The following is a 54,979-nucleotide window of genomic DNA, read 5'->3' on the forward strand; positions in this document are numbered from 1 at the left end:
TCATCGAGGCGCTGGCGCCGCTGCGCCGGCAGGAGCCGGCTTCCTGGCTGGAACGCTCCGCCCTGCGAGAGGCTTCGGGCGAGCCGCCAAGCGAGGCGATGTGGGATGAACTCGACCTGCCGGAGGTGACACCGGCCCCGGGCTTCGTCCGGCATGACGAGAATTATGCTCCGCCGCAATCTGCCGCGACACTGGAAGGGCCGGCCGGAGTGCCGGATCTCGGGCGCCTCGTCATGGACCTGCTTGGACCGACGCCGGTCGCGCTCGATGACCTCGTCCGCGCGAGCGGCCAGGCGGCGCGCGAGATCAACCGGGTCCTTGTCGAGTTGGAGCTCGAAGGCGAAGTGCGCCGACATCCGGGGGGAGCCTTGTCGCGGGCGCGCGTCTGACCTTCCGGGTTCGGGAGGCCGGTGGTCGAGGGGGCGATTTGACGGCCGAGATTGGCTTATTGGCTGTCGTCGCTCGAGCGCGCCTGACGCACGATTTCGGCTGAAGCTTCGACCCGCGCCATCTCCAGAAAATAGGACAATGTGTTCAGCTTCGTGTCGCGGGCCATGATCCGTAGCTCGGCTGTCATGCTCTCGATGAAGGAGGCGGCTTCCAGCGGGGTCATCGACCGATCGGGAGTGGCATCGTCCTGATTGTCGTCAGAGTCGGGCTTGAGCGAGGCCAGATCTTGGGCTTTTTGCTTCATGGCGACTGGATTCCCTCGCAGGATCGGGGACCAACTCGTGTGGAGGGGCTTCGATCCTCCAGGCGGTATACAATTATAGATTGTAGTGTCCAATAAATTTCAAGCTAAAGTAGTCAGGTCAGGAGCAGCACTGCAGCCGGAAGCGTCGCCAGCGCCAGCAGGGTCTGGAGCGTCGTGATCTCGGCCATGAGCGGCGCATCGCCTCCGAGATCGCGGGCGAGGAAGTAGGCGGCGGTGGCCGTGGGAACGGCGCCGGCGATGACGGTCATCGTCAGGGCCGGACCCGTGACGCCGAACCAGCCGGCATAGAGCCAGGCCGCGAACGGCATCACCACGAGCTTCAATCCAACGGCGGCCCAGTGGGCCAAGCGGGGGCGCGCCAGCCGGTTCAGATCGAGCGCCGAACCCACGACGAGGAGGCCGATGCCCAGGGAGGCCCGCCCCAGCACGTCGAGATAGCCGGTGAACGCCGAGGGCAGCAGCCACTGGGCCTGATTGAGGATGAGACCGACGGCGGAAGACCAGATGAAGGGGTTGTACAGGATCGAGCGGATGGTGGCACCGACGCTCATCGGCTTGCCGTTTGCGAAGCGCGCGAGGACGACGACGCACATCACGTTGAGCAGCGGGATCATGGCGGCAACCGCGATCGCCATCAGCGTCGCGCCGTTGCGGCCCTGCAGGCCGGCGGCAAGCGCGAGCGCGACGAAGGTGTTCCAGCGGACCGAGCCCTGGAAGATCGACGTGAAGGCCGGGCCGTCGATCCCCGCCCGCGCCAGCACCGGCCGGGTCAGCAGCAGCAGCGCCGCGACGCTCAGGATGGCCAGCACGAGGCTCGACCCCATGGCGAGGACGGGCACGCCGCGCAGATCGGCCATGGCGAGCGTGTGGATGACGACGGCCGGGAACAGCACCTGATAGGTCAGGCGCTCGACGCCGACCCAATGCGCCGGCGAGACGATGTTGCGGACCTTCAGGAGCCAGCCCGTCGCGATGACGAGGAAAACGGCAATCAGGCTGTCGAGCATGGCTGAACCGGACGGGGCGGGGGGAACAACGGAACCCGCCAGAGGTTGATGAACGCGTATCAACAGGCCTGTCCCATGGCGGATTGCGCCCGGCAAGAGCGTGGATGGAAAGCCGCTGTGTTCCTGCCGCAATGCCGCCGCGATTGGTTCAGGTCTCATTCAAGCGGATCGAACGAAACTCTCGCCATATTTCGGGATGATCCCGAGAAAGGAGATGCCGTCATGAGTTCTCTGCACAAGAAGGTTGCCATCGCGCTGACTGCAGCGAGCGTCGCGGCTGGCGGCTTGGCTGTCCCCGCTCTGGCGAAGGAGCAGCGGATGTTCGACTCCGCCCGCCTCGACAAGGCGCAAGCCGGGTACTCGCAGTATTACCGTGGTTATCGCGGTTACCATGGCGGCTGGCGCGGCCCGTCGCGTGGTGCGGCGATCGCCGGCGCCGTCGGCCTGGGTATTCTGGGTGCCGCTGCGGTTGCGGCGAATAACCGCGCTTATGCGGCGCCGTATTACGAAGACGACTACTACGCGGCTCCGCCGGCCCCGGTCTATGCCTATCCGCGGGGTTATTACGCGCCTTACCGCTACTACGCGCCGTATGACTTCCGCGATAATCGCTGATCTGCGGTTCCGTGCTCCCTGCAAGGCCCGCGCAATCTGCGCGGGCCTTGCTATGTGAGGGCCTGCGTCAGGAAAATCTTTGCGATTCGCCGTCAGATGGATGGCGTCGCATCTCGATGGAAGGTTGGGGGTATCTTCACATGATCTCGCTTCGAAGCGCTCTGGTCGCGGGGCTGGGAATGGCGGCGATCGGCTTGGCCTGCGTCGAGCCCGCCGCTGCGCAATACTATGGCGGCCCCGGTTATGACCGTTCGTATGAACGGCGCGGTGACGGCTACGATCGGCGCGACTACGGTCGTAGCGACGATCGTGGCGGCTGGCGCGACGACCGTCGCGGTTATGGGCGAGACGACGGCCGCGGCGACTGGCGCAATGATCGCCGTTCCGGCGTGGATGGCGGCCGTCGCCAGCAGGATCCGATGGCCGGCATGTCGCTGGACGAGCGCAAGCGGGCGATCAAGAACGAGCGCGAGGCGCAGAAGAAGGCGATCAAGCGCGGAATATTCATCCAGTAAAGACGCCGCCGCCCGCTTTCAATTCGGGCGCTGTCAGTACGGGCCGTCTTCATCGTCTTCGATCGGCACGAGCCTGCCCAGCCGATCGAGCGCGCCCTGCAGGATGTAGGCCGCTGCCATCTTGTCGACGACTGCCGCGCGCTTGGCGCGGGAGGCGTCGGCATCGAGCAGGGTGCGCGTCACCGCAAGCGTCGACATCCGCTCGTCCCAGAACACGATCGGCAGATCGGTGAGGGGAGCGAGGTTGCGGACGAAGGCGCGCGTCGACTGCACGCGTGGCCCCTCGGTGCCGTCCATGTTGAGCGGCAAGCCGATCACCATCCCGGAAACCTGATGCTTCTGCGCTATCTTCAGCAGCGCAGCGGCATCGAGACCGAACTTGACCCGCTGGATCGTCTCCAGCGGCGTCGCGATCTGCCTCTCCAGATCGGACAGCGCGAGCCCGATCGTCTTGGTGCCGAGGTCGAGGCCGAGCAGGCGCGCATGCGCCGGAAGGTCGAGAAAGGCTTCGAGCGAAACGATCTGGCTGGCCATGGCAAGGCGGTATCACGCGCTGCCCCGCCTCGCGAGCAATACCTTCTCCGATACACCCGGCGAATGGCGGCTTCCCGGCAGCTGTAGCGCGGAAGCCATCGCGTATCGGCGGCGATCAGGCTATATGCGCGCGCTTGGAGCGGCGTTGCCGCGTAGAAGGATCTTCTCGCCGTGCCGGCGCGCATCTCCCTGCAAGTTCCCGACAAAGCCTTGCTCGGCGCCTATGAGGCGGCGCTGCGCGGGGGCTGGTCGCCGAACACGACGCGCGATGTCGCGCCAGAACAGCTCGCCGCCATCGCCCGCGATGCCGATGCATTCCTGGCCGAGATTCGCGGCGGACCCGGCCGCATCCGTCTGCCCGATGGCCGTGAGGTCGAGCGCATACCCGGACCGACGCGCTGGATCTTCGCCGAGGACCGGCCGGAACGCCCCTTCATCGGCTCGATCAACCTGCGTTGGCAGGAGGATGGCGACGGGCGCCCTATGACGGCGTTGCCGGAGCATGTGCTCGGCCATGTCGGATACGCCATCCTGCCGGCCTACACCGGGCACGGCTACGCCACCGCCGCGCTTGCGGCGATGCTGGGCGTTGCGCATGAGGCCGGGCTGCCGGAGATCACGATCACCTGCGATGCCGACAACCACGCCTCGCGCCGTATCATCGAGAAGAACGGCGGACGATTCGCCGAAACCTTCGTCGCTCCGCTCTACAGCCCCGATCCACGCCTTCTTTTCATCGTCAGCACCGCGCCATGACCGACATCGCCGCTTCCCGCAAAGCGGGCTCCCTTGGCCCGCTTCTGCCCGGCATCCTGCTGTCTGCAGCGGTCGCGATAGCCTCCGCCTTCCTCGAGCCGCTCCTCAAGGCTGCAGCGGGCGGCCGCATCGGCATCCCGGCCATCGTCATCGCCTTGGTGATCGGCATGCTGCTGCACCCGCTGGCCAACACCCGGCGCTTCGCGCCGGGCATGACCTTCTGCGTCAAGAAGCTGCTGCGCTGGGCGATCGCGCTGCTCGGCCTGCGCATCGCATTGGGGGATATCGCGGCGCTCGGCCTCTCGACGGCGCTTCTGATCGTCGGCTCGATGGTGGTGACGGTCATCGTCGGCTTCGCGCTGGCGCGCCTGCTCGGCCGCGAAGCCGGCATGGGCGCGCTCGCCGGCGTCGCCACGGCGGTCTGTGGCGCTTCCGCCGCGCTCGCCACGGCGACGGTCGTGCCGGACTATCGCAACAAGGCCGCGGACGTCGCCTTCACCGTCATCGCCATGAATGTCTTCGCCACCGTCGCGATGCTGGCCTATCCGCTGATCTGCGTCTGGCTCGGCTTCTCGCCGCAGCAGACCGGCATCATGCTCGGCGGCACCATCCACGACGTGGCGCAGGTCGTCGGCGCCGGCCAGTCCGTCTCGGACGAGGTCGCCAATGTGGCGGTGATCGTCAAGCTCTTCCGGGTCTTCCTGCTTCTGCCTTCGGTGCTGATCGTCGGCTGGTGGCTGGTGCGCGACAGCGGCGAGCTCTCGAAGGCCAAGGTGCCGGTCCCGGTCTTCGCCATCGTCTTCCTGATCTTGTGCGTGCTGAACAGCCTGCTGGCGCTGATGCCCACGCTGGCGCCGCTCTATCAGCCGGTTCGCGACGCCCTGCTCGAAGCCTCGCGCTGGGGCCTGCTCATCGCCATCGCGGCGCTGGGGCTGGGCACTTCGATGGCGGCGATGGCCCGGCTCGGCTGGCGGCATCTGGCTTTGGTCACGGGAACGACCGTGACAATCCTCGTGGTCGTCGCGGCCGGCCTCGCTTTGCTGGGCTGAGCCACGACAGGAAAAATGGCCCCGGGGGCATCATGACCGACATCGTCATCACCGAATTCATGGACGAGACCGCCGTCGCGAACCTCAAGGCGCGCTACACGGTTCATTACGACCCCGAGCTTTTCGCCAGCCCGGACGAGATCGCGCGATTGGTCGCCGATGTCCCGGCCGTGATCGTGCGCAACCAGACGCAGGTGCGTGGCAAGGTGCTGGACGCGGCGCGGGCGCTGAAGGTGATCGGTCGCCTCGGCGTCGGGCTCGACAATCTCGACATGAAGGTCTGCGCCGACCGCGGCATCCGCGTTTTTCCCGCGACGGGCGCCAACAGCCTCTCCGTCGTGGAATACGTCATCGGCACGACGATGATGCTGCTGCGCGGCGCCTATTTCGCCAATGCGGCGATGCTGGCGGGCGAATTCCCGAAGACGAAGCTGATCGGCCGGGAGATCGCCGGCAAGCTGATGGGCCTCGTCGGCTTCGGAGCCATTGCGCGCGACGTCGCCCACCACGCGCGGGCGATCGGCATGGAGGTCGCGGCCTATCATCCGCGCCTGCCGGTCGACGACCCCGCCTGGAGCGGCGTGCGCCGGCTCGACTTCGCCGAACTGTTGGCCGAGGCCGATGTCATCAGCCTGCATGTGCCGCTGACGGCCGAAACGCGGGGCATGATCGACGCGAAGGCGCTTGCCGGGATGAAGCCCGACGCGATCCTGATCAACACCGCGCGCGGCGGCATCATGGACGAAGCGGCTTTGGTCAAGGCGCTCAAGGCCGGCAAGCTCGGCGGCGCCGCCATCGACGTCTACGAGCAGGAGCCGCTCGGCAAGGACGCCGCCAAGGTCTTCACCGGGGCGCCCAACCTGATCCTGACCCCGCACATCGCCGGCAATACGGTGGAGTCGAACGGCCGCGTCTCAGGGCTGGTTGCCGAGAAGGTCATGGCCGCGCTGGAAGGGCGGATTTAGCTACCCGGGTGGCGTCATTCTCGGGCGAAGCGAAGCGCAGACCCGAGAATCTCAGGACCAGAAAGCGCCGGAGCCTCTTCCTGCGAGAGATGCTCGGGTCAAGCCCGAGCATGACGGGAGCCTCGGTCACCTCACACGAAGTCGAACCGATCGACATCGACCAGCCCCTTGTCGGTGATCTTGAGATGCGGGATCACCGGGAGCGTCAGGAAGGCGACCTGCAGGAACGGCTCGGCCAGCACGACGCCGAGCGCCTTCGCCGCAGCGCGCAGATGCTCCAGATCGTGCCGCACCGTCTCGAACGGCTCTTCGCTCATCAGCCCCGCAACGGGCAGCGCCAGCTCAGCTGTGACCTTGTCGCCATCCGCGACCGCGAAGCCGCCGCCGATCTCGATCAACCGGCTGGCCGCCGCCGCCATCGACGCATCGTCGACCCCGACGACGCAGAGGTTGTGGCTGTCATGGCCTACCGAGGAAGCGATGGCGCCGCGCTTCATGCCGAAGCCGTGGACGAATCCGCTGGCGATGCCGCCGTTCTGACCGTGCCGCTCGATCACGGTGACTTTGATCGCGTCCCGGCCGAGATCGGGCAGGGCTTCGCCGTCACGTGAGGGCAGGGGCATTGACAGCCGCTCGGTGATGATCCGGCCCTGCACGACGCCGATCACCGGCGTCTCGCCATCGCGCGCTTTCACGCGGAAATCCTCCGGCGTGACAGGTCGGCACTTCACGCTGCCATGCCCGACCGGCGCCACCTCCGCCCGGCCCTCGAACAGCGCGTCTTCGACCAAGCGCCCGCCGGTGAAGACCTGCCGGACTGAGCAGGCAGCGAGATCCTCGACCAGCACGATGTCGGCGCGCTTGCCCGGCCCGATGAAGCCGCGGTCAAACAGCCCGTAATTTCGCGCCGCCGAGAGCGAGGCGATTCGGTAGGTCGCCAGCATATCCGCCCCCTCCGCGATCGCCGTGCGGATCATGTAGTCGAGATGGCCTTCCTCGCCGATGTCGAGCGGGTTGCGGTCATCGGTGCAGAAGGCGAGGAAGGGCGAGGCGTCGCGCGAGATCAGCGGAATCAGCTGATGCAGGTCCTTCGAGACCGAGCCCTCGCGGATCAGGATCGCCATGCCCTTGGCGAGCTTCTCGCGAGCTTCGTCGGCGGTGGTCGTCTCGTGATCGGTGCGAATGCCGGCGGCGAGATAGGCGTTGAGGTCCATGCCCCGCACCTGCGGCGCATGGCCGTCGATATGGCGGTGTGAGAAGGCTTCGAGCTTGGCGAGGCAGCCGGGATCGCGGTGGATCACGCCGGGGAAGTTCATGAACTCCGCAAGGCCGATCACCTTGGGATGGTCCATCAACGGCGTCAGGTCGTGCGCCTCGAGCCGCGCACCGGCGGTCTCCAAATGGGTCGCCGGCACGCAGCTCGACAGGTTGACGCGAAGGTCCATCCGCATCGCCTCCGCCGAGCGCAGGAAGTAGCGGATGCCGTCGACACCGAGCACGTTCGAGATCTCGTGCGGATCGCAGATCGCGGTAGTGACACCGTGCGGCAGCACGCAGCGCTCGAATTCGAGCGGCGTCACCAGCGAGGATTCGATGTGCAGATGCGTGTCGATGAAGCCGGGCACCGCGATGAGGCCCTTGGCATCGATGACGCGCTTGCCTTCGTAGCGCCCATAGGTCCCGACGATGGTGTCGCCGCAGATGGCAATGTCGCTCTCGACCAGATCGCCGGTGACGAGATCGAGCAGCTTTGCTCCCTTGATGACGAGATCGGCCGGCTCGTCGCCATGGCCCTGGGCGATCCGGCGGGCGAGTGTGGCGGCGTCGGTCATGGGGCGATTCCGTTGGTTTGGCATTGCGCCAGCCTGCAACTCCTGAACGGCATTGTCGACTTGGTCGGGCGCGCGGATCAGCCTAGATAGAGGCCGGCATTTCGAAAGTCCGGAGCCTTCGCATGAAACTCAACTGGTACGGCCATTCCGCCTTCCGCGTCGACATCGACAGCGCCGCCATTCTGATCGATCCCTTCTTCACCGGGAACCCGGCTTTCGAGGGCGATGTCGCGGCGATCTCGAAGGGCGTGAGCCACATCGTCGTCACCCACGGCCATGGCGACCATGTCGGCGATACGCTCGACATCGCGGAGAAGACCGGAGCGACGGTGATCACCAACTATGATCTCGCCATGCATCTGGCCGCGCAGGGGTTGAAGAGCTTCCAGCCCATGAACACCGGCGGCACCGTCGATCTCGGCCCCTTCAGCGTCACGCTCGTCCGGGCCGATCACTCGGCCGGCATGGGCGAGGGCGGCGTCAACGTTCCCGTCGGCAACGCGAACGGCGCGATCATCAAGGCCAGGGGCGAGAAGACGCTCTGGCACATGGGCGACACCGACATCTTCTCCGACATGGCTCTGCTTGCCGAGATCCACGGCGTCGAGGCCTGCATCTGCCCGATCGGAGACCGCTTCACCATGGGCGGCAAGGTCGCTGCGCTCGCCATGACGCGCTTCGTCAAGCCGAAGGTCGCGATCCCCAGCCATTACGGCACCTTCCCGATCATCGACCAGAACGCCGATGCCTTCCTTGCGGGTGTGAAGGGCAGCGGCATCGAGGTCGTCGTGCCCAGGAAGGGCGAGGCTTTCTCGGTTTGAGCCGGAGAAACCGGGCCGATCGAGCAATGCTGATTTACGTCTGCATGCTCGCCGCGCTATAGCCCGGCGAAGCTTTCCCGGCGTCCTGCGCCGCCACCTTTTCAGGAGTCCGCCATGTCGGTCGATCTCGCCACCGTCAAACGCGTCGCGCATCTCGCGCGCATCGCCGTGCCGGAGGCCGATCTGCCCAAGCTGCAAGGCGAGCTCAACGCCATTCTCGGCTTCGTCGAGCAGCTCAACGAAGTGAATGTCGAGGGCGTCGAGCCGATGACCTCGGTGACGCCGATGGCGATGAAGCAGCGCGAGGACGTTGTGAACGACGGCGAGATCGCCGCAAAGATCGTCGCCAACGCGCCGGTCTCCGAGGACAACTACTTCATGGTGCCGAAGGTGATCGAGTGAAGGGTGAAGCCGCCCGTTCGATCACCCCGGACGCGCCGCGCGCGATCCGGGGTCTCCTGACCAGATAACGCCGGAATTCTCCCGTGACCGATCTTACCCGCCTGACGCTGACCGAGGCCCGCGACGGCCTGAAGGCCAAGACCTTCACCGCCACAGAGCTGACGAAAGCCCATATCGCCGCCGTCGAGAAGGCCCGCGCCCTCAATGCCTATGTGCTCGAAACGCCCGATCACGCTCTGAAGCAGGCCGCCGCTTCCGACGAGAAGCTCGCCAAGGGGCAGGGCGGGCCGCTCGAGGGCCTGCCGCTGGGCATCAAGGACCTGTTCGCGACCGAGGGCGTGCGCACCACGGCCTGCTCGAACATCCTCGGCAATTTCGTGCCGGCCTATGAATCGACCGTCTCCAGCCAGCTCTGGCGCGACGGCGCGGTCATGCTCGGCAAGCTCAACAACGACGAGTTCGCCATGGGCTCGTCCAACGAGACATCGGCCTTCGGCAACGTCGTCAACCCCTGGCGCCGCAAAGGCTCGAATGTCTCGGCGGGCTCGAGCGGCGCCGTCGAGGGTAATCATCTCGTACCAGGCGGCTCGTCGGGCGGTTCGGCTTCGGCCGTCGCTGCCGATCTCTGCCTGGCCGCGACCGCGACTGACACCGGCGGCTCGATCCGCCAGCCGGCCGCCTTTACCGGCACGGTCGGCATCAAGCCGACCTATGGCCGCTGCTCGCGCTGGGGCATCGTCGCCTTCGCCTCCTCGCTCGACCAGGCCGGCCCGATTGGCAAGACCGTGCGCGACTGCGCCGTGATGCTGCGCTCCATGGCCGGCCATGATCCGAAGGACACGACCTCGGTCAATGCGCCGGTGCCGGATTACGAGCAGGCCGTCGGCCGCTCGGTGAACGGCATGAAGATCGGCATTCCCAGGGAGTACCGGCTGGAGGGTCTGAACCCCGAGATCGACGCGCTCTGGCAGAAGGGCATCGACTGGCTGAAGGCCGCTGGCGCCGAGATCGTCGAGATCTCGCTGCCGCACACCAAATACGCTCTGCCGGCCTATTACATCGTCGCGCCGGCCGAGGCGTCGTCCAACCTCGCCCGCTATGACGGCGTCCGCTATGGCCTGCGCGAGCAGGGTAAGGACATCGTCGAGATGTACGAGAAGACCCGCGCCGCCGGCTTTGGCGCCGAGGTCAAGCGCCGCATCATGATCGGCACCTACGTCCTCTCGGCCGGCTATTACGACGCCTATTACCTACGCGCCCAGAAGGTTCGCACCCTGATCAAGCGCGATTTCGACGAGGCTTATGCGGCCGGGATCGACGCCGTGCTGACGCCCGCCACCCCCTCCGCCGCCTTCGGCATCGGCGAGAAGGGCTCGGCCGATCCGGTCGAGATGTATCTCAACGACGTCTTCACGGTGACGGTGAACATGGCGGGCCTTCCCGGCATCGCTGTTCCGGCGGGGCTGGACGCCCAGGGCCTGCCGCTCGGCCTGCAGCTCATCGGCCGCCCCTTTGACGAGGAGACGCTGTTCTCGCTCGGGCAGGTCATCGAGGAAGCGGCAGGCCGCTTCCCGGTTTCCGAGCGCTGGTGGGGCTGAGGGAGTAGCTCCTCCCTTGTCATTCCGGGGCGGACCGCAGGTCCGAGCCCGGAACCCATAGCCGCGAGAATCAAAAAAAGGGGCTGCGACGGTGCAGCCCCTTTTCCATTTCTGCGGTGTTCATGGATTCCGGGCTCTTCGCTGTCGCGAAGCCCCGGAAAGACGGCCGAGCGGTCAGTGCGCGCCGCTCGGCTGCTGCGGCACCTGCGCTGCGACCTTGCGCTTGCTCCCGCGCAGATCGGCCAGCCAGCGCACCATCACGTAGAACACCGGCGTGAAGATCAGGCCGAAGATCGTCACGCCCAGCATGCCGGAGAACACCGCGATGCCCATCGCCTGGCGCATCTCGGCACCGGCGCCGACCGAGATGGTCAGCGGCAGCACGCCGAGGATGAAGGCCATCGAGGTCATCAGGATCGGCCGCAGACGGGTGCGGGCGGCTGCGATCGCCGCGTCGCGACGGTGCATGCCTTCCTCCTCCGCCTGCTTGGCGAACTCGACGATCAGGATCGCGTTCTTGGCGGCGAGGCCGACGAGCACGACGAGGCCGATATCGACGAGGATGTTCCGGTCGAGCCCGGCGTAGTTCACCCCGAACATCGCGGCCAGGATACACATCGGCACGATCAGGATGACCGAGAGCGGCAGGAGCCAGCTTTCGTAAAGCGCCGCCAGCAGCAGGAAGACGAACACCACCGCTAGCCCGAAGGCGACGATCGCGGTGTTGCCGGCGAGCTTCTCCTGCAGCGCGATCTCGGTCCACTCGAAGCCGAAGCCGGCCGGCAGCCGCTCCGCCGCGATCTTCTCGACTGCCGCGATGCCCTGTCCGGTCGAGAAGCCGTGCGCCATCGAGAGCTGCACCTCGGCCGCCGGATAGAGGTTGTAGCGCGGCACGCGATAGGCGCCGGTCGTGTCCTGGAAGGAGGCGACCGAGCCGATCGGCACCATCTCGCCATCCGCGTTGCGGGTCTTGAGACCGGCGACGTCGCGCGTCGTGAGACGGAAGGGATTGTCGGCCTGCGCGGTGACGCGGAAGGTGCGGCCCAGCAGGTTGAAGTCGTTGATATAGGCCGAGCCCATATAGACCGACAGCGTCTCGAAGATGCGCGTGATCGGCACGCCGAGCATCTCCGCCTTGGTGCGGTCGATATCGGCATAGATCTGCGGCGTCTTGGTCGAGAACAGGGTGAAGGGCTGCTGGATGCCCTGCACCTGTCCGGCCGAGCCGGCGACGATCCAGGCCGCGCCTTCCAGCGCGGGGAGCCCGCGGCCGCTGCGGTCCTGCACATAGCCCTTGAGGCCGCCGCCTGTGCCGATGCCGGGAATGGCCGGCGGCTCGATCACCAGAGCGAAGGCCTCGGGAATCGAGAACATCTGCTGGCGCAGATCGTTCAGGATGCCGGCGGAGGTCAGTCCCGCCTTCTCGCGATCCTTGAACGGAGCGAGCGTGACGAAGGCGACGCCGGCATTCGGCGCGATCGTGAAGGTCGCGCCGTCGAGGCCGGCGAAGGCCACGGTGTGGGCGACGCCCGGCCGCGACTGCAGCAGTTCGTTGGCCCTGCGCAGCACCGCGTCGGTGCGCTGGAGCGAGGCGCCCGGCGGCAGCTGCATCGCGACGATGAAGTAGCCGCGGTCGAGCTGCGGCACGAGGCCGGTGGGGGTCCTGCGGATGTCCCAGACGGTCGCGGCGATCAGGCCTGAATAGACGATCAGCAGGATCACCGCGATGCGGATGAGCCGGGAGGTGATGCGTCCATAGGTCCGCGAGAGCCAGTCGAAGCCCGCATTGAAGTAGTGGAAGAACCAGCGGATCGGCGCGCCCAGCTTGTAGAAGAATCCGTGCTGCTCGTTCTCGTCATGCTTCTTGTGCGGCTTCAGCAGCACCGCCGACATGGCCGGCGACAGCGTCAGCGAGACGAAGCAGGAGATCGCCGTCGAGGCTGCGATCGTGACCGCGAACTGCTGGTAGAAGGTGCCCTGCAGGCCGCTGATGAAGGCAGTCGGGATGAACACCGCGCAGAGCACGAGCGCGATCGCCAGCAGCGCGCCGCCGACCTCGTCCATCGTCTTGTGCGCCGCTTCCTTCGGCGACATGCCCTCGGCCAGATAGCGCTCGACGTTCTCCACGACCACGATCGCGTCGTCGACGACGATGCCGATCGCCAGGACGAGCGCGAGCAGCGAGATCGTGTTGAAGGAGATTCCGACCGCGCTCATCACGAGGAACGTGCCGACCAGCGAGACCGGGATCGCGACAATCGGGATGATCGCGGCGCGCCAGGTCTGCAGGAACAGGATCACCACGACGACGACGAGCGCCACCGCCTCGAGCAGGGTGTGAACCACGGCGTCGACGGATTCCCCGATGAACTCGGTCGGGTTGTAGATGATGCGGTGCTCGAGGCCGGCCGGGAACTGCTTGGCCATCGTGTTCATCGTCGAGATCAGCGAGTCTGAGGTCGCGAGCGCGTTCGAACCTGGCCGCTGGAAGACGGCGATGGCGACGGTGTTCTTGTTATCGAGATAGGCGTTGGAGGTGTAATCCTGCGAGCCGAGCTCGACGCGGGCGATGTCGCGCACGCGGATCGTGCCGCCATCGGCGTCGGCACGCACGACGATGTTCTCGAACTCGGAGACATCCGTTAGGCGGCCGAGCGTGTTGACCGAGAGCTGGAAGGCCTCGTCCGACTTCGCCGGCGGCTGGTTCAGCGCGCCTGCGGCCACCTGCACGTTCGCGGCCCGGAGCGCGGCGACGACGTCGCCCGCCGTCAGGTTGCGCGACGAGACCTTGGCCGGATCGAGCCAGATGCGCATCGAGAAGTCGCGCGCGCCGAAGACCTGCACGTCGCCGACGCCGTCGACGCGGGTGAGCACGTCCTTCACATAGAGCGAGGCGTAGTTGGAGATGTACTGCGCGTCGCGCGACCCGTCCGGCGAGATCATGTTGATGACCATCAGGAAGTCGGGCGAGGCCTTGCGCGTCTGCAGGCCGAGCTGGCGAACCTCCTGCGGCAGGCGCGGCTCGGCCTGCGAGACGCGGTTCTGCACCAGCACCTGCGCCTGGTCGATGTCGACGCCGGCCTTGAACACGACGTTGATCGTCACCCGCCCGTCGCCGGTCGACTGCGAGGTGATGTAGAGCATGTCGTCGACGCCGTTGACCTCCTGCTCGATCGGCGTCGCCACCGTGGCGGCGACGACCTCGGCCGAGGCGCCTGGATAGGTCGCGGTGATCGAGACGGTCGGCGGCGCGATCTCGGGATACTCGGAGATCGGCAGCGAGCGCTGGGCAATGGCACCGGCGATCGTCAGCAGCACCGAGAGCACGGTGGCGAAGATCGGCCGGTCGATGAAGAAATGGGCGAAGCGGAACATGGAAATGTCCTGTCCGGAAAAGGCGGGTGGGCGCCCGCAGGCGCCCATGTTTCAATCTTGGAGGCGGTCGCTCAGTTCGTCGTCGCGACCTTGATCTCGCCGGGCTGCGGCGTGACGGCGACACCGGGGCGGACCATGGGATTGGCGTTGCCGCCGATGATCACCTTGTCCTCGACCGTCAGGCCGGAGCGGATCACCCTCAAGCCCTCGCTGATCGGCCCGAGCACGACTGGCTTCGGCACGACCTTGTTCTCAGGGCCGACCGTCAGGACGACCTTGCTCGCCTGGTCCGAGGCGATGACCGTGTCGGGCACCAGCAGCGCGTCGGATTCGCCGGCGAAGAAGCGCAGGCGGCCGAACACGCCGGGCGTCAGGAACTGGTCCTTGTTGTCGAACACGGCGCGGCCGCGGATCGTCGCCGAACGGGCGTTCAGGGCGTTGTCGAGGAAGTTGACCTTGCCGCGGCGACCCCATTTGGTCTCGTCGGAAAGCCGCACCTCGACCGGTGTCCCGGTGTCCTTGCTGGTCGTGTCGCGCAGATTGGCCATGCGGTTGTACCGCAGGAAGTCGGCTTCCGAGACGTCGAAGGTGAAGTAGATCGGAGCCACCGCGACGATGGTCGTCAGCAGCGTCGCCCCCGACTGCCCGCCGGCGATCAGGTTGCCCGGATCGACGCGGCGGTTCGAGATGCGGCCGGAGAGCGGCGCGCGCACCTCGGTCCATTCGAGATTGAGCTCGGCGTTCTTGAGATTGGCCTCGGCGCCCTGCAGCGATCCGATCGCGCTGTTGAGGTTCGCGCGGCGCTGGTCGACGTCGCGAGCCGTGATCGTGCGGTTCTGGGTCAGGCCCTCGGCGCGGTCGACCTCGTTCTGGGAGAGCTCGACCTGGGCCTTCGAGCGGGCGACCTCGGCACGGGCAACGTCGACAGCCAGTTTGTAAGGCCGCTGATCGATGGTAAAGAGCAGGTCGCCCTTCTGGACGATCGAGCCGTCCGGGAAGTGCACGCTGTCGATGAAGCCGGAGACGCGGGCGCGCACCTCGACCTGCTCGCTCGCTTCGAAGCGGCCGGTATACTCATCCCAGTTGGTGATGCGCTTGGCGAGCGGGCTGGCGACCTGAACCGGTGGGGCAGGCGGCGCTCCCTGGGCAGCGGCGTCGAGTGCGGTGAAGCCGGTCGACGTGGCAATAGCGGTGAACACCAGGCCGATGAAACGGCTGCGTGGCATGACGGAACTCCGTGTGGCGGACCGGCGCAACATAGCGGGTTTTCCGGTCTGTGCCGCAAAAAGGGATGGGGAGTGACGAATGTCAAGAACCATCACCCATCATAGAGCGCAATATTGCGTCATATAAGTCATATTCCCGCCATCTGGTTGCAGGAGCGCAACGGCGCTGCACCATGACGGGGCGGTTTGATGCGGCGGATCGAGGCAACGACGCTTGCCGCACGCCCGCTGACATCGTAACGCGTAGGCGACCATTCGAGCCGGAAGATTTCAGATGAATGCGCATGCCCGCCCCGCCGACCCGAAGAAGCTGATCAAGGGCGCGACCGGCGATTGGGAGATCGTCGTCGGCATGGAAATCCATGCCCAGGTCACCTCCAATGCCAAGCTGTTCTCCGGCGCCTCGACCGGCTTCGGCGCCGAGCCCAACGAGCATGTCAGCCTCGTCGATGCGGCCATGCCCGGCATGCTGCCCGTCATCAACGCCGAATGTATCCGCCAGGCCGTGCGCACGGGGCTCGGTCTGAGCGCGCAGATCAACAACCGTTCGGTCTTCGATCGCAAGAACTACTTCTATCCCGATCTGCCGCAGGGCTACCAGATCAGCCAGTACAAGAGCCCGATCGTGGGCGAAGGCGAGATCGTCGTCGATCTCTCGCCGACCGAGCAGATCACGGTGGGCATCGAGCGGCTGCATCTCGAGCAGGACGCCGGCAAGTCGATCCACGACCAGCACCCGACCATGAGCTTCGTCGATCTCAACCGCTCCGGCGTGGCGCTGATGGAAATCGTCTCGAAGCCGGACCTGCGCTCGGCGGACGAGGCGAAGGCCTATGTCTCGAAGCTGCGCACCATCCTGCGCTATCTCGGCACCTGCGACGGCGACATGGAGAAGGGCAATTTGCGCGCCGATGTGAACGTCTCCGTTCGTAAGCCCGGCGGCGCCCTCGGCACGCGCTGCGAGATCAAGAACGTCAACTCGATCCGCTTCATCGGGCAGGCGGTCGAGACCGAGGCGCGCCGCCAGATCGGTATCATCGAGGATGGCGGCACCATCGACCAGGAAACGCGCCTCTACGATCCCGGCAAGGGCGAGACGCGCTCGATGCGCTCGAAGGAAGAGGCGCATGACTACCGCTACTTCCCCGATCCGGACCTGCTGCCGCTCGAATTCGACGACGCCTTCGTCGAGTCGCTCAGGGGCGCGCTGCCGGAACTGCCGGACGCGAAGAAGGCGCGCTTCATCGCCGAATACGGGTTGTCGCCCTACGACGCCTCGGTTCTGGTCGCCGAGCGCGATCAGGCCGACTACTTCGAAGCGGTCGCCAAGGGCCGGGACGGCAAGGCCGCCGCCAATTGGGTGATCAACGAGCTGTTCGGCCGCCTCAACAAGGAAGGCCAGGACGTCACCACTTCTCCGGTCTCGGCTGCCCAGCTCGGCGGGCTCGTCGACCTGATCGGCGAGGGGGTCATTTCCGGCAAGATCGCCAAGGACCTGTTCGAGATCGTCTGGACCGAAGGCGGCGACCCGCGCGAGATCGTCGAGACCCGCGGCATGAAGCAGGTCACCGACACCGGCGCGATCGAGAAGGCCGTCGACGAGATCATCGCGGCGAACCCTGACAAGGTCGAGCAGGTCAAGGCCAAGCCGACCATGCTGGGCTGGTTCGTCGGCCAGGCGATGAAGGCCTCGGGCGGCAAGGCCAACCCGCAGGCGCTCAACGAGATCCTGAAGAAGAAGCTCGGCATCGAGTGATCAAACATGCTGTCATCCCGGATGTAGCGAAGCGGAGATCCGGGATCCATGCCTGAACCTTCAACGGGAGCGTGCCGGCATGGATCCCGGGTCAAGCCCAGGATGACGGCGGTGTTTCTTGTGCAAGCTGGACGATTGGGATGACGCCCGCAGGTCTCGTCATCCGCGACGCTGAAGCCGCCGATATTCTGGCGGTGAGGGCGCTTTTGGTCGAGACCTGGCACGCCACCTATGACGGCGTCTACGGCTGGCAGCGGGTCGCCGAGATCACCAATGCCTGGCATTCGCCGGAAAACCTGCGCAGCCAGCTCGGCCGCGAAGAGGGCGTATTCCTCGTCGCTCTGATCGGCGAGGATATCGTTGCGACTGCCTCGGCCCGGCCGGAGCGCGATGGCGCGGCGCTGCTGACGCGGCTCTACGTGCTGCCGGCCTGGCAGGGCGTCGGCATCGGCCGCACGCTGCTGCAGATCGCGCTCGCCTGTTTCCCGAAGGCGCCCGTTGCCCGGCTCGAGGTCGAGAGCCAGAACGAGCTGGCGATCGCCTTCTACGAGCGCATGGGCTTCTTCCTGCAGCGACAGGCCCGCTTCGACGGACGCGACGACACACCGAACACGCTGCTGATGGCCAAGCGCCTCTTCGCAGAGTGAAGGCCGCTCGGCCTCGGAGACAAAGCGCAATGAAACAGAATGCCGTCGACGCATCCGACATCCTCATTCGCGAAGCCGCGGCAGACGATGTGCCGCGGATCGCCACACTGATCCTGCACGGGGCGCCGACGCAGACGCGCACTCCTGAGGCGATTGCCGCCGAAGCGCTGCATCCAGCCTATCGCGATGCGTTCAAGGCGATGAAAGCCAATCCCTATTGCAGCCTGATCGTCGCCGAGCGCGGCGGAGTCGTTGTCGGCACCTATCAGATCTCGCTGCTGCCGGGGCTCGCCGAGCGCGGGCGTGTTCGCGCCAAGATCGAGAGCGTGCATGTTGCGCCCGAGTGCCGAGGCCTGGGCATCGGTGGCGTGATGATGCGCCATGCTCTCGCCTACGCTGCGGCGAGAGGGGTAGGTCTCGTCGAGCTCACGTCGAACAAGGCGAGGCCCGACGCCCATCGCTTCTACCGAAATCTCGGCTTCGACCAGAGCCATGAGGGCTTCAAGAAGGTCGTCTCGCCCTGAGCTTTGATCTTGCATCGGCTTTTGCGAAAACCGCATTCCACTTGTCGGGCCGATGCTCCAGCGGCATGGCGAGGTCGCGCTGAGGGCGGGCTCGTGCCTCTTCCGGCGCTTCGGCGGGCTCCTTACGTTTCGCGCCGAGGCCTCACGCCAGGAAGGAAGAGACTGATGTCCGAAGCTGCCGCCAAGCCGATCGACCTCTATTACTGGCCAACGCCGAACGGCTGGAAAATCTCCATCATGCTCGAGGAGTGCGGGCTGCCCTACACCATTGTGCCGGTGAACATCGGCAAGGGCGACCAGTTCAAGCCGGAATTCCTCGCGATATCCCCGAACAACCGCATGCCGGCGATCGTCGATCCCGACGGGCCGGACGGCAAGCCGATCTCGGTCTTCGAATCCGGCGCCATCCTGCAGTATCTCGGCCGCAAGACGGGCAAGTTCTACCCGAAGGACGAGCGTGGCCGTGTCGCCGTCGACGAATGGCTGTTCTGGCAGATGGGAGGCTTCGGCCCAATGCTCGGCCAGACCCATCACTTCCGCATCTACGCGCCGGAGAAGGTGGCCTACGCCATCGACCGCTACACCAACGAGGCCAACCGCCTCTACGGCGTGCTGAACAAGCGCCTCGAAGGCCGCGATTATATCTGCGGCGAGTATTCCATCGCCGACATGGCCTGCATCGGCTGGGCACGCGGCTGGGAGCGGCAGGGCCAGGACATCAGGCAGTTCCCTAATGTCGCGCGCTGGCTGGAGACGATGCAGGCGCGCCCGGCGGTCCAGCGCGGGCTGAAGGCGGCGGAGGAGTTGCGCAACCCCGCCGGCATCAGCACGCCCGAGGAAAAGGCGGTCCTCTTCGGCCAGAAGGCCCGCTGAACGTAAATCGTCATGCCCGGGCTTGACCCGGGCATCTCTCGAAAAGAGATCCTCGGGTCTGCGCTTCGCTTCGCCCGAGGATGACGTTTCCCCGCCTAGGACGTGAGAACCTCAGTTCGACCGCGTCCACTTGACCGAGCGGCAGATCAGCCCGCCCATCACGCAGCCAGCGGTGGTCAGCGTGCTGCCGGAGAGCTTCATCGTTCCCGAATAGGTCTTGCCGTCTTCCGGGTTGAAGGCGCTGCCGGCCCATTTGCCATCGCCGTCGGGCTTCATGTCGTAGAATATGCGCTGGCCGACCTTGGCCGGCCCGTTCTGCTCCTTGAGCCAGGAGATCGTGCCGCAAAGCGCCTCGCCGCATTTGGTGAAGCGCACTCGCGAGGCGCCCGTGTCGCGCTCCCAGACGCCTGCCACTTCCTGCGCCGCCGCTGTCGCGACGCTCGCCAGCATGCCGAGCGCCGCCAGCGCCGCGAGCCTAGATCCGATCCCGTTCTTCATCCGATCCTCCTTGTCCGACCCGCTATGCCTGCATGGTTCAGATATGAACTATATCGGGGTTTAGGCGCAGCTCAAGGTGCCGCAAGGGAAGAGGTTGCGGCCCGTCCGTTGCGCAAGGTGAATCCAATCTCAACGGTGCGTGCGAAGGCGCTTCGGCATCCGGTTGAAATCGCTTGTATTTTCGGAATTCTGAAGTGAATCCTTGGTTACTTTAACCGGACGATTACGCCTCGTTGAGACTCGATTCACCGCAAAATTTAGCGCGCATTTTAAAGGTCGAGCTCACTCTCGCATCCATCGACCGGGGCCTTGGACGGGTGGCCGGGACAACGAAAAAGAGGGTGGTGTCATGGCACGTATGGAGATGAGCGCTGTTCCCGCTTCGCTGGTGATCCCGGCTGAGGTGTCGGCCGAGGCCTATTGCGAACTCGGGCTGATGCATGCTTCGGGGCGGGCAGGGGTCGTTGACCTCGTCGCGGCGCAGAAATGGTTCAACGTCGCCTTTGCCCGCGGTTGCGCCCGGGCAGCGGCCCATCGTCAGGAGCTCGCGCTTGAGATGAGCCGGGACGAGATCGCCGAGGCACTGCGCGAAGCACGCGCTTTCCTCACGCGGCACTGAGAGGGCCACGTTCGGATATCCCGACGCCGCGCTTGTACGCGCGGTTCAGAACGCTCCGATACCGCCCGAAGGCGGGGGCATGTTGCCCCTGCGGTCCTTGGTGATGCCGTCGGCCGTCACCAGAAGCAATTCGCAGAGCGACGCCAGACAGGCCAGGAATACAATCGCGACGATACCCATGGATCGCCTCCCTTGTTCTCCAGGCGCGATCCTAGCACGAAAATGATCCGCGGGCTTGCGGATTGCGGACGAGCCGGACCGTTCCCCTGCCTTGTGAGGGACGAAAGCGGCGGCTATAAGCGCGCCGCAATTCCCTTTTCGTACCCTAGGATTTTTCGATGGCTGTTCAGCGTACCTTCTCCATTCTCAAGCCCGATGCGACGAAGCGCAATCTCACTGGCGCGGTCAACGCGGTCATCGAGAAGGCCGGCCTGCGCATCGTCGCTCAGAAGCGCATCCAGATGACCAAGGCTCAGGCCGAGACCTTCTATGCCGTCCACTCGGCGCGTCCCTTCTTCGGCGAGCTCGTCGACTTCATGACCTCCGGCCCCGTGGTCGTGCAGGTGCTGGAAGGCGAGAACGCGATCGCCGCGTATCGTGACGTGATGGGCGCCACCAACCCGGCCAACGCCGCCGAGGGCACCATCCGCAAGCTCTTCGCCGAGTCGGTCGGCGAGAACACCGTGCACGGCTCGGACGCGCCGGAGACCGCGGCCATCGAGATCGCCCAGTTCTTCGCGGGCAACGAGATCGTCGGCTGATCGCAGCCGCTTCCTGACAAGCAGAAAAGGCGGACCGGTTTCCCGGTCCGCCTTTTTTTCTTTTCGGGCTTCTGTCCGCGGCCGGGCAAGCCCGGCCACGATGCCGTTGTCCTCAGAGCCCTAGAGAATAGCTCGACCCGGTATCGAAGGAGTAGCTCGCCGAGAGGCCGATGGTGAGCGAGTCGCGCGAGCCGAACGGCCTGACGATGGCCGAGCGGGTCGCGTCGCCGACGAGGTGCTTGTACTCGACATAGGCCGTGGTCTTGAGCTGATCCGACCAGTGATAGGTGATCTGCGCCAGGGCGCCGACCGTATGGACGCCGGTGTTGAAGCGCTGCAGCAGGCCGCCGGTACCGGGCTGGGCTCCATAGGTGCCGAAATAGGTCCGGACATAGTCCGCCGAGGCGATCCGCATGCGCGGGCCGACACCGAGAGTCCACGGGCCCATATTGGTGAAGGCATCGAGCTTGAGGTCGGCGACGACGCCGTCATGCGCGACGATGCCGCGGCGCAGGTCGACCCGGCCTCGCAGCCAGGACGTCGGATAGAATTCGGCGAAGGCGCCGGCCTCGGCGCCGAACTTGGTCGCGGGCACGGCGACGAGCAACGGATTGACCTTGGCGCTGCGCTTCCAGAGCAGGTCGCCGGAGAAGCCGATGCGCCAGCCCTGGCCGGAGAAGACGCCGATGCTCAGCATCGCGTCGTCCTCGGCGCTCCACCATGTGCTCTTCAGGCCCTTGCCCAGCGAGATGATGGGGCGCGCGCGGAACACGTAATCGTCCGAGCCGGTGTAGTCGGGCTGATAGCGCACGCCTGCACCAAGCGTCACATACCAGTTCTGCGCCGATTGGGGCGAGGTCAGGGTGGAGTAGTCTTTCGACTGCGCCTGGGCTTGGCCAGGCAGCGAGAGGAAGAAGCAGGTCGCCAGACCCGCCAGATACGCAACGCAACGCATAGTCCAGAACTCCGACGCGACAGCGCGCCCGATGGATTTGAATGGAGGCAATCTGAGGGAAGGGGATTAATGCGCGGTTAAGGTGAGTTTTTCGTTATCTCAGGAATATCAATGTGTTGTGACTTCAGAGCTTTTTCTTGGCGTTAGCCGGGCTTGATCGCAGCCGCCGTGGCCGTGCCGGAGGCTGGCGCCGGCGGGCACCGGGAACCGCCCGTTAATCGATGGTGGCCAGAATGTGTCCCAGGGAGCGGAAGGCTCCGATCGACAGGGTCGCAGGAGGCGGCGATGATCATGGAAGTGGCGGTTGTCTGGCTGCTTTGCGCCGCCGTGTTTCTCGAGCTGGCGGACCGGGCTCCGGTGATCGACGAAGCGGGACTCGGGATCGACTCTGGCGCCCGGCATATGGGCTGCGACGAGCCGGAGAGCGTCGCAGCGGAAGCACTGTCCCTGAAAACAGCGATGAGCGAACACGCATCCTCTTGACGTTGAGCTAGCTCTATGACCATGCCGGGAAACGGGCGCAGCATGTGGTCTTCGATGTGCCCCATTCTCGAAGAGCAGGCGGAATCATGATGATGCGGCGGATGGGTGCGGTCGTGCTGGCCGGTGGACTATCGATCCTGGCGAGCGTTTCGGCCTATGCCGCGAGCAGCTCCACGACGCTGCCGGCTCCCGATCCGACGGCGAAGAACCTGACCCCCTACATGATCCAGCTGCGCGCCTTCGACGCCTGCCTTGTCACGCAGTCGCAGCTCCTCGGCACGACGCGCGAGGCCGTGCACACGCCCTGCAGCTGCTACGCCAAGGGCACTGTCAACGCCATGACCAAGGATGAGATCCAGGCGTTCCGTGACACCGGCTACTTCAACGATACGGCCCGCGAAAAGGGCCTCCGCTTCATCGACCAGTGCAAGCTCAAGCGCCCGTTCTGAGCTGATCGACACGCCGGCGCACTGGCGCGTTCGTATTCTTCCCACCTCGCCTTGCTGCTGACAGACTCCTGACAGAAGCTGTCAGCGCGGCTGAGCCATCTTGCCGCAGGTCAAAGCCGTCATCCGTTCGATCGCTCCGGTCGAACGGAACGGGCATTGGACCGGAGACGAGTGGGGAGACGACGCCGTGCAGCGCGCCGAACGATTGCTCGACATGATCCAGAGCCTGCGGCGACGCAGGCGCCCCGTTACCGCCGAGACGCTGGCCTCCGAGCTCGACGTCTCCGTGCGCACGGTCTACCGCGACATCGGCGCGCTCGTGCGCCAGGGCGTGCCTGTGCGCGGCGAGGCCGGCATCGGCTATGTGCTCGACGCCGGCTTTGACCTGCCGCCGCTGATGCTCTCGCCCGACGAGATCGAGGCGGTGCTGGTCGGCATGCGCTGGCTGAGCGAACGCGCCGACCCGGTTTTGGCGCGTGCGGCGGAGGATGTGGTCAGCAAGGTCGCGGCCGTGTTACCGCCGCATCTCCGGCCGATCCTGCTCGACGGCGCGCTGTTCGCCGCTTCTTATCCCGGCGATGTGCCGTCCGATCAGGTCGATGTCGCCGCCGTGCGCGCCGCCATCCGCAATGGCCGCAAGCTTTCGATCGAGTACAGCGACGAGAGCGGCCATGCGACTCAGCGCATGATCTGGCCGATCGGCATGACCTTCTACGAGCGCGTGCGCATCGTCATCGCCTGGTGCGAGCTCAGGCAGGCCTTCCGCCATTTCCGCACCGACCGCATGACCGGGCTCACCGCGCTGGAAGAGCGTTATCCCGCCCGCCGTGCCGATCTTTTCCGCCGCTGGCAGAAGGAAGAGGAGAAGACCCGCGAGGAATGGGAGCGCTGCAAGCGCGAGGGCGGCGGCGAGCTTCCGCTCGGTGCGAAGCGGCCTGAGGACGATCAGGCTCGGATGACGGCATCCCCCGCGAGTCTCGCCCGGCCGGAGGCGACCTCGGCCAGCGCCGCCGGATAGAGCTTGTGTTCCTCGACGAGGACGCGCTGTGCCAGCTTGTCTTCGTCGTCGCCAGGCAGAACCGGCACCTTCGCCTGTAGGATCACAGGCCCGGCATCGAGGTCGGGCACGACGAAATGCGCCGAACAGCCATGCTCGACGACGCCGGCTTCAAGCGCCTGCCGGTGGGTATGCGTGCCCTTGAACAGCGGCAGCAGGGAGGGGTGGATGTTGATCACCCGCCCTTCCCAGCGCTTCACGAACCAGGGGGTCAGGATGCGCATGAAACCGGCGAGCACGATGAGCTCGATCTGGTTGACGCGCAGCAGCTCGTCCATCGCGCGCTCGAACGCCTCGCGGTCTTTGCCGAACGTTTTGTGGTCGACCGTCGCAGTGGCGATGCCGAAGCCCCGCGCCCGTTCCAGCCCAAGGACATCCGGGATGTTGGAGATGACGAGCGCGATCTCGGCCGGATAGTCCGGCGACTGCGCCGCCTCCGCCAGCGAGACCATGTTGGAGCCGCGCCCGGAGATCAGCACTCCGACGCGCATGCGGGCAGGCTTTGGGCTCACAGCGAGAGCTTGCCGCGATAACTGACCTGCTCCTCGCCGCCCGAGACCGGGACGATCTCGCCGAGCTTGACCGGAGCTTCGCCGGCCGCCTTCAGCGCGGCGAAAACCTCGTCGGCCTTGGCCGCATCGGCTGCCACGATCATGCCGATGCCGCAGTTGAAGGTGCGCAGCATCTCGCGCTCGACGACGCCGCCGATCCGTGCGAGCCAGCCGAAGACGGGCGGTACGGGGATCGCGGGCAGGTCGAGCGCGACGCCGAGCCCCTCGGGCAGCACGCGCGGGATGTTATCAGGGAAGCCGCCGCCGGTGATATGCGCCAGCGCCTTGATGCCCTCGGTTGCCTTCAGCGCCTGAAGCAAGGGCTTCACATAAATGCGGGTCGGCTCCAGCAGGGCTTCGGCCAGGGTCTTTTCCGGCGCGAAGGGGGCGGGCGCCTCCCAGGCGAGGCCGCTGAGCTGGACGATGCGGCGCACCAGCGAATAGCCGTTGGAGTGCACGCCGGAGGAGGGCAGGCCGAACACCACATCGCCGGGCTTCAGGTCCCCGCGCGGCAGCAAGGTGCCGCGCTCGGCGGCGCCAACCGCGAAACCGGCGAGGTCGTAGTCCTTCTCGGCGTACATGCCGGGCATCTCGGCGGTCTCGCCGCCGATCAGCGCGCAGCCGGCCTGGCGGCAGCCATCGGCGATGCCGCGCACGATCTCGACGCCGACCTTGGGATCGAGCTTGCCGGTGGCGTAATAGTCGAGGAAGAGCAGGGGCTCGGCGCCCTGCACGATCAGGTCGTTGACGCACATCGCGACGAGGTCGATGCCGATCGTCGAATGCAGCCCGCTCTCGATCGCGATCTTCACCTTGGTGCCGACGCCGTCATTGGCGGCGACGAGGATGGGATCGTTGAAGCCGGCGGCCTTGAGATCGAACAGCCCGCCGAAGCCGCCGATCTCGGCGTCCGCGCCCGGCCGGCGCGTGGCGCGCACCAGCGGCTTGATCTCGTCGACCATGGCATTGCCGGCGTCGATATCGACACCCGCCTGCGCATAGGTCAGTCCGTTCGCACCGGGCTTGCTCATTGAATTCTGCCTTCCTTGTGGTCGCGCGAGCGATAGGCAAGCACGCCGCGCCTTGCAAGGCGTATCGGCGTTTTCGCTCTTGCCGATCCACTGCCGGCGCCCTTAGCATCGCTCTCTGTCGAGTTTCGCTCGGGCGTTGTGAATGACGATCCCCAACCTGATCACGGTCGGCCGGCTCTTCCTGGTGCCGGTGGTGATCGTCATGATCGTCAATGCGCAGTGGGAAGGCGCCTTCATCATCTTCGTTGTGGCCGGCATATCCGATGCCGTCGACGGCTTCCTCGCGAAGCGTTGCGGCATGGCGAGCGAGCTTGGCGCCTATCTCGACCCGATCGCCGACAAGGCGCTGATCGTCTCGATCTACATCACCCTGGCCATGGTCGGCGCCATTCCGACCTGGCTGGTCATCATCGTCGTGGCGCGCGACCTGATGATCGTGGCGGCGGTGATCCTGTCCTGGCTGATGGACCGGCCGGTGACGATCGCCCCCTTGCTCGTCAGCAAGCTCAACACGGCCGCGCAGATCGCCTTCGCGGCGTTGGCGCTCGGCTCGCGCGCCTTCGGGATCGATCCCGGCCACGTCTCCACAATTGGCGAGATTCTCGTCGCTCTGTTGACGCTCGCCTCGATGACGGCCTATCTCGCCTTCTGGCTGCGCCATATGGCGGGCTGACCGGTCTTCACCCGCCGCCGCGGCTTGGAACCATGGGCTTCCATGCACATCTATCCCCTTCCGCCGGCCGGAGACGCGAAAGAGGCTGATCGATGACGTTGCAACGCCAGATCGGCTTTTGGCTCGGGTCCCTCCTGGTTTTCATCCTCCTGCTGGTGGTGCTGCGGGATATCCTGCTGCCCTTCATCGCAGCATTGGCCCTCGCCTATCTGCTCGATCCGCTGGCCGACAGGCTGGAGCGGATGGGCATGAACCGGCTGACGGCGACGATCGTCATCCTGATCGTCTTCCTGATCGTCTTCGTATTGGCGCTCGTGCTGCTGGCGCCGCTGCTGGGACGGCAGCTGGCCGGACTCGTCGAGAGATTGCCCGCCGATGCCGCCAAGCTCCAGGCGCTCGCGATGGAGAAGGGCGCCCCCTGGCTCGAGCGTTTCGGCGGAGGAAACCTGCAGCAGGAAGCGCAGAACTCGCTCGGCAACCTCGTCGGCGAGGCGACGAAATGGGTCGGCGGCCTGCTTCAGTCGCTCTGGAGCGGCGGCACCGCCATCGTCGGCGTGTTCTCGCTGCTGGTACTGACGCCGGTCATCGCCTTTTATCTGCTGGTCGACTGGGACCGGATGGTCGCGACCGTCGACAGCTGGCTGCCGCGCGACCACCGCGACACCATTCGCGGGCTATTGCACGAGATGGATCTGGCCATCGCCGGCTTCCTGCGCGGCCAGGCCTTGGTCTGCGTGTTGCTCGGCAGCTTCTATGCGATCGGACTCAGCGTGATCGGCGTCAATTTCGGCGCCCTGATCGGCATCATCTCGGGCTTCCTCTCCTTCATTCCCTATGTCGGCTCGCTGACCGGGCTCGTGCTGTCGGTCGGCGTCGCCATCGTGCAGTTCTGGCCGGACTGGACTTGGCCGCTGGTGACGCTCGGCGTCTTCTTTGCCGGGCAGTTCCTCGAAGGAAACATCTTCCAGCCGAAATTCGTCGGCGATTCGATCGGCGTGCATCCGGTCTGGCTGATGTTCGCGCTGCTTGCCTTCGGCTCCCTGTTCGGCTTCGTCGGGTTGCTGCTCGCGGTGCCGCTTGCAGCGGTCATCGGCGTGCTCTGCCGCTTCGCGCTCAGGGAATATCTGGCCAGCAAGCTCTACCATGGCAGCGAAACGACGCGCACGGCCCGGACGAGGGCGCGCGCCGACGCCGATCTCTGATCCGATCATGTCCGACATACCGCCGCGCCCGCGCCAACTCGCCTTCGACCTGCCCGTCGACAGCCGCCATGGCGTCGAGGATTTTCTGGTCGGCCCGTCGAATGAGGCGGCCTACGGGCTCGTCGAAAGCTGGCCGCAATGGCCGGATGCCTGGCTGCGCCTGACCGGGCCCGAAGGCGCCGGCAAGACCCATCTCGCCGCCATCTGGGCCCGCGCCGCCCATGCCTGGACGCTTTCCGCCGTCGAATTGAGCGAGGCCAAGGTGCCGCATCTGGTCTCGGGCGGCGCGCTGGTGATCGAGGATTGCGATGCCGGCCCGATTGACGAGGCCGCGCTGTTCCATCTGATGAACGCGGTCAAGGCGCGCGGCGGCTCGCTGCTCCTGACGGCGCGCCGCCAGCCCGATCTTTGGGGCCTGCGCGTGCCCGACCTGCTGTCACGACTGCGGCTGGCGCCGAGCGCCACCATCGAGCCGCCCGATGACGGGCTTCTGCGAGCGGTCCTGGTCAAGCTCTTCATCGACCGGCAGCTCGTCGTCGACACCGCCGTGATTGAAGCCCTCACCTTGAGGATGGAGCGCTCCTTCGCCGCCGCCCGGCAGGTCGTCGACCGTCTCGATCGCGTGGCGCTGGAGCGCGGCCGGCGGGTGACGCGCCTGCTGGTGCAGGAGGTGCTGGCGGAACTCTTCCCGGAAGAGCCGGGTTGAGCGATCGCGGGCAAGACCGACATGTCTCGGCGTGAAATCATGTCGCCTGTCATCGAAACGTCACGCTAGAATGGCTTCAACGGCGCCATGAGCGAAAAAGCGACCAGGACGCGGGTGAAGCGCATGAATCTCGATACCGTGACCGACGAGCCGGAGCGGCTCACCGGCGAGACCGACTCGCTGGCGCTGCGTCAGCAGCCCGGGCGCTTCATGAATCGCGAGCTCAGCTGGCTGCAGTTCAATCGCCGCGTCATGGAAGAGGCCTCGAACCGCAGCCATCCATTGCTGGAGCAGCTGCGCTTCCTCTCGATCTCGGCGAACAATCTCGACGAGTTCTTCATGGTCCGCGTCTCCGGCCTGCGCGAGCAGCTCAAGGCCGGCGTCGTCACCCGCAGCCAGGATGGGCTGACCCCGGCCGAGCAGCTCGTTGCGATCGGCGAGGCCGTCCACGCACTGACCGGTGACCAGCAGGCCCGCTGGGCCGAGCTGCGGCACGATCTGCATGAGAACCGCATCCACCTGCTGCAGCCCGCCGATATCGGCTCGCAGGATCGGATCTGGCTGGAGGACTACTTCCTCAACTACGTCTTCCCGGTGCTGACGCCGCTGGCGATCGACCCGGCGCACCCGTTCCCCTTCATCCCCAATCTCGGCTTCACCATCGCGCTGGCGCTGGAGCGCAAGAACGACGGGCGCCAGCTCGACGCGCTGATCCGCGTGCCGATCAAGATCGACCGCTTCATCGAATTGCCCGACCTTGCCCGCGAAGGCCTGCATCGCTTCATCACGCTCGAGGATGCCATCTCGCTCTTCATCGGCAAGCTCTTCCCCGGCTACGAGGTCAAGGGAACCGGCTCCTTCCGCGTCATCCGCGACTCCGATCTCGATATCGAGGAGGAGGCAGAGGACCTCGTCCGCGTCTTCGAGACGATGCTGAAGCAGCGCCGGCTCGGCGTCGTCATCCGACTCGAGCTTTCGCTCGGCATGCCCGACCATCTGCGCCGGCTGATCGTGCGCGAACTCAAGGTCGATGCCGACGAGATCGTCGAGGTCGACGGCATGATCGGACTGAACGAGCTTTCCCAGCTCGTCGGCGTCGACCGGTCGGACCTGAAGTTCAAGCCTTACAACGCCCGCTTCCCGGAGCGCATCCGCGAGCATGGCGGCGATTGCTTCGCCGCGATCCGCCAGAAGGACCTGCTCGTCCACCACCCCTATGAGAGCTTCGACGTCGTCGTGCAGTTCCTGCAGCAGGCGGCGCGCGATCCCAACGTCGTCGCGATCAAGCAGACGCTCTACCGCACCTCCGCGAACTCGCCGATCGTCAAGGCGCTGACGGAAGCAGCCGAGGCCGGTAAGTCCGTCACCGCGCTGGTCGAGCTCAAGGCCCGCTTCGACGAAGAGGCGAACATCCGCTGGGCCAAGGAGATGGAGCGCGCCGGCGTCCAGGTCGTCTACGGCTTCATCGAGCTCAAGACCCACGCCAAGCTCTCGCTGGTCGTGCGCCGCGAGGCGGGCCAGCTCGTCAGCTACTGCCATATCGCGACCGGCAACTATCACCCGATCACGGCGCGCATCTATACCGACGTCTCTTTCTTCACCGCCGACCCGGTGATCGCGCAGGACGTCGCGCGCGTCTTCAATTTCATCACCGGCTATGCCGAGCCCGACGGGCTGGAGCGCATGGCCATCTCGCCGACCGGTCTGAAGCAGCGGCTGCTTGCCGACATCGCCGAGGAGGTCGCGCATGTGAAGGCCGGCCGCAAGGGTGCGATCTGGGGCAAGTGCAACTCGCTGGTCGATCCCGAGATCATCGACGCGCTCTATGATGCCAGCCAGGCCGGCGTCGAGATCGACTTCGTCGTGCGCGGCATCTGCTGCCTGCGGCCGGGTGTGCCCGGCCTGTCGGACAACATCCGCGTCAAGTCGATCATCGGCCGCTTCCTCGAGCACACCCGCATCTATGCCTTCGGCGCCGGCCACGGACTGCCCTCGGCCAAGGCCAAGGTCTCGATCTCATCGGCGGACCTGATGCCGCGCAACCTCGATCGCCGGGTCGAGGCGCTGACGCCGATTCTGAACCCGACGGTGCATCAGCAGTTGCTCGATCAGATTATGTTGGCCAACCTGCTCGACAACGAGCAGAGCTGGACGATATTGGCCGATGGCGGCTCGCGCCGCATTGTCCCGGCGGCGAACGAAGAGCCGTTCAACGCGCATAAGTACTTCATGACAAACCCGAGTCTGTCTGGACGTGGAAAATCGCTCTCCAATTCAAGTCCCCGTTCCCTCACGCGCCGGGGAGGCCGTAAAGCCTGAGCTCAGGCACGCGCCGGGGCGGCTTGCGCTCTCCGACACCATCGCCATCGTCGATATCGGCTCGAACTCGGTCCGCCTCGTCGTCTACGAGATGCTGGCGCGGGCGCCTTCGCAGGTCTTCAACGAGAAGGAGATGGCGGGGCTCGGCCGGCAGGTCGCCTCGACCGGCCGGCTCGCCGCGGATGCGATCGATAAGGCGATCCACGCGCTCGTGCGCTTTCGCATCCTCTGCGAGGCGATGCATGTCGGCGAGATTCGCGTCATCGCCACGGCCGCCGCGCGCTATGCCGAGAACGGGCCGGACTTCATCGCTCGCGCCGAGAAGGCGGTCGGCCAGCCGATCGAGCTGATCTCCGGCGGCCGCGAGGCGATTCTCTCGGGCCTCGGCGTGATCTCCGGTTTCGATGCCCCCGACGGGGTCGTCGGCGATCTCGGCGGCGGCAGCCTTGAGCTGATTTCCGTCAAGAACGGCGCAGTGGGGAAGGGCGCCAGCGTGCCGCTTGGCGGCCTCGCGCTGCTCGATCGCTCGAAGGGCTCGATCCGGGCGGCCGAGAAGATCGTCCGGGACGAACTCGACAAGCTGCCGCAGCTCGCTGCGATGAAGGGCCGCGACTTCTATGCCGTCGGCGGGACCTGGCGCGCGCTGGCGACCCTGCACCAGCGACGCGCGAATTACCCCCTCAACGTCATGCATGGCTATGCGATTCCGCCGAAGGATGCGGCCGATTTCGCCAAGCTGGTCGAGCGGGCCGATGCGTCGGTCCTCGACGCGATCGATTCGGTGTCCTCGGCGCGGCGTCCGTTGCTCGCCTATGGCGCGCTCGTGCTCGACGAACTGATCAAGCGCGGTAAGCCGCGCAACATCGTCATCTCCGCCCAGGGCGTGCGCGAGGGCCTCCTGCACGAGCAGCTTTCGCCGGCGGAACAGGTGGCCGATCCGCTGCTGCAGGCCGCGCGCGACTACAATCTCCTGCGGGCTCGCGATCCGCGCCATGCTGCCGACCTGATCGCCTGGGCGAGCGGCATCCTCGAAACCGCGGGCCTACCGCAGGACGAGCCGTCGGGACGGCTGATCGAGACCGTCTGCCTGTTGTCCGACATCGGCTGGCGCGCCCATCCCGACTATCGCGGCGAGCAGAGCATGAACGTGATCGCGCATGCCTATTTCACGGGCATCGACCATGTCGGGCGGGCGTTCCTGGCACTGACGATCTTCCATCGTTACGCCGGCCTCAAGGCAAGCTCTCCGGCTGCCGATGGCCTGAAGACATTGCTGCAGCCGACCCTGCTCGCCCGTGCGACGCTGATCGCGGCGATCTTCCGTGTCGCCTATCTCTTGTCCGCCGGCATGGCCGGCATCCTGCCGCGTATCCCGGCAGCCTGTGTCGACAACCGCCTGGTGCTGCGCTTTCCGGACGATCTCGCCGCTCTGGCCAGCGACCGTGTCGAAGGCCGCCTCAAGCAGCTCGCCAAGCTGCTCGGGCGTGATGTCGAGATCGGCCGACTCTGAACGAGCCGGCCGGAGACCGAGAGACCGGCGGCCTTGGTTTGTCAGGCCGCGGCGCGCAACCGCGCGAAGCCGGCATCGAGATCGGCTTTCAGATCCTCGATGTCTTCCAGCCCGATATGGATGCGGATCGTCGGACCCTTGAAGTCCGGCTTGGTCGCGGTGCGGTAGTCCTTGCAGTCGAAGGGCAGGACGAGGCTCTCATAGCCGCCCCAGGATGCGCCGATGCCGAACAGCGTCAGCCCGTCCAGCATCGCGCCGACCGCCGTCATCGAAACCGGTTCGAGCTCGATCGTGAAGAGCGAGGACGCGCCGGTGAAGTCGCGCTTCCAGATTTCATGCCCCGGTGCGCCCGGCAGGGCGGGGTGAAGGACACGGGCGACTTCGGGGCGCGCGCGTAGCCATTCGGCCATGGCGATGCCGGCCGGCATCTGCTCCTTGAGCCGCACGGCCATGGTGCGCATGCCGCGCAGCGTCAGGAAGGCGTCTTCCGGCGCCACGATCATCCCGAGCTGGTGCCAGGCGGCCTTGAGCTTCTTGAACTGTTCCGGTGTCCGCGCCGAGATGGTGCCGATCAGCACGTCCGAATGCGCGGCGTAATACTTCGTGCCGGCCTGCACCGAGAAGTCGACGCCGAATTTGTGGCTGTCGAAGAACAGCGGCGTCGCCCAGGTGTTGTCCAACGCGACCAGGATGTCCCGCTCATGGGCTGCCGCCACGATGGCGGGGATATCCTGCATCTCGAAGGTCTGGGACCCCGGCGCCTCGGTCCAGACCGCCTTGGTGTTCGGCTTGAAGAGCTTGGCGATGTCGCCGCCGATCAGCGGATCGTAATAGGTGACCTCTACGCCCATGCGCTTCAGGAACGTGTCGCAGAAGATGCGCGTCGGGCGGTAGACGCTGTCCGTCACCAGGACATGATCGCCGGAGGACAGGATGGTCAGGAAGGCGAGCGTGCAGGCAAGAAGCCCGGACGGGGTGGCGACCACACCGGCACCGCCCTCGATCGTGTTGGCCGCCGCGATCAGCGCGTCCAGCGTCGGGCTGCCATCCGTGCCGTAGGTGTAGCGCGCCTTGCGAACCAGGAAGTCCGCCGTGTTCGGGTAAACGACCGTGGAGCCTCGTACGATGGGCGGATTGACAAAGCCGTAACTGTCCTCGGGGTCGCGGCCGGCAAGCACAAGGCGTGTCCGCTCGCCGAGGCGGGCAAATTCAGGCGAAGACAGCTTTTTCATGGAAACGGCACGTCCGGCAGGCGGGAGAATGCGGTCGCACTTGACCACGACCCACAAACTCGCATGTGATGTATGCAGTGGACAAGGGGCGGCTCATGCGTATGGCGGTTGCTTGACGCTCATGGGTCGCTCTGGCAATCGACTCGATGACGGGGGCGCCGCGCAACCGCAAGGTGAACCGAGCAGCGAAATCGCTGCCGGCGGCGAGACCAGGATGGCGTTCGGCGCGAGCCGGGAACGTGGCTTCAATGGGAGAGTACCGATGAAAAAGTTTGTAGCAGCCGCCCTCGCAGCGGGAATTGGCATGGCCGTTTCCGCGACCGGGGCCTCCGCCCAGGCGACCCTCGCGCAGGTCAAGCAGCGCGGCGCCCTCAACTGCGGCTCCAACACCGGGCTCGCCGGCTTCGGCGTTCCGGATGCGCAGGGCAACTGGAAGGGGCTCGACGTCGATGTCTGCCGCGCCATCGCAGCGACAATCTTCAACGACCCGAACAAGGTGAAGTTCATCCCGCTCTCGGCCAAGGATCGCTTCACCGCGCTGCAGTCGGGCGAGATCGATGTGCTGGTCCGCAACTCGACCTGGACGATGACGCGCGACGCGTCGCTCGGCCTGCTCTTCACCAGCGCGAACTACTATGACGGCCAGGGCTTCATGGTCCGCAAGAAGCTCGGCGTGAACTCGGCGCTGCAGCTTTCCGGCGCCTCGGTCTGCACCCAGCAGGGCACCACGACCGAACTCAACCTGGCCGACTACTTCCGTGCCAACAACCTGAAGTACGAAGTCGTCGCCTTCGCCTCGGCGGACGAGACGATCAAGGCCTATGACGCCGGCCGCTGCGACGCCTTCACTACCGACGCCTCGGGCCTCTATGCCGAGCGCCTGAAGCTGACGAACCCCGACGACCACATCGTCCTGCCGGAGATCATCTCCAAGGAGCCGCTCGGCCCGTCCGTCCGCAACAACGACCCGCAATGGTTCAACCTGGTGAAGTGGGTCGGCTTCGCCATGCTGAACGCCGAGGAACTGGGCGTGACCCAGGCCAACGTCGATCAGCAGCTCAAGTCGGATAACCCCGAGGTCAAGCGCCTGCTCGGCACCGAGGGCAAGTTCGGCGAGCAGGTCGGCCTGACGGCGGACTGGGTTGTCCGCATCGTCAAGCACGTCGGCAACTACGGCGAATCCTTCGAGCGCAACGTCGGCCAGGGCTCGCTGCTGAAGATCGCCCGCGGTCAGAACGCGCTCTGGACCAAGGGCGGACTGCAATACGCCCCACCGGTTCGCTGATACGTCTTGCGGGGCGCCGGCCTGACCGGTGCCCCGTTTTTTAGTGACATCCGCTGCACCATCGCCGCGAGCCGCCTGCAAGCGTTTCGCGGCGTTCCTGTATCTCGGCAGGCACCGGCAGATCTTGCGCGAGAGAGCTTCATTTCGCCCGGCACGGTCTTCAGGAAAGGGGTCTCCGGCAGGCTGTGTGCCGCTCCCTCCCGCTGACGGGATTGTTCGTTGACGACGAGGGCGGGGGCGCAGAAATTTGCGGACGGCGCCGGACAGGGCCACCGGGGCGGTTGGTCCGGGATTTGCTGATTGGAAATTTACGTCAGCAGGACTTGCCGCATCGGCATTTGCTGCTCAAGATTTGCACAATCGGGGAGAGCGGGACAAACCCGCTCCGAACAGGGGTACGGCGGCATGAGGACAGAGATCGCGACTGCCGCGGGGGCGGCAGCTATCTGCGTCGGTAGCGCGACGCTTCCCTGAATGACGGGGAGGCGCTCCCTCGCATGGCGCGCCTCCTGCACGAAACACGAAGAATAGCGGCACGGACAACAACACGACCTCGGCGCAACCGCACCGCCGAAGGATCGCCGGCCGCAACAAGCGAAGCAAAAAGGGCGTGACAAGTGTCGAGCATTCCGACCGAAACGGTATCACCCGGCAAGGCGTCGTTGTTCTACGACCCCAAGATCCGCGGCTATGTCTATCAGATCCTTCTTTTGGCGGTCGTCGGCTTCCTGATCTGGTCGGCCGCATCCAACGCCATCGAGAACCTTCGTGCCCAGAAGATCGCCTCCGGTTTCGGCTTCTGGAACAACGCTGCCGGTTTCGACGTCAATCAGAAGCTGATCCCGTTCTCGGCATCCGGTGGCTCGACCTATGGCCAGGCCTTCCTGGTCGGACTGCTCAACACGCTTCTCGTCGCCGCGCTCGGCATCGTACTCGCCACCATGATCGGCTTCTTCGTCGGTGTGGCGCGCCTTTCCAACAACTGGATCGTCGCCAAGCTGGCGATGATCTATGTCGAGGTGATCCGCAACATCCCGCTGCTGCTCCAGCTCTTCTTCTGGTACAACGCGGTGCTGAAGCCGTTGCCTGATGCCCGCAACTCGATTGCGCTGCCCGGCAGCATCTATCTCAACAACCGCGGCATCATCCTGCCGAGCCCGAATTTCGGCCCGGCCTTCGAGGCGGTCGTCATCGCCTTCTTCATCGGCATCGCCGGGGCGATCGCCTTCTTCGTCTGGTCGCGGCGCCAGCAGATGCAGACCGGCAAGCAGTACCACAACGGCTGGGTCGCGCTCGCGCTCATCGTCGGGCTGCCGCTTCTCGTGTTCTTCATCACGGGCCGTCCGCTCACCTTCGACTATCCGCAGCAGGGACGCTTCAACCTGACCGGCGGCATGCAGATCTATCCGGAATTCGTCGCGCTCCTGATCGGCCTGTCGACCTACACGGGTGGCTTCATCGCCGAGGTGGTGCGGGCCGGCATTCTGGCGGTGTCCAGGGGGCAGACGGAGGCGGCCAACGCGCTCGGTCTGCGCTCCGGCCCGACGCTGAAGCTCGTCGTCATCCCGCAGGCGATGCGCGTCATCATCCCGCCGCTGACCTCGCAATACCTCAACCTCACCAAGAACTCCTCGCTGGCGGTGGCGATCGGCTATCCCGATCTCGTGCAGGTCTTCACCGGCACGGTGCTGAACCAGACCGGCCAGGCGGTCGAGGTCGTGGCGATCACCATGGCGGTCTATCTGACGATCTCGCTGGTGACGTCGTTCTTCATGAACATCTACAACAAGCGCATGGCGCTGGTTGAACGGTGAGGGCTGACCGATGACCGACGCAACCACCGAACTCGCGCCCTTCGCCTTCGTTCGCAGGGATACGCTGGAACAGGAGCCCGCGCCGCTTTCCGTCGCCGGCCCCCTGGCCTGGATCAGGGCCCACCTGTTCTCGGGCCCTCTCAACACCATCCTGACCCTGCTCTGCCTCTATCTGGTGATCGATGCGGTGCCGGGGCTGATCCGGTTCTACTTCCTCGATGCGGTCTGGACCGGCACGAGCCGCGACGCCTGCCTCGCGGACAAGGTCGGCCGGCCGGTCGGCGCCTGCTGGGCCTATATTGGCGATCGTCTGCAGTACTTCATCTACGGTTCCTACCCGGTGACGGAGCGCTGGCGGGTCAATATCGTCTTCGCGATGTTCGCGCTCGGCGTGATCTGGCTGCTCTGGAACCGGGCGCCGATGAAGAAGATCGGCGTGTTCTTCTTCTTCGTCATCCTGCCGACGAGCGCCTTCATCCTGCTGCTCGGCGGTGACCGGGCCGAGGGCTTCCTGCGCTTCCTGATCCTGCTCAGCTTCGCGCTGGCCGTGGTCTATCTCGTCCTGTCCTTCGCGCCGAGCCTGGTGAAGTTCTGGATCGGGGAGGGGCAGCTTGCCGTAGAGGAGGCCGCGCCGGCCTGGCAGCGCTTCTATCGGCCGAAGCGGCTGATCCTGATCTCGCTCGTCGTGTTCGGCATTCTCGCCGTTCTCGCCGACAAGGTCGGCCTCCCGCGCGTCGATACCGGCCTCTGGGGCGGCATGACGGTGACCTTCCTGATCTCGGCGGTGGGCATCGTGTTCTCGCTGCCGCTCGGTGTGCTCCTGGCGCTCGGCCGTCGCTCGCGGCTGCCGGCGATCCAGCTGCTCTCGGTGATCTTCATCGAGTTCGTCCGTGGCGTCCCGCTGATCACGGTGCTGTTCATGGCGAACACCATGCTGCCGCTCTTCGTGCCGCAGGAATGGTCTCCGGATCGGTTGCTGCGGCCGCTGATCGGCGTCGCGCTCTTCGCCGCCGCCTATATGGCGGAGGTGGTGCGCGGCGGCCTGCAGGCGATCCCCAAGGGCCAGTACGAGGGCGCGATGTCGCTCGGCCTCGGCTACTGGCAGATGATGCGCCTCATCATCCTGCCGCAGGCGCTGCGGATCGTGATCCCCGGCATCGTCAACACCTTCATCGGGCTGTTCAAGGATACGACGCTGGTGACCATCGTCGGCATCTTCGACTTCCTGCGCACCATCGAGGCGACTCTCGTCGACCCGACCTGGGCGACGCCGACCACGCGGACGACCGGCTATGCCTTCGCCGCGATGTTCTATTTTCTTTGCTGCTGGGGAATGTCGCGCTACTCGGTAGCTGTCGAGAAGCGCCTCGCCGCCGGCCAAAAACGTTGAGAGGAATGACGACCATGGCAATGGCAGAAACCAAGATGACCGACGCCCGGCCCGCCGCGCTGAAGCAGACCTCCCTCAACACCGCGACGGCGGTGGAGATGATCGGCGTCAACAAGTGGTACGGCGAGTTCCACGTTCTTCGCGACATCAACCTTAAGGTCTCGCGCGGCGAGAAGCTGGTGATCTGCGGCCCGTCCGGTTCGGGCAAGTCGACGATGATCCGCTGCATCAACCGGCTGGAGGAACACCAGAAGGGCCAGATCATCGTCGACGGCACGGAGCTCACCAACGACCTGAAGAAGATCGACGAGATCCGCCGCGATGTCGGCATGGTCTTCCAGCACTTCAACCTGTTCCCGCATCTGACGATCCTGGAGAACCTGACGCTCGCTCCGATCTGGGTGCGCAAGATGCCCAAGAAGGACGCCGAGGAGATCGCGATGCACTATCTCAAGCGCGTCAAGATCCCCGAACAGGCCTTGAAGTACCCCGGCCAGCTCTCGGGCGGCCAGCAGCAGCGCGTGGCGATCGCCCGCTCGCTCTGCATGAGCCCGAAGATCATGCTGTTCGACGAGCCGACCTCGGCGCTCGACCCCGAAATGGTCAAGGAGGTGCTCGACACCATGGTCTCGCTGGCCGACGAGGGCATGACCATGCTCTGCGTCACCCACGAGATGGGCTTCGCCCGCCAGGTCGCCGACCGCGTCATCTTCATGGATGCCGGCCAGATCGTCGAGATGAACGAGCCCAACGAGTTCTTCAAGAACCCGCAGCACGAGCGCACCAAGCTCTTCCTCAGCCAGATTCTGCACTGAGACCAGATTCTGAACTGAGTCAAAGAAGCTTTCCAACGTTCAGGAGCGCGCCGGTTCTGCCGGCGCGCTCCTTCGCTTTTCCGGGGCGCCGCGGAAGCATCGCAAAGGATGTCCCTGCAGAAAAACCTCCGACGGCGGAACGCTTCCTTACGTGATGCGTTATCTGCGGGAACGGAGGATACGTCATGAAACGTCTTGTTCCTGCTATTGTCGCCGCTGTTCTGATGACGGGCGGCGCCTATGCTCAGTCGATCAATGTCGGCCCCGGCGGCGTCAGCGTCGACACGCGCTCGCCGCAAGAGCGGGCCATAGATCGCGACATGCGTCACGACCGCTATGAGCGGGCGCGCGAGCGCGAGTGGCGGCGCGCGAACTACCGCGGCGACGATTGCCGCACGGTCACGACCGAGCGGGAGACACCGCGCGGCATGGTGCGTCGCACGACGCGCGTCTGTGATTGAGTTGCGTCCAGAGTTGCTTACAGAGTTGCTTCGAGAAGCAGGTCCGGCCTGACTGATCGGACCAGCCGATAAAAAGCCCGCGGCGGAATACGCCGCGGGCTTTCTGTTGATCTGACGCGGGAGGCTTATTTGCCATCGCGCGCCTTCACGGCCTGGTCGGGGAAGTCCGAGAAGAGCCCGTCGATGCCGAGCGCGAAATAAGCCTTGTACTCCGCCCCGGCGTCTCCCTTGAAATCCGAAACCAGCCGCTTCGGCTCGCTGCGGAAGGTCCAGCTATGGACGAGGAGGCCGGCTGCATGGGCATCCTTGACCACGTTGGTCGGCGCGATCAGCGTGCGATCGCGCTCGTCGATGGCGCCGTCGCCGTTGAGGTCCTGCGGCTTGCCGTCGGCCCCGATCGTCTGCTTCGCGCCGAGCAGATAGGGCTTCCAGGGGCCGACACCGTCGGCATAGGTCGCGATTTCCTTGAGCCCTTCGGCGGAGAGCATGTCCTGGAAGCTGCGCTTGTCGCCGAGCACGGCGAAGTCGTAGGGACGGTCGAACGGCGCGGCGAGCGAGACCTTGCCGTCCTTGTCGACGCCGTCGCCATCGACGAGCTGGACGAGACGCAGCTGCGTCTTCTTGCGCAGATATTTGAGGTTGCCCGTTTCGAAGCTCTGGATGAACACCGGCGAGGTCTTCTCGGTCCAGCCGGCGGCCTTGAGCATGTCGAGGAGCTTGTCCTCGAAGGCGAGGCCGAGAGCCGCGTGATAGGTCGGATGCTTGGTCTCGGGATAGATGCCGATCGTGCGGCCGGTGCGGGCGCTCTCGGCCTTGGCGAGGTCGATGACCTCCTGGAAGGTCGGGATCTGGTACTTGCCGTTATGGGACTGGTCGCGGTCCGCGAAGGCCTGCTTGGCGCGCAGCGTCTTGATCTCGGCCGCCGTGAAGTCATTGGCGAACCAGTCCGCGGTGTCGACGCCGTCGACCTTGCGCGTGGTCTTGCGGCCGGCAAACTCCGGCCGGTCGGCGACGTCGGTGGTGCCGCTCAGCATCGGCTCGTGGCGCACGACCAGAACGCCGTCCTTGGTCGAGACCAGATCGGGCTCGATGAAATCCGCGCCCTGTTCGATCGCGAGCTTGTAGCCCTCGAGCGTGTGCTCGGGCAGGTAGCCGCTGGCGCCGCGGTGAGCGATGACGAGAGGCTTCTGGCCGGAGAGGGTGGGCGCCGGCTGGGCGATGGCCGCAAGCGGCTGCAAGGCCAGCGCGACGAAAAGCGATGTCGAGAGAAGGAACGTCTTTTTCATGGTTTGACCCCGGATCGCGGAAATACGCGCGAACTTAGGTCAGAGGCTGTGACAACGCCATGAAGGCCGGCATTCGGATTCTCTGCTTCGGGGGGCCCAAGCAGCTGACGATTGCCCGGGCCACGGAGTTGTCGCGGCCTGCCGGCATGAAAATACCCGCGCCGACGTGAGGGTCGATGCGGGCTTCACTGGATTGCAAACAGGCGCGTCGCAGGGGCGCCGCACTCTGGCGGCTTGCCTCTCGCGCCGGGCCGTATCAGCGGCGGTTCTCGAGGGTCGTCTTGGCGTCGAGGCGCTTGGAAGCCGGCGGGGTGAAGTCCGGCTGCGGCTGGGTCGCGCAGGCGGCGAGGCCGAGGGCGACAAGGCTCAGGATGACGATGCGGCTGGCGCTTTTCATATGTGGATACCCCAGAGACCGCGACATGCGGTTGCATCGTCTTTCCGCTTGTGAAACGACCGCGTCAAGAGCATGCCGCAGGAGCCCCCATGCCTCGGCGTCATGTTTGAACTGGTCGAAGCACAACCCACTCACCGCCTTGCGGCGCCGGCCGGAGCGGCCTGCGCCAGGAATGACGCATCATGACGCCAGCCGCCCGGATCAGCGCCGCCATCGAGGTGCTGCAGGACATCATCGAGCGCCGCCGCCCGGCGGCGGATGCGCTCAAGGATTGGGGCCTGTCGCGGCGCTTCGCCGGTTCCAAGGATCGCGCTGCCATCGCTTCGCTGGTCTATGACGCGCTGCGCCGCAAAGCCTCGTCCGGCTACGCGATGGCGTCGGAGGAGCCTCGCGCGCTGGTTCTCGGCATGCTGGCGGGCCTGCGTGGCCTGCCTCTGGCGGAAATCGGCGAGCTCTTCTCGGGTGAGAATCATGCTCCGGCCCCGCTGAATGCGGACGAGACGGCGCTTCTGACCGCTTTTACGGACGAGGGCGCTCCCGATTGGGTGCGCGCCGATGTCCCCGAATGGCTTTGGCCCTCCGTCGAGAGCGGTTTCGGCGAGGCGGCGGTGGCAGAAGGCCGCGCGCTGGCGTCCCGCGCGCCGATCGACCTGCGCGTCAACCGCCTCAAGGCGAGCCGCGACGCCGTGCTCGGAGACCTCGCCCATCTCCAGCCCGAGCCGGGCGCCTGGTCTCCCGACGCGCTGCGCTTCCAGCCGGGCCATGACGGGCGTGGCCCCTCGCTCCAGACCGAGCCCGGCTTCTTCGCCGGCGCGTTCGAAATCCAGGACGAGGGCTCGCAGTTGGTGACACTGCTCGCCGGGGCGCAGCCGGGGCAGACCGTGATCGACCTCTGCGCCGGGGCAGGGGGCAAGACGCTCGCGCTCGCTGCCCTCATGGCCAATCGCGGCAGCCTCTACGCCACCGATCTCGACAGCCGCCGGCTCGCGCCGTTGCATGACCGCGTGGCGCGCTCGGGCGCAGGCATCGTCGAGGTCCGCATCCCCCGTTCGCGCGGCCACGAGCCGTTCGCCGACATCGCCGGCCAGGCCGATCTCGTGCTGGTCGATGCGCCCTGCACCGGCTCCGGCACCTGGCGCCGCAATCCGGATGCGAAATGGCGCGTGCGCCCCGGCGCCCTTGCCGAGCGGATCAAGGACCAAGCCGAGGTGCTGGCTCGCGCCGCGAAGCTGGTTCGCCCCGGCGGCCGCATCGCCTACATCACCTGCTCGGTCCTGCCGGAGGAGAACGACGAGGCGATCCGCGCCTTTCTCGGCCGTCACCCCGGTTTCGCTTCCGTGGCGCCGATCGATGTGCTCAAGGGGGCGGAAAGCGACTTTTCCTTGCTGGCGCGCTTTGCCACGGAGTTCGGCCTCCAGCTCTCGCCAAGACGCAGCGGCACGGATGGTTTCTACCTGGCCTGCCTCCGGCGCGGGGATTGAGGCGGTTGCGGCCGTTGCGCGCGCCCGCGTGATCCATTAACGGGACGCGATGACGAGCGCTCAGCCCCATCACGACTCCATCCTCATCATCGATTTCGGCTCGCAGGTGACGCAGCTCATCGCGCGGCGCATCCGCGAGATCGGCGTCTACTGCGAGATCGCGCCATTCCAGTCGGCTAGTGAAGCGTTCGAGCGGCTGAAGCCCAAGGGCGTGATCTTCTCCGGGGGCCCGGCCTCGGTGCCGGACGAGGGCAGCCCTCGCGCCCCTGAAGCGGTCTTCAGCGCGAACATCCCGCTGATGGGCATCTGCTACGGTCAGCAGACCATGGCGCATCAGCTCGGCGGCAAGGTCGAGGGCGGGCATGCCGCCGAGTTCGGCCGCGCCGATGTCGAGATCCTCGCCCCTTCGGCACTCTTCGCCGGCGTCTGGGAGAAGGGCGCGCGCTATCCCGTCTGGATGAGCCATGGCGACCGCGTCACGCAGTTGCCGCAGGGCTTCTCGGTCAAGGCGACCTCGGAGAACGCCCCCTTCGCGGTGGCGAGCGACGAAGAGCGGCGCTTTTACACCACGATGTTCCACCCCGAGGTGGTGCACACTCCGGACGGCGGCAAGCTGCTGCGCAACTTCGTCGTCGATATCTGCGGCTGCAAGCCGGATTGGAGCATGTCGGCCTATCGCGCCGAGATGCAGAAGAAGATCAAGGATCAGGTCGGCACCGGCCGCGTCATCTGCGGCCTTTCCGGCGGCGTCGACTCGGCGGTGGCGGCGGTGCTGATCCACGAGGCGATCGGCGACCAGCTCACCTGCGTTTTCGTCGATCACGGCCTGATGCGGATGAACGAGGCCGAAGAGGTCGTCCGTCTGTTCAGGGATCACTACAACATCCCGCTCGTCCATGTTGAGGCGGAAGAGCTTTTCCTCTCCGAGCTGGCGAAATGCGGGGCCGACCCCGAGGCCAAGCGCAAGACCATCGGCCGCCTCTTCATCGAGGTCTTCGATGCCGAGGCCGCCAAGATCGGCGGCGCCGATTTCCTGGCACAGGGCACGCTCTATCCCGACGTGATCGAGAGCGTGTCCTTCTCCGGTGGCCCCTCGGTGACGATCAAAAGCCACCACAATGTCGGCGGCCTGCCCGAGCGCATGAAGATGAAGCTCGTCGAGCCGCTGCGCGAGCTCTTCAAGGACGAGGTTCGCGTGCTCGGCCGCGAGCTCGGCCTGCCCGAGGCCTTCGTCGGCCGCCACCCCTTCCCGGGGCCGGGCCTCGCCATCCGCTGCCCGGGCGAGATCACCAAGGAAAAGCTCGACATCCTGCGCAGGGCGGATGCGATCTATCTCGACGAGATCCGCAAGGCCGGCCTCTACGACGTGATCTGGCAGGCCTTCGCCGTGCTGCTGCCGGTGCGCACCGTCGGCGTGATGGGCGACTACCGCACTTACGATCACGTCTGCGCGCTGCGCGCCGTGACTTCGGTCGACGGCATGACGGCGGATTTCTACCCCTTCGACATGAACTTCCTTGGCCGCGCCGCGACCCGCATCATCAACGAGGTCAAGGGCATCAACCGCGTCGTCTACGACGTGACGAGCAAGCCGCCCGGCACGATCGAGTGGGAATGACCTAGGGGCCCAGCGGCCGGCGCCAACGATGCGGTCGGCAAGGGCGGGTGCGTCGACCTGCCCTTGTTGTTCGGTTTCGTCTCGATGTCCGGCGGATACCCGCCGGCCGGAAATGTCCGCCTCAGGGCGTCTTGTCGAGGAAGGCGCGGACCATCCTGGTCGTGGCTTCGGGGTTCTCTTCCATGATCCAGTGGCCTGAATCGGGCACGATTCCTTCGGTCACGTCGGTCGCCGCAGCGCGCATCACGGCCGCCATCGTCGGGCCGAACGACTTTTCGCCGCCGATCGCCAGGATCGGCATGGTGAGCTTGCCGCCGGCCGCGAGATAGGTGCGGTTGTCGATCGCGTCCTGATCGAAGGCGGCGAACTGGGCGAAGCCGGAATGCATCGCGCCGGGCAAGGCGTAAAGTTTGGCGTAATGCTCGCGCGAGGCCTCGGTGAAGCGGCTCGGCGTTGCCGAGAATTCGTTCCAGAAGCGGTCGAGATAGATGCGCTCGCGCCCCGCCACCAGCCGCTCCATATCCGGGCCGCCGAAGCGGAAGTGCCAGAGCAGCGGGTTCTTCAGGATCTCCTCCCAGGGACCGACGCCGGGAACTGGCGCGTCGATCAGGGCGAAGCGACGGACGCGCTGCGGATGCTGCGCGGCGAAGGCGAAGCCGACCATGTTGCCGATGTCATGCGTCACCAGGTCGGCGCGTTCGATCTTGAGCGCGTCGAGGACGCCCGCGACATCGCCGGCCTGCGTCTTCTTGTCGAAGCCGGAAGGTGGCTTGGAGGAGAGCCCCAGCCCGCGCAGATCGGGCACGACGACGGTATGATCGCGGGCGAGGTCGGCCGCCATCGGCGCCCACATGTCTCCTGTCTCGCCATAGCCATGGATCAGAACGACAGCCGGCCCGGAGCCGCCGACCCGGACATGGATCGTTGCACCGTTGGTCTCGATCGCCCGCGTCGTGAAAGAGGCCGGGAAAGCCGGTACCTGCGCCATCGCGGGCGCGCCGAGGGCGAGGGCTCCGAGAGCCAGAACGAACTTCAACATCGCAAGATCCCACCCATCGGGAGGGCGGTCGCCGCGACCGTCGCTTTCAGCCCCGTGGCTCTTTTCAGGTAAAGCTGTCGTAGTGTTCGGATTAGCCTGCTCCGAGTGGTTCTAGTTTCCAGGGAAACCGAACAATCCGGCATGGCGCGCCCGACTGGTTTCAAGGGACTCCGTCCTCCCAGGAGGGCCGGTCGCCGAATGCGGCTCGCAGATGAGCGGCTACCGCGCGCAGCTTCGCGGAAGGCAGCCGGCCTTCGGGATGCGCGAGGTAGATGAATTCCGGTGCCGGCAGGACGCCGACATCGACGACCGTAAGCCGGCCCTGCCGAATATCAGGCCCGGCGATGAAGAGCGGCAACAATGCGATGCCGAGGCCGGCAAGCGCGGCGTCGCGCATCATGTCGCCGTTGTTGACCCTGAGCCCGACCCGCGCGCGCACGATCTCGGCGCCTTGCGGCGTGGTGAAGCGCCAATCCGATGCGCCGCGGTTCGTATAGAAGATGCCCTTGTGCGCATCGAGCTCGGTCGTCGTCGCAGGCAGGCCGCAACGCGCTAGATAGTCGGCCGATGCCACCAGCACGCGGCGGCTCGGGGCCAGGCGCCAGACCATCAAGCGGGAATCCTCGATGGTTCCGTGCCGCACGACACCGTCATGGACGCCGGAAGCGATATCGACGCGACGGTCGTCGAGATCGAGCGTCAGTTCGATCCCGGGATTCGCGGCCAGAAACGGGTAGAGCGCGGGGCCCAGATGCATCCGACCGAAGGTGACCGGCGCCGCGATCCGCATCGGGCCGCTGAGCGTCCCGCGGCGTTCGGCGAGGTCCGTCGCCGCCTCCGACACCTCGCGCAGGATGCGACGGGCGCGTTCGAGGAAGGCGATGCCATCCTCCGTCACCGATATCCTGCGCGTCGTGCGATGCAGGAGCGCGGCTCCGAGGCTGCGTTCTAGTTCCGCCAGCCTTTCGCTGACAACCGATTTCGACAGCCGCAGCCGGCGCGCCGCCTCGCTGATCGAGCCTTCCTCGGCGACCGCCACGAAGCCCGCGATGCCGTCCAGCTTCATTGTTCGAGCTTTCCGGAAAATCGACCTGATGCTCGCAGCATAGCCGAACACGCTGCCCGCGCCATGTCGAAGTGACGATAGCTCGGATCGGCGGCGTCGTGCTTTCGCGCGAAGATTCTGCCCGCAGTCGTATTTACATGTTCATGTTTTGTTCTATGATGCCGCTTCTGCCATCTTTTCTGAAGGAGGCGACCATGGAACGGAGAATCTGGCTTCCAAGGCAGGCGAACTACTTCTTCGCGCTTCTGCCCAATCCCGTCGCGGCGGCTTCGGCCGACCATATGGCCTGCGCGCTGCGCAATTGGTTTAGCCTGTCGGGCCGTCCGCGCGGCACCGGCAAATATTCACGTTACGCTTTGGGGCTGGTCCGAGCATCGAGAGCCGGACGCCAAGGACTTTGCCTTGATGAATCGCGTTGCGTTGCGAGTCAGACAGAACGCTTTCAAGCTGCGGCTCGATGAAGTGGCGACCTTCGCGCAAAGCGCCGAAACACCCGCGCTCGTCATCACCGGCGGCGATAGCGTGATCGGAGCCGATAGGCTTCAGGACAAACTGGGGTGGGAGATGCGGGCAGAGGGCTTTCGCGGCCGGCGGTCTTCGGGCCGTCCGCATCTGACGCTGCTTTACGATCGCTTCTGGACCAAGACGTTCCGCGTGCAGCCGCTGAGCTGGCTTGTGACGGACTTTGCCCTGATCCGGAGCGTTCCGCTGCGCCCCTATGAGATTCTGGGCCGTTGGAACCTCGCCGGCGGGTGATCGTGCACTGCCGCAAGCCAGCCTTGCGGGATAGGGCCGGGCCGCCCCGTTGCTTTGGGCGCGCCCGGCTCTATCGTCCTGCGCCGACGCTCATCCGATTCAACCGGAGCACCTTATGGCCGACCTCTCCGCCTTCCCGATCACCAAGCGCTGGCCCGCCAGCCACCCCGAGCGCATCCAGCTCTATTCGCTGCCGACGCCCAATGGCGTGAAGGCCTCGATCGTGCTGGAAGAGCTGGGGCTGCCCTACGAGCCGCACCTCATCGACATCGGCAAGAACGAGACCTGGGGCCCGGAATTCCTCTCGCTCAATCCGAACGGCAAGATCCCTGCGATCATCGATCCCGATGGCCCGAACGGAAAGCCTCTCGGCCTGTGGGAGTCGGGCGCGATCCTGCTCTACCTCGCGGAAAAGACCGGCAAGCTCCTGCCGAAGGACCCCGGCCAGCGCTATGAGACCATCCAGTGGGTGTTCTTCCAGATGGCGGCGATCGGGCCGATGTTCGGCCAGCTCGGGTTCTTCCACAAGTTCGCCGGCCGCGAATACGAGGACAAGCGCCCGCGCGACCGCTACGCCAGCGAGAGCAAGCGCCTGCTCGGCGTGCTTGAGGAGAGGCTCGCCAGCCGCCCCTGGATCATGGGCGACGAATACACCATTGCCGATATCGCCATACTCGGCTGGGTGCGCAATCTCGTCGGCTTCTACGGCGCGGGCGAGCTCGTCGACTACGCGACGCTGACGCATGTGCCGATCTGGCTGGAGCGTTGCCTGGCGCGCCCGGCGGTGCAGCGCGGCCTCGACATCCCGAAGCGGCCGGCTTGAGGCGTTCGACGTGGCTATCACCATCTACGGCATCAAGAACTGCGACACGATGAAGAAGGCGCGCAGCTGGCTCGACGGCCATGGTGCGGCCTACGGCTTCCACGACTACAAGGCTGACGGGATCGACAAGGCCTCGCTCGAGCGCTGGGTCAAGGAACATGGCTGGGAGACGGTGCTGAACCGCGCCGGCACGACCTTCCGCGCGCTACCCGACGATCAGAAGCAAGGGCTCGATGCCGGCAAGGCCATCGCGCTGATGCTCGCCCAGCCCTCGATGATCAAGCGCCCTGTGCTCGACCTCGGCAAGGGCAAGACGATCGTCGGCTTCAAGCCGGAGATCTACGAGGCGGTGGCCTCGAAGGGCTGAGCCTGGATAATCGCCGTCATTCTCGGGCGGCGCGCAGCGTCGACCCGAGAATCTCATGCCGAATAGGGCTCAAGAGCCTCCGCGTCCTGAGATTCTCGGGTCAAGCCCGAGCATGACGGCGGGGAAAGGCCATCCGGCGTTCGGGTCTCTTCCCTAAACGCCGGCTCTGCTCTACCTCGCAGGCCATGACCGCTCCGTTCCAGCCCGCGCAGCCCGAAGCCGCTGCGACCACCGATTTCACCTTCTGCGTCGCCGCGCGCGATGGCGCCGCCCGCACCGGCGCGATCACCATGCCGCGCGGCGTCATCCGCACGCCCGCCTTCATGCCGGTCGGCACCGCCGCGACCGTGAAGGGGATGTATCCCGAGCAGGTGAGGGCGCTCGGCGCCGATGTCGTGCTCGGCAACACCTATCACCTGATGCTGCGCCCGGGCGCCGAGCGTGTCGCGCGGCTCGGCGGGCTGCACAGGTTCATGAACTGGCCGCATCCGATCTTGACCGATTCCGGCGGCTTCCAGGTGATGTCGCTGTCGCAACTCCGGAAGCTGACCGAGGAGGGCGTCACCTTCCGCTCCCATATCGACGGCTCCAAGCATATGCTCACGCCCGAGCGCTCGGTCGAGATTCAGAACCTGCTCGGCTCCGACATCGTCATGCAGCTCGACGAATGCGTCGCGCTGCCCTGCGAGGAGAAGGTCGCGGAAAAGGCGATGCGGCTCTCGCTGCGCTGGGCCGAGCGCTGCAAGGCGGCTTTCGGCGATCATCCCGGCCGGGCGCTGTTCGGCATCGTGCAGGGCGGGGACGTGCCGCATCTGCGCGTCGAGAGCGCGCGCGAGCTCACCGCCATGGACCTCAAGGGCTATGCCATCGGCGGGCTCGCTGTCGGCGAGCCGCAGGACGTCATGCTGGCGATGATCGAGACGGTCGAGCCGCATCTGCCGCAGGAGAAGCCGCGCTACCTCATGGGGGTCGGCACGCCCGACGACATCGTGAAATCGGTGGCGCGCGGCATCGACATGTTCGACTGCGTGATGCCGACGCGGGCCGGGCGCCACGGCCAGATCTTCACCCGCTTCGGCCGGATGAACCTCAAGAACGCCAAGCACGCCGAGGACCCGCGCCCGATCGACGAGCAGTCCTCCTGCCCGGCGGCCAACAATTGGTCGCGCGCCTATCTGCACCACCTCGTCAAGGCCGAGGAGATGCTCGGCAAGATGCTGCTGACCTGGGTGAACCTCGCCTATTATCAGGATCTGATGGCAGGCCTGCGAGCCGCCATCGCAGCCGGTCGCCTCGCAGATTTCATCGCCGAGACCAGGGAAGGCTGGGCGCGGGGCGAGACTGCTTGATAGCAGGGCTCGCTCTGCTGCCGATCAAGATGACCATCGCCGCCGCGGTGGTGGTGAGCTGTTCGCTGCTGGCCGAGCGCGCCGGGCCGCTCGTCGCGGCGATGATCGCGACATTGCCGATCTCGCTCGGGCCCGTCCTCGTCTTCCTGGCGCTGGACCATGACGCCGCGTTCATCGCGGCCAGCGCATTGGGCACGATGAACGCCAACGTCACCCATGCGAGTTTCGTGCTGAGCTATGTGGTTTTGGCACAGCGCCTGACGACGCTGCCTTCGCTCGCGATATCCCTGGCCGTCTGGGTTGCGGTGCTCCTGGCCGTGCGCTCGCTGAACCTGCAGGCGCTGCCGCTCGCCGTCCTAACGGTCTTTGCGTTCATTATCGTGCACCGGCTCGTGCGGCCCTATCTCGCCGTCCGTGCGGCCGGCCCGGTCACGCTATCGCGTTACGCCATCCCGCTGCGGGCCGCTTGCGTGGCCGCGCTCGTCGGCATCGTCACCGTCGCCGGCGAAAGGGTCGGTGCGGCCTGGGCCGGTGTCCTCGCCGGGTTGCCCATCGTCCTGTCCAGCCTGATCGTCATTCTCCAGCCGCGGGTCGGCGGACCGGCCGCGGCTGCGGTGATCGGCAGCGGAGCGCTCGGCCTGCTCGGCGTCGGGCTCGGGCTCGCCGTGGTGCACCTGATGGCGGTGCCGTTCGGGTCCTGGGCGGCCTTGGCGTCAGGCCTGGCCGTCTCGGTCGGCTGGAACGTGCTCGTGACCGGCCTTTCGCGGCGGCTTGCGCCATGAGGCGACGAACAGCCCGCTGATGATGAGCACGATCCCGATGAGCTGGAGCGAGGACGGAATCTCGCCGAGCACCGGGATCGCCAGCAGCGTGCCGGTAACGGGGATCAGCGGCGGGAAGCGTCCGACGACCGCCGGCCCCAGCACATGCGCCGCCCAGCCCCAGATCCACAGGCCGATGATGACGTTGATCACGCCCTGATAGAGCGCGTGCAGCGAGAGCACCCACCACGGCGCGATGTCGAAGCCGCGGAAGAAGAACAGGGCGTAGACCGGCAGCCAGGCGAGGGACAGGACAGAGACCACCGCCGCCGCGCGCAGGCCGTCGACCTTCCAGAGCTGGATCATCAGCGGATAGAAGCCCCAGAGCAGGCCGACGCCGAGGAACATCAAATCGCCGCGCAGCGTGCCGGCGCTCGCCCCCGTCGTGCCCGCAATGGCGAGGCAGGCGAGGCCGGCAAGCACGCCGCAGATGCCGACGATGAGATTGCGCGTCAGCACCGCGCCGAACAGCACCACCGAACCGACGATGCCGATCAGCGTCACCGTGCCCGGCCCGATCGTGGCGCCATGGGCCGCGGGCGCCAATGTGAGCCCCATCAGCATCAGGAACGTCATCGGGAAGCCGCTCGACAGCGCCAGCAACAGCCCGCGTCCCCAGCCGACGCCGCCACAGCTCGCAATCCCCGGTCGCAGGTACAGCGGCAGGAGCAGAATCCCGGCCGTCGCGAAGCGCAGCGCCAGCAGGTCATAGGGTGTGATGCCGTGCAGCACGGCGTGGCGGCTGATGACGAAATTCGAGCCGAAGATCACCACGCTGAGCAGCATGCCCGCCACGGCGAGCCGGCGTCGCCGGCGCTCCCTGTCGTGTGGCGCCGGAAGGCTAGCGATGCGTTGATCCATGAGGTCGCATAGCGTGGATCGCTGCAGTGCCGTTACGGGCTGATGCGCATGGCAGCCGCGCATGCGGCGGTAGACCGTAATTGCGCCGCGTTTCGGCCCCGCTGGCGCCCAGAGCGGGCGGCTTGCTTGCGTTGCAACACCAAATGGGCGCAGCCACCGGAGAGACAGCCGATGCCCGGCCACCCTTATTCCCCCAGGCCCGCCGCGATGGCGAGCCGCCTCGGCAACCATCTCCTGCTGTCGTTGGGAATCGCGACCGCGACCGCGATGCTCGCGGCGCTGCCGGGCCTCCTGTCCGGCGCTGCGACCAGGCACGAGGCTGTCGGTGCGCGGATCGAGCAGGCGATGATTCCGAAACTGGCGCTGCTGCGGGACGGCAAGATCACGGACCGCCTGGATGCGATGGACATCGCGGGCGGCGAGGATTCTGCGGCGAACCTGCAGATCACGCCGGCAGCCCTCGCGATGCCGATGTCGCTGACTTGGCCGGAGCGCAGCGAGTGGGCGCCGCCGCAATTCGCTGCACTCGCCAAGCCGCGTTCGGACGCGGGCGAGCGGACCAGACCGGCATCTCCGGCGCGCCGGAGCGCGCCGCCGTCGGAGCGCTACACGGCGATGGCCGGGCCGCTGGTGATCCTGCCTCCCGCTGCGGCATCGGCCATCGAAACGGTGCAGGCCATGGAATCGTCGCGCGACGATTCCTGGAGCCGGTACGTGGTCGCGCCGGCGACCAAGGTCGTCGACGCGGTTTCGGGGGCGGCCGGCAGCGTGCAGGCGGCCGGTTCCTGGGGCCTGTCCCAGACGACGAGCTTGCTGCCGCGCTGGTGAGGCGCGGCAGGAGAAGCGTCGGTCAGGCCAGCGCCTTCAGCGCAGCGCGGCCGGCATAGATCGCCTGCGCGCCCAGTTCTTCCTCGATGCGCAGCAGCTGGTTGTACTTCGCGGTCCGGTCGGAACGGGCCAGCGAGCCCGTCTTGATCTGCCCGCAATTGGTCGCGACCGCGAGATCGGCGATGGTCGAATCCTCGGTCTCGCCCGAGCGGTGCGACATCACGGCGGTGTAGCCGGCACGCTGCGCCATCTCGACGGCGGCGAGCGTCTCGGTGAGCGAGCCGATCTGGTTGACCTTGACCAGGATCGAGTTGGCGGTCTTGCCCTTGATGCCACGCGACAGGCGCTCGACATTGGTGACGAAGAGATCGTCGCCGACGAGCTGGCACTTCGAGCCGACGAGGTCGGTCAGCGCCTTCCAGCCTTCCCAGTCATCCTCGGACATGCCGTCCTCGATCGAGACGATCGGATAGTTGCCGACGAGCTTTGCGAGGTACTTGGCCTGCGCCTTCGGGTCGCGCGTCTTGCGCTCGCCTTCGTAGACGTAAGCGCCGTCCTTGAAGAACTCGGTCGCGGCGCAGTCGAGCGCGAGCGCGACGTCATCGCCCGGCTTGTAGCCGGCGGTCTCGATCGCCTGCATCACGAAGTCGAGCGCGGCCTCAGCCGACTTGATGTTCGGAGCGAAGCCGCCCTCGTCGCCGACATTGGTGTTGTGGCCGGCGTCGTGCAGCTTCTTCTTCAGGGTGTGGAATATCTCCGCGCCCATGCGCAGGCCTTCGGCGAAGGAGGTCGCGCCGATCGGCATGACCATGAATTCCTGGAAGTCGATCGGGTTGTCGGCATGGGCGCCGCCATTGACGATGTTCATCATCGGCACGGGCAGGACGCGGGCCGAGGTGCCGCCGACATAGCGGTAAAGCGGCAGGCCGGCGGCCTCCGCAGCTGCCTTGGCCACGGCGAGCGACACGCCGAGGATGGCGTTGGCACCGAGCTTGGACTTGTTCGGGGTGCCGTCGAGCTCGATCATGGTCTGGTCGATCGCGGTCTGGTCCTCGGCGTCCATCGCGACGATCGCCTCGGCGATGTCGACGTTGACCGCTTCGACGGCTTTGAGCACGCCCTTGCCGAGATAGCGGCTCTTGTCGCCGTCGCGCAGCTCGACGGCCTCATGCGCGCCGGTCGAGGCACCGGAGGGAACTGCCGCGCGGCCCATCGAGCCGTCCTCGAGCACGACATCGACCTCGACAGTCGGATTGCCGCGGGAATCCAGGATCTGGCGTCCGATGATGTCGATGATCGCGGTCATAGCAGGCTCCGGAGGGGAGGTGGGTGAGACGACTGACGCGCTTCTAGCCAACAGCCTGTCGTTGCGAAAGCCCCGATCCGCATCCGGCGAGCATGAAGCGGTCGGTGTTTGGGAGGGAGGGCCGTGAGTGCCCGCACGCGTTCGATGCTAACCGGCCCCAGGCTGGTCCACGGATTGCGGACAGGCAGGTGAACGCCGCGCCGTATTCCTTCGAGAAACGAAAATGTTCCAGAATCTGTCCAGTCGCCGCCGACCGTCGCTGCTCGCCGTTCTGTTCTGGTGCAGCCTGACCTTTCTCTGGTGGACAGGGCTGTGCCTGTTCGTCGGTCGTCCGATCTGGTTCTGGTAATCGGCCGGGGGCCTATTCCTCGTCGCCAGGCATGCCCAGGTAACTGCCGAGCATGAAGCCGCTCTGCAGGGCGAACAGATAGCCGATCCACAAGAGGACGCTGAAAAGGCCGAGTTCCCCGCGGATCAGCCAAACCGGAAAGATGACGAAGGTCACAAGCGTGCTGGCGCCGACGATCGCCGGATATCCGTATGAAAGACCGATCAACAGTCCGATCAAGAACAATATGCCTGCAATTATCATAGAATTGTAGTGATCGGCCGCCCAATAACAACGTTGAGCTATAATGTGATCTACGTCGAAGCAAGGAAGGGTGTGGACATTCGATAAACTTGATCGAATTGACGCCGGCCTATGCTTTGAAATCCCGTGAGCGCGATCTTCGCCGGCAATGCCCTTTCGGCAGCCGATGGCTTCCCCCTTCCGCGAAAGATGCGCTACAGGCTCCGGCAAACTTCAGGAGCATGTCCCATGGCCATCGACGCCTCGACCTTGCAGCTCGGCCAGAGCAGCAGCTTGCCCGCCTCGCCCGAGGAGGCACGGCTCGACCGCGTGCCCAATCCCCATGCCGGCACGCGCTATCTCACGCGCTTCACCTGTCCGGAATTCACGTCGATCTGCCCGGTCACGGGGCAGCCGGACTTCGGCATCCTCGTCATCGACTATCTGCCGGGCCAGTGGCTGGTCGAGTCGAAGTCGCTGAAGCTCTATCTCGGCGCCTTCCGCAACCACGGCGCCTTCCATGAGGACTGCACCGTCTCGATCGGCAAGACGCTGGTCGATCTGCTCGAGCCGGAATGGTTCCGCATCGGCGGCTACTGGTATCCGCGTGGCGGCATCCCGATCGACGTGTTCTGGCAGACCGGTGAGCCGCCGAAGGGCCTCTGGCTGCCGGACCAGGGTGTCGCGCCCTATCGCGGGCGCTGACCAACCTTCTAGGTACGCGAGCCGAGCGGCGGGAGAAGGCGGGGCGTCACGAAGCCGAGCACGCCGATCCCGATGCCGAAGACGATGAGTGCCTGCTGGGTCCCGATGAGATTCAGCAGCGCACCCATGACCAATGGGCCGGTTGCGTGTCCCATGAAGAAGAAGCACGCGAACAGGGCCATGGCCGAGCCGCGGGCCGTCGGCGCGAGTTCGGTCGCCTGCGCCTGGAACGTGCCGTGAATCAGGAAGAAGCCGAAGCCCATCAGGAGGAAGACGCCGATGGCGGTCCACCAGGGCGCGGGCAGGGTGAAGGCGAAGTAGGCAAGCGCCACGGCAAGGCCGCCATATCGCATCATCTGCCGCGGCCCGACCCGCTCGACCAGGATGCGGGTCAGCACGCCATAGACGAGGCCTCCGAGCCCCATCGCACCGATTGCGATGCCGGCCTGCGAGGGGCTGGCGTCCGAGCGCTCGTGCAGGATGGCGGCGATGAACGGCGACAGCCCGAAGACGAGCGAGCCTTCCAGCAGGACGAACAGGTAGAGCAGCTTGCTGCGCGGATTGGCGAAGACCGCCTTGTAGCTCACGACCGCGCCGGCGAGGCTGAGCGGCGGGCGGGCCGCATCGGGCCGCGGCTTCAGCACCAGCCTGACCACGAGTGCGCCGCCGCCGGCGAGCACACCG

Annotated in this window: 57 protein-coding genes and 1 pseudogene (2 of these 58 cut by a window edge); 38 read left to right on the forward strand and 20 right to left on the reverse strand. The window is 66.0% G+C overall.

Annotated features, from left to right (window positions below; all coding sequences use genetic code 11):
* Positions 1-389: the end of a DNA-processing protein DprA gene (gene dprA, locus NWE53_RS03480; protein ID WP_265054808.1), read on the forward strand. Its footprint begins 829 nt before the window's first position; only the last 389 of its 1,218 coding nucleotides appear in the window; the start codon falls outside the window, past its left edge; it ends in the stop codon at positions 387-389.
* 56 nt (positions 390-445) lie between these two features.
* Here dprA and NWE53_RS03485 read toward each other — a convergent pair whose 3' ends face one another.
* Together NWE53_RS03485 and NWE53_RS03490 are read right to left on the reverse strand one after the other, a co-directional pair.
* Positions 446-694, reverse strand: coding sequence for a hypothetical protein (locus NWE53_RS03485; protein WP_265052990.1), 249 nt, complete (start codon positions 692-694; stop codon positions 446-448).
* 113 nt (positions 695-807) lie between these two features.
* Positions 808-1,722, reverse strand: a complete 915-nt coding sequence (locus NWE53_RS03490; protein WP_265052991.1) for an AEC family transporter — start codon at positions 1,720-1,722, stop codon at positions 808-810.
* Positions 1,723-1,944: 222 nt separating this feature from the next.
* Between NWE53_RS03490 and NWE53_RS03495 the strand changes: the two genes are divergently transcribed.
* Together NWE53_RS03495 and NWE53_RS03500 are read left to right on the forward strand one after the other, a co-directional pair.
* Complete coding sequence (locus tag NWE53_RS03495) at positions 1,945-2,337, forward strand: hypothetical protein (RefSeq protein WP_265052992.1); 393 nt, start codon at positions 1,945-1,947, stop codon at positions 2,335-2,337.
* 140 nt (positions 2,338-2,477) lie between these two features.
* Entirely contained in the window at positions 2,478-2,852 is a 375-nt protein-coding gene (locus tag NWE53_RS03500; protein ID WP_265052993.1) for a hypothetical protein, read from the forward strand.
* A gap of 33 nt (positions 2,853-2,885) precedes the next feature.
* On the opposite strand, the gene ruvX is transcribed toward NWE53_RS03500, so the two are convergent.
* A complete protein-coding gene (ruvX, locus tag NWE53_RS03505) occupies positions 2,886-3,386 on the reverse strand; it encodes a Holliday junction resolvase RuvX (RefSeq protein WP_265052994.1) in 501 nt (166 codons plus the stop codon).
* Positions 3,387-3,557: 171 nt separating this feature from the next.
* Between ruvX and NWE53_RS03510 the strand changes: the two genes are divergently transcribed.
* From NWE53_RS03510 to NWE53_RS03520, 3 genes are read left to right on the forward strand one after another with little or no spacing between them, the layout of a single operon-like run.
* Positions 3,558-4,142 (forward strand): GNAT family N-acetyltransferase, encoded by a 585-nt coding sequence (locus NWE53_RS03510; protein ID WP_265052995.1) that lies wholly within the window; start codon positions 3,558-3,560, stop codon positions 4,140-4,142.
* Positions 4,139-5,191 carry a YeiH family protein gene (locus NWE53_RS03515; RefSeq protein ID WP_265052996.1) on the forward strand — a complete coding sequence of 351 codons (1,053 nt, stop codon included), beginning with the start codon at positions 4,139-4,141 and terminating at the stop codon, positions 5,189-5,191. The genes NWE53_RS03510 and NWE53_RS03515 overlap by 4 nt, the downstream gene beginning before the upstream one ends.
* A 32-nt stretch (positions 5,192-5,223) precedes the next feature.
* Positions 5,224-6,156 carry a hydroxyacid dehydrogenase gene (locus tag NWE53_RS03520; protein WP_265052997.1) on the forward strand — a complete coding sequence of 311 codons (933 nt, stop codon included), beginning with the start codon at positions 5,224-5,226 and terminating at the stop codon, positions 6,154-6,156.
* A gap of 131 nt (positions 6,157-6,287) precedes the next feature.
* Here NWE53_RS03520 and ade read toward each other — a convergent pair whose 3' ends face one another.
* Positions 6,288-7,988, reverse strand: a complete 1,701-nt coding sequence (gene ade, locus NWE53_RS03525; protein WP_265052998.1) for an adenine deaminase — start codon at positions 7,986-7,988, stop codon at positions 6,288-6,290.
* Between the two features lie 122 nt (positions 7,989-8,110).
* Between ade and NWE53_RS03530 the strand changes: the two genes are divergently transcribed.
* The 3 genes from NWE53_RS03530 to gatA all read left to right on the forward strand — a co-directional run bounded on the left by NWE53_RS03530 (position 8,111) and on the right by gatA (position 10,809).
* Complete coding sequence (locus NWE53_RS03530; protein ID WP_265052999.1) at positions 8,111-8,809, forward strand: metal-dependent hydrolase; 699 nt, start codon at positions 8,111-8,113, stop codon at positions 8,807-8,809.
* Between the two features lie 114 nt (positions 8,810-8,923).
* Complete coding sequence (gene gatC, locus NWE53_RS03535; protein WP_265053000.1) at positions 8,924-9,211, forward strand: Asp-tRNA(Asn)/Glu-tRNA(Gln) amidotransferase subunit GatC; 288 nt, start codon at positions 8,924-8,926, stop codon at positions 9,209-9,211.
* A gap of 83 nt (positions 9,212-9,294) precedes the next feature.
* Positions 9,295-10,809, forward strand: a complete 1,515-nt coding sequence (gene gatA / locus NWE53_RS03540) for an Asp-tRNA(Asn)/Glu-tRNA(Gln) amidotransferase subunit GatA (protein WP_265053001.1) — start codon at positions 9,295-9,297, stop codon at positions 10,807-10,809.
* A 174-nt stretch (positions 10,810-10,983) separates the two neighbouring features.
* Here gatA and NWE53_RS03545 read toward each other — a convergent pair whose 3' ends face one another.
* Together NWE53_RS03545 and NWE53_RS03550 are read right to left on the reverse strand one after the other, a co-directional pair.
* Positions 10,984-14,184: an efflux RND transporter permease subunit gene (locus NWE53_RS03545; RefSeq protein WP_265053002.1), complete on the reverse strand. Its 3,201-nt coding sequence runs from the start codon at positions 14,182-14,184 to the stop codon at positions 10,984-10,986.
* 71 nt (positions 14,185-14,255) lie between these two features.
* Complete coding sequence (locus tag NWE53_RS03550) at positions 14,256-15,410, reverse strand: efflux RND transporter periplasmic adaptor subunit (protein ID WP_265053003.1); 1,155 nt, start codon at positions 15,408-15,410, stop codon at positions 14,256-14,258.
* A gap of 274 nt (positions 15,411-15,684) precedes the next feature.
* Here NWE53_RS03550 and gatB point away from each other — a divergent pair, with 274 nt between their 5' ends.
* From gatB to NWE53_RS03570, 4 genes are all read left to right on the forward strand, one after another.
* A complete protein-coding gene (gatB, locus tag NWE53_RS03555) occupies positions 15,685-17,166 on the forward strand; it encodes an Asp-tRNA(Asn)/Glu-tRNA(Gln) amidotransferase subunit GatB (RefSeq protein WP_265053004.1) in 1,482 nt (493 codons plus the stop codon).
* 140 nt (positions 17,167-17,306) lie between these two features.
* Entirely contained in the window at positions 17,307-17,813 is a 507-nt protein-coding gene (locus NWE53_RS03560) for a GNAT family N-acetyltransferase (RefSeq protein WP_265053005.1), read from the forward strand.
* A gap of 29 nt (positions 17,814-17,842) precedes the next feature.
* Positions 17,843-18,337, forward strand: a complete 495-nt coding sequence (locus tag NWE53_RS03565; RefSeq protein WP_265053006.1) for a GNAT family N-acetyltransferase — start codon at positions 17,843-17,845, stop codon at positions 18,335-18,337.
* 165 nt (positions 18,338-18,502) lie between these two features.
* On the forward strand, positions 18,503-19,210 hold the full coding sequence (locus tag NWE53_RS03570) for a glutathione S-transferase N-terminal domain-containing protein (protein ID WP_265053007.1): 708 nt from the start codon (positions 18,503-18,505) through the stop codon (positions 19,208-19,210).
* 111 nt (positions 19,211-19,321) lie between these two features.
* Here NWE53_RS03570 and NWE53_RS03575 read toward each other — a convergent pair whose 3' ends face one another.
* Positions 19,322-19,708 (reverse strand): DUF2147 domain-containing protein, encoded by a 387-nt coding sequence (locus tag NWE53_RS03575; RefSeq protein ID WP_265053008.1) that lies wholly within the window; start codon positions 19,706-19,708, stop codon positions 19,322-19,324.
* Between the two features lie 349 nt (positions 19,709-20,057).
* Here NWE53_RS03575 and NWE53_RS03580 point away from each other — a divergent pair, with 349 nt between their 5' ends.
* Complete coding sequence (locus NWE53_RS03580; RefSeq protein ID WP_265053009.1) at positions 20,058-20,327, forward strand: sel1 repeat family protein; 270 nt, start codon at positions 20,058-20,060, stop codon at positions 20,325-20,327.
* A gap of 45 nt (positions 20,328-20,372) precedes the next feature.
* Here the strand turns inward: NWE53_RS03580 and NWE53_RS03585 are convergent, their stop codons facing one another.
* The gene (locus tag NWE53_RS03585) at positions 20,373-20,507 is read right to left on the reverse strand and encodes a hypothetical protein (RefSeq protein WP_265053010.1); all 135 of its coding nucleotides are present in this window, start codon (positions 20,505-20,507) and stop codon (positions 20,373-20,375) included.
* Between the two features lie 158 nt (positions 20,508-20,665).
* Between NWE53_RS03585 and ndk the strand changes: the two genes are divergently transcribed.
* Positions 20,666-21,088 (forward strand): nucleoside-diphosphate kinase, encoded by a 423-nt coding sequence (ndk, locus tag NWE53_RS03590; protein WP_265053011.1) that lies wholly within the window; start codon positions 20,666-20,668, stop codon positions 21,086-21,088.
* A 112-nt stretch (positions 21,089-21,200) separates the two neighbouring features.
* Here the strand turns inward: ndk and NWE53_RS03595 are convergent, their stop codons facing one another.
* On the reverse strand, positions 21,201-22,043 hold the full coding sequence (locus tag NWE53_RS03595; RefSeq protein ID WP_265053012.1) for a MipA/OmpV family protein: 843 nt from the start codon (positions 22,041-22,043) through the stop codon (positions 21,201-21,203).
* A gap of 285 nt (positions 22,044-22,328) precedes the next feature.
* Here NWE53_RS03595 and NWE53_RS03600 point away from each other — a divergent pair, with 285 nt between their 5' ends.
* The 3 genes and pseudogenes from NWE53_RS03600 to NWE53_RS03610 form a co-directional block, all read left to right on the forward strand.
* Positions 22,329-22,526 (forward strand): hypothetical protein, encoded by a 198-nt coding sequence (locus NWE53_RS03600; RefSeq protein ID WP_265053013.1) that lies wholly within the window; start codon positions 22,329-22,331, stop codon positions 22,524-22,526.
* 86 nt (positions 22,527-22,612) lie between these two features.
* Entirely contained in the window at positions 22,613-22,975 is a 363-nt protein-coding gene (locus NWE53_RS03605) for a hypothetical protein (RefSeq protein WP_265053014.1), read from the forward strand.
* 187 nt (positions 22,976-23,162) lie between these two features.
* A pseudogene (locus NWE53_RS03610) lies at positions 23,163-23,831 on the forward strand (helix-turn-helix transcriptional regulator); the annotation flags it as partial.
* An 89-nt stretch (positions 23,832-23,920) separates the two neighbouring features.
* On the opposite strand, the gene purN reads toward NWE53_RS03610, so the two are convergent.
* Both purN and purM read right to left on the reverse strand, forming a co-directional pair.
* Positions 23,921-24,544, reverse strand: a complete 624-nt coding sequence (gene purN, locus NWE53_RS03615; protein ID WP_265053015.1) for a phosphoribosylglycinamide formyltransferase — start codon at positions 24,542-24,544, stop codon at positions 23,921-23,923.
* Complete coding sequence (gene purM, locus NWE53_RS03620; RefSeq protein ID WP_265053016.1) at positions 24,541-25,614, reverse strand: phosphoribosylformylglycinamidine cyclo-ligase; 1,074 nt, start codon at positions 25,612-25,614, stop codon at positions 24,541-24,543. The genes purN and purM overlap by 4 nt, the downstream gene beginning before the upstream one ends.
* 142 nt (positions 25,615-25,756) lie before the next feature.
* Here purM and NWE53_RS03625 point away from each other — a divergent pair, with 142 nt between their 5' ends.
* The 5 genes from NWE53_RS03625 (at position 25,757) to ppx (ending at position 32,024) form a co-directional block, all read left to right on the forward strand.
* Positions 25,757-26,287 (forward strand): CDP-alcohol phosphatidyltransferase family protein, encoded by a 531-nt coding sequence (locus tag NWE53_RS03625; protein WP_265053017.1) that lies wholly within the window; start codon positions 25,757-25,759, stop codon positions 26,285-26,287.
* A gap of 92 nt (positions 26,288-26,379) precedes the next feature.
* A complete protein-coding gene (locus NWE53_RS03630) occupies positions 26,380-27,489 on the forward strand; it encodes an AI-2E family transporter (RefSeq protein WP_265053018.1) in 1,110 nt (369 codons plus the stop codon).
* Between the two features lie 7 nt (positions 27,490-27,496).
* A complete protein-coding gene (locus NWE53_RS03635) occupies positions 27,497-28,195 on the forward strand; it encodes a P-loop NTPase family protein (RefSeq protein WP_265053019.1) in 699 nt (232 codons plus the stop codon).
* Between the two features lie 123 nt (positions 28,196-28,318).
* Positions 28,319-30,514, forward strand: coding sequence for an RNA degradosome polyphosphate kinase (locus NWE53_RS03640; RefSeq protein ID WP_265053020.1), 2,196 nt, complete (start codon positions 28,319-28,321; stop codon positions 30,512-30,514).
* The gene (gene ppx / locus NWE53_RS03645; protein ID WP_265053021.1) at positions 30,450-32,024 is read left to right on the forward strand and encodes an exopolyphosphatase; all 1,575 of its coding nucleotides are present in this window, start codon (positions 30,450-30,452) and stop codon (positions 32,022-32,024) included. The genes NWE53_RS03640 and ppx overlap by 65 nt, the downstream gene beginning before the upstream one ends.
* A 41-nt stretch (positions 32,025-32,065) precedes the next feature.
* Here the strand turns inward: ppx and metC are convergent, their stop codons facing one another.
* A complete protein-coding gene (metC, locus tag NWE53_RS03650; RefSeq protein WP_265053022.1) occupies positions 32,066-33,256 on the reverse strand; it encodes a cystathionine beta-lyase in 1,191 nt (396 codons plus the stop codon).
* A 262-nt stretch (positions 33,257-33,518) separates the two neighbouring features.
* Here metC and NWE53_RS03655 point away from each other — a divergent pair, with 262 nt between their 5' ends.
* From NWE53_RS03655 to NWE53_RS03675, 5 genes are all read left to right on the forward strand, one after another.
* Complete coding sequence (locus NWE53_RS03655; RefSeq protein ID WP_265053023.1) at positions 33,519-34,541, forward strand: amino acid ABC transporter substrate-binding protein; 1,023 nt, start codon at positions 33,519-33,521, stop codon at positions 34,539-34,541.
* A gap of 617 nt (positions 34,542-35,158) precedes the next feature.
* Complete coding sequence (locus tag NWE53_RS03660; protein ID WP_265053024.1) at positions 35,159-36,355, forward strand: amino acid ABC transporter permease; 1,197 nt, start codon at positions 35,159-35,161, stop codon at positions 36,353-36,355.
* 10 nt (positions 36,356-36,365) lie between these two features.
* Entirely contained in the window at positions 36,366-37,745 is a 1,380-nt protein-coding gene (locus tag NWE53_RS03665) for an amino acid ABC transporter permease (protein WP_265053025.1), read from the forward strand.
* Between the two features lie 98 nt (positions 37,746-37,843).
* Positions 37,844-38,560 (forward strand): amino acid ABC transporter ATP-binding protein, encoded by a 717-nt coding sequence (locus NWE53_RS03670; RefSeq protein WP_057193382.1) that lies wholly within the window; start codon positions 37,844-37,846, stop codon positions 38,558-38,560.
* Between the two features lie 185 nt (positions 38,561-38,745).
* Entirely contained in the window at positions 38,746-39,021 is a 276-nt protein-coding gene (locus NWE53_RS03675; RefSeq protein WP_265053026.1) for a hypothetical protein, read from the forward strand.
* Positions 39,022-39,146: 125 nt separating this feature from the next.
* Here the strand turns inward: NWE53_RS03675 and NWE53_RS03680 are convergent, their stop codons facing one another.
* Entirely contained in the window at positions 39,147-40,307 is a 1,161-nt protein-coding gene (locus tag NWE53_RS03680) for a glycerophosphodiester phosphodiesterase (RefSeq protein WP_265053027.1), read from the reverse strand.
* Between the two features lie 256 nt (positions 40,308-40,563).
* On the reverse strand, positions 40,564-40,704 hold the full coding sequence (locus NWE53_RS03685; protein ID WP_265053028.1) for a hypothetical protein: 141 nt from the start codon (positions 40,702-40,704) through the stop codon (positions 40,564-40,566).
* A gap of 182 nt (positions 40,705-40,886) precedes the next feature.
* On the opposite strand from NWE53_RS03685, the gene NWE53_RS03690 reads away from it, so the two are divergent.
* Complete coding sequence (locus NWE53_RS03690) at positions 40,887-42,185, forward strand: RsmB/NOP family class I SAM-dependent RNA methyltransferase (protein WP_265053029.1); 1,299 nt, start codon at positions 40,887-40,889, stop codon at positions 42,183-42,185.
* A gap of 49 nt (positions 42,186-42,234) precedes the next feature.
* Positions 42,235-43,803, forward strand: a complete 1,569-nt coding sequence (gene guaA / locus NWE53_RS03695) for a glutamine-hydrolyzing GMP synthase (protein WP_265053030.1) — start codon at positions 42,235-42,237, stop codon at positions 43,801-43,803.
* A gap of 121 nt (positions 43,804-43,924) precedes the next feature.
* Here guaA and NWE53_RS03700 read toward each other — a convergent pair whose 3' ends face one another.
* Both NWE53_RS03700 and NWE53_RS03705 read right to left on the reverse strand, forming a co-directional pair.
* Positions 43,925-44,842, reverse strand: a complete 918-nt coding sequence (locus tag NWE53_RS03700; protein WP_265053031.1) for an alpha/beta fold hydrolase — start codon at positions 44,840-44,842, stop codon at positions 43,925-43,927.
* A 160-nt stretch (positions 44,843-45,002) separates the two neighbouring features.
* Positions 45,003-45,908: a LysR family transcriptional regulator gene (locus NWE53_RS03705; RefSeq protein WP_265053032.1), complete on the reverse strand. Its 906-nt coding sequence runs from the start codon at positions 45,906-45,908 to the stop codon at positions 45,003-45,005.
* A 405-nt stretch (positions 45,909-46,313) separates the two neighbouring features.
* Between NWE53_RS03705 and NWE53_RS03710 the strand changes: the two genes are divergently transcribed.
* From NWE53_RS03710 to NWE53_RS03730, 5 genes are all read left to right on the forward strand, one after another.
* A complete protein-coding gene (locus NWE53_RS03710) occupies positions 46,314-46,664 on the forward strand; it encodes a 2'-5' RNA ligase family protein (RefSeq protein WP_265053033.1) in 351 nt (116 codons plus the stop codon).
* Between the two features lie 115 nt (positions 46,665-46,779).
* Positions 46,780-47,487: a glutathione S-transferase N-terminal domain-containing protein gene (locus NWE53_RS03715; RefSeq protein WP_265053034.1), complete on the forward strand. Its 708-nt coding sequence runs from the start codon at positions 46,780-46,782 to the stop codon at positions 47,485-47,487.
* Between the two features lie 10 nt (positions 47,488-47,497).
* Positions 47,498-47,854 carry an ArsC family reductase gene (locus NWE53_RS03720; protein ID WP_265053035.1) on the forward strand — a complete coding sequence of 119 codons (357 nt, stop codon included), beginning with the start codon at positions 47,498-47,500 and terminating at the stop codon, positions 47,852-47,854.
* A gap of 185 nt (positions 47,855-48,039) precedes the next feature.
* A complete protein-coding gene (tgt, locus tag NWE53_RS03725) occupies positions 48,040-49,203 on the forward strand; it encodes a tRNA guanosine(34) transglycosylase Tgt (protein WP_265053036.1) in 1,164 nt (387 codons plus the stop codon).
* Positions 49,200-49,985, forward strand: coding sequence for a hypothetical protein (locus NWE53_RS03730; protein WP_265053037.1), 786 nt, complete (start codon positions 49,200-49,202; stop codon positions 49,983-49,985). Before tgt ends, NWE53_RS03730 begins: the two co-directional genes overlap by 4 nt.
* On the opposite strand, the gene NWE53_RS03735 is transcribed toward NWE53_RS03730, so the two are convergent.
* Complete coding sequence (locus NWE53_RS03735) at positions 49,917-50,885, reverse strand: DMT family transporter (protein ID WP_265053038.1); 969 nt, start codon at positions 50,883-50,885, stop codon at positions 49,917-49,919. The genes NWE53_RS03730 and NWE53_RS03735 overlap by 69 nt on opposite strands.
* Positions 50,886-51,056: 171 nt before the next feature.
* On the opposite strand from NWE53_RS03735, the gene NWE53_RS03740 reads away from it, so the two are divergent.
* On the forward strand, positions 51,057-51,713 hold the full coding sequence (locus NWE53_RS03740; protein WP_265053039.1) for a hypothetical protein: 657 nt from the start codon (positions 51,057-51,059) through the stop codon (positions 51,711-51,713).
* A gap of 22 nt (positions 51,714-51,735) precedes the next feature.
* On the opposite strand, the gene eno is transcribed toward NWE53_RS03740, so the two are convergent.
* Positions 51,736-53,019: a phosphopyruvate hydratase gene (gene eno, locus NWE53_RS03745; RefSeq protein ID WP_265053040.1), complete on the reverse strand. Its 1,284-nt coding sequence runs from the start codon at positions 53,017-53,019 to the stop codon at positions 51,736-51,738.
* 223 nt (positions 53,020-53,242) lie between these two features.
* Here eno and NWE53_RS03750 point away from each other — a divergent pair, with 223 nt between their 5' ends.
* Positions 53,243-53,368 carry a hypothetical protein gene (locus NWE53_RS03750; protein WP_265053041.1) on the forward strand — a complete coding sequence of 42 codons (126 nt, stop codon included), beginning with the start codon at positions 53,243-53,245 and terminating at the stop codon, positions 53,366-53,368.
* A gap of 12 nt (positions 53,369-53,380) precedes the next feature.
* Here NWE53_RS03750 and NWE53_RS03755 read toward each other — a convergent pair whose 3' ends face one another.
* Positions 53,381-53,587, reverse strand: a complete 207-nt coding sequence (locus NWE53_RS03755) for a hypothetical protein (RefSeq protein ID WP_265053042.1) — start codon at positions 53,585-53,587, stop codon at positions 53,381-53,383.
* 252 nt (positions 53,588-53,839) lie between these two features.
* Between NWE53_RS03755 and queF the strand changes: the two genes are divergently transcribed.
* Entirely contained in the window at positions 53,840-54,295 is a 456-nt protein-coding gene (gene queF, locus NWE53_RS03760; RefSeq protein ID WP_265053043.1) for a preQ(1) synthase, read from the forward strand.
* A gap of 8 nt (positions 54,296-54,303) precedes the next feature.
* On the opposite strand, the gene NWE53_RS03765 is transcribed toward queF, so the two are convergent.
* Positions 54,304-54,979, reverse strand: the 3' portion of a protein-coding gene (locus NWE53_RS03765; protein WP_320109549.1) for an MFS transporter. 623 nt of this gene lie beyond the right edge of the window; only the last 676 of its 1,299 coding nucleotides appear in the window; its start codon lies beyond the right edge, outside the window — the gene reads right to left on this strand; it ends in the stop codon at positions 54,304-54,306.

Origin of the sequence: Bosea sp. NBC_00550 (assembly GCF_026020075.1) — a bacterium.
Classification (GTDB): Bacteria; Pseudomonadota; Alphaproteobacteria; order Rhizobiales; family Beijerinckiaceae; genus Allobosea.

Coding starts and splice junctions, on each gene's coding strand:
- NWE53_RS03485 (WP_265052990.1), bottom strand. CDS start 694: ATGAAGCAAAAAGCCCAAGATCTGGCCTCGCTCAAGCCCGACTCTGAC.
- NWE53_RS03490 (WP_265052991.1), bottom strand. CDS start 1,722: ATGCTCGACAGCCTGATTGCCGTTTTCCTCGTCATCGCGACGGGCTGG.
- NWE53_RS03495 (WP_265052992.1), top strand. CDS start 1,945: ATGAGTTCTCTGCACAAGAAGGTTGCCATCGCGCTGACTGCAGCGAGC.
- NWE53_RS03500 (WP_265052993.1), top strand. CDS start 2,478: ATGATCTCGCTTCGAAGCGCTCTGGTCGCGGGGCTGGGAATGGCGGCG.
- ruvX (WP_265052994.1), bottom strand. CDS start 3,386: ATGGCCAGCCAGATCGTTTCGCTCGAAGCCTTTCTCGACCTTCCGGCG.
- NWE53_RS03515 (WP_265052996.1), top strand. CDS start 4,139: ATGACCGACATCGCCGCTTCCCGCAAAGCGGGCTCCCTTGGCCCGCTT.
- NWE53_RS03520 (WP_265052997.1), top strand. CDS start 5,224: ATGACCGACATCGTCATCACCGAATTCATGGACGAGACCGCCGTCGCG.
- ade (WP_265052998.1), bottom strand. CDS start 7,988: ATGACCGACGCCGCCACACTCGCCCGCCGGATCGCCCAGGGCCATGGC.
- NWE53_RS03530 (WP_265052999.1), top strand. CDS start 8,111: ATGAAACTCAACTGGTACGGCCATTCCGCCTTCCGCGTCGACATCGAC.
- gatC (WP_265053000.1), top strand. CDS start 8,924: ATGTCGGTCGATCTCGCCACCGTCAAACGCGTCGCGCATCTCGCGCGC.
- NWE53_RS03545 (WP_265053002.1), bottom strand. CDS start 14,184: ATGTTCCGCTTCGCCCATTTCTTCATCGACCGGCCGATCTTCGCCACC.
- NWE53_RS03550 (WP_265053003.1), bottom strand. CDS start 15,410: ATGCCACGCAGCCGTTTCATCGGCCTGGTGTTCACCGCTATTGCCACG.
- gatB (WP_265053004.1), top strand. CDS start 15,685: ATGAATGCGCATGCCCGCCCCGCCGACCCGAAGAAGCTGATCAAGGGC.
- NWE53_RS03560 (WP_265053005.1), top strand. CDS start 17,307: ATGACGCCCGCAGGTCTCGTCATCCGCGACGCTGAAGCCGCCGATATT.
- NWE53_RS03565 (WP_265053006.1), top strand. CDS start 17,843: ATGAAACAGAATGCCGTCGACGCATCCGACATCCTCATTCGCGAAGCC.
- NWE53_RS03570 (WP_265053007.1), top strand. CDS start 18,503: ATGTCCGAAGCTGCCGCCAAGCCGATCGACCTCTATTACTGGCCAACG.
- NWE53_RS03575 (WP_265053008.1), bottom strand. CDS start 19,708: ATGAAGAACGGGATCGGATCTAGGCTCGCGGCGCTGGCGGCGCTCGGC.
- NWE53_RS03580 (WP_265053009.1), top strand. CDS start 20,058: ATGGCACGTATGGAGATGAGCGCTGTTCCCGCTTCGCTGGTGATCCCG.
- NWE53_RS03585 (WP_265053010.1), bottom strand. CDS start 20,507: ATGGGTATCGTCGCGATTGTATTCCTGGCCTGTCTGGCGTCGCTCTGC.
- ndk (WP_265053011.1), top strand. CDS start 20,666: ATGGCTGTTCAGCGTACCTTCTCCATTCTCAAGCCCGATGCGACGAAG.
- NWE53_RS03595 (WP_265053012.1), bottom strand. CDS start 22,043: ATGCGTTGCGTTGCGTATCTGGCGGGTCTGGCGACCTGCTTCTTCCTC.
- NWE53_RS03600 (WP_265053013.1), top strand. CDS start 22,329: ATGATCATGGAAGTGGCGGTTGTCTGGCTGCTTTGCGCCGCCGTGTTT.
- NWE53_RS03605 (WP_265053014.1), top strand. CDS start 22,613: ATGATGATGCGGCGGATGGGTGCGGTCGTGCTGGCCGGTGGACTATCG.
- purM (WP_265053016.1), bottom strand. CDS start 25,614: ATGAGCAAGCCCGGTGCGAACGGACTGACCTATGCGCAGGCGGGTGTC.
- NWE53_RS03625 (WP_265053017.1), top strand. CDS start 25,757: ATGACGATCCCCAACCTGATCACGGTCGGCCGGCTCTTCCTGGTGCCG.
- NWE53_RS03630 (WP_265053018.1), top strand. CDS start 26,380: ATGACGTTGCAACGCCAGATCGGCTTTTGGCTCGGGTCCCTCCTGGTT.
- NWE53_RS03635 (WP_265053019.1), top strand. CDS start 27,497: ATGTCCGACATACCGCCGCGCCCGCGCCAACTCGCCTTCGACCTGCCC.
- NWE53_RS03640 (WP_265053020.1), top strand. CDS start 28,319: ATGAATCTCGATACCGTGACCGACGAGCCGGAGCGGCTCACCGGCGAG.
- metC (WP_265053022.1), bottom strand. CDS start 33,256: ATGAAAAAGCTGTCTTCGCCTGAATTTGCCCGCCTCGGCGAGCGGACA.
- NWE53_RS03655 (WP_265053023.1), top strand. CDS start 33,519: ATGAAAAAGTTTGTAGCAGCCGCCCTCGCAGCGGGAATTGGCATGGCC.
- NWE53_RS03665 (WP_265053025.1), top strand. CDS start 36,366: ATGACCGACGCAACCACCGAACTCGCGCCCTTCGCCTTCGTTCGCAGG.
- NWE53_RS03670 (WP_057193382.1), top strand. CDS start 37,844: ATGATCGGCGTCAACAAGTGGTACGGCGAGTTCCACGTTCTTCGCGAC.
- NWE53_RS03675 (WP_265053026.1), top strand. CDS start 38,746: ATGAAACGTCTTGTTCCTGCTATTGTCGCCGCTGTTCTGATGACGGGC.
- NWE53_RS03680 (WP_265053027.1), bottom strand. CDS start 40,307: ATGAAAAAGACGTTCCTTCTCTCGACATCGCTTTTCGTCGCGCTGGCC.
- NWE53_RS03685 (WP_265053028.1), bottom strand. CDS start 40,704: ATGAAAAGCGCCAGCCGCATCGTCATCCTGAGCCTTGTCGCCCTCGGC.
- NWE53_RS03690 (WP_265053029.1), top strand. CDS start 40,887: ATGACGCCAGCCGCCCGGATCAGCGCCGCCATCGAGGTGCTGCAGGAC.
- guaA (WP_265053030.1), top strand. CDS start 42,235: ATGACGAGCGCTCAGCCCCATCACGACTCCATCCTCATCATCGATTTC.
- NWE53_RS03700 (WP_265053031.1), bottom strand. CDS start 44,842: ATGTTGAAGTTCGTTCTGGCTCTCGGAGCCCTCGCCCTCGGCGCGCCC.
- NWE53_RS03705 (WP_265053032.1), bottom strand. CDS start 45,908: ATGAAGCTGGACGGCATCGCGGGCTTCGTGGCGGTCGCCGAGGAAGGC.
- NWE53_RS03710 (WP_265053033.1), top strand. CDS start 46,314: ATGAATCGCGTTGCGTTGCGAGTCAGACAGAACGCTTTCAAGCTGCGG.
- NWE53_RS03715 (WP_265053034.1), top strand. CDS start 46,780: ATGGCCGACCTCTCCGCCTTCCCGATCACCAAGCGCTGGCCCGCCAGC.
- tgt (WP_265053036.1), top strand. CDS start 48,040: ATGACCGCTCCGTTCCAGCCCGCGCAGCCCGAAGCCGCTGCGACCACC.
- NWE53_RS03735 (WP_265053038.1), bottom strand. CDS start 50,885: ATGGATCAACGCATCGCTAGCCTTCCGGCGCCACACGACAGGGAGCGC.
- NWE53_RS03740 (WP_265053039.1), top strand. CDS start 51,057: ATGCCCGGCCACCCTTATTCCCCCAGGCCCGCCGCGATGGCGAGCCGC.
- eno (WP_265053040.1), bottom strand. CDS start 53,019: ATGACCGCGATCATCGACATCATCGGACGCCAGATCCTGGATTCCCGC.
- NWE53_RS03750 (WP_265053041.1), top strand. CDS start 53,243: ATGTTCCAGAATCTGTCCAGTCGCCGCCGACCGTCGCTGCTCGCCGTT.
- queF (WP_265053043.1), top strand. CDS start 53,840: ATGGCCATCGACGCCTCGACCTTGCAGCTCGGCCAGAGCAGCAGCTTG.